Below are 55398 nucleotides of genomic sequence, written 5' to 3' on the forward strand. Positions count from 1 at the left end.
CAGTCGCCGCAGAAGGGTCGGGTCACACTGGCGATCACCCCGACCCGGGCCGGTCCGCCGTCCACCAGCCAGGTCTCGGCCGGGGATGCGCCCCGGTCGGCCGGATCGGTGCTCAGGTCGAACTCGGCGCGCAGGTCGGCCAGGATCTGGTCGGCGGTGACCATTCGGCTGCGGTCCCAGCCGTGCTGCGCGTCCAGCGGCATCTGCTCGATGAACCGCAGCTCGTAGCCGTGTGCCAGGGCGAACCGGAGCAGCGCGGGGGCCTCGTCGTCGTTGACCCCGCGCATCAGCACCGCATTGACCTTCACCGGGGTCAGCCCGGCGGCCGCCGCGCCGGCCAGCCCGGCCAGCACGTCACCGAGCCGGTCCCGCCGGGTCAGCTCGGCGAACCGGGTCCGGTCCACCGTGTCGAGCGAGACATTCACCCGGTCGAGACCCGCGGCGCGCAGGGCGGGCGCGAGGCGGGCCAGGCCGATGCCGTTGGTGGTCAGGGAGATCCGGGGCCGGGGCCGCAGCGCGGCCACCGCTGACACGATGCCGACCAGGCCGGGCCGGATCAGCGGCTCGCCGCCGGTGAAACGCACCTCGGTGACCCCGAGCCGGTGCACCGCGACGCGGATCAGCCGGATGATCTCGTCGTCGGTGAGCAGCTGCGGCCCGGAGAGCCAGGGCAGGCCCTCGGCCGGCATGCAGTAGGTGCAGCGCAGGTTGCACTTGTCGGTCAGCGATACCCGCAGGTCCCGGGCGACCCGACCGTACCGGTCGACGAGGACTCCGTCGGTCGTCGGGGCGGCGGTCACCTGTCGACCGTAGCGCGTCCGGCGCCCCCCAGCGCACTGTGGGCGGCGGAGACCACAGCATCCCGGTACGCCGCGCCGAACAGGGCGGTGTGCACCAGCAGCAGGTGGAGCTGGTGCAACGGCACCCGCTCCCGCCAGCCGTCGGCCAGCGGCCATGCCTCCCGGTAGGCCGCCATCATCCGGTCGAGGTGCGACGGGCCGCCGAAGAGCGCCAGCTGCGCCAGGTCGGTCTCCCGGTGGCCGCCGTGCGCCGCCGGGTCGACCAGCCAGACCCGGTCGTCCGCCCCCCAGAGCAGGTTGCCGGGCCAGAGGTCGCCGTGGATCCGGGCCGGCGGCTCGTCCCCGCCGAACTCGCCGATCCGGCCGATCAGCTCCTCGACCAGGCTGGCGTCCGCGCCGCTGAGCGCGCCGTCATCGACCGACATCTTCAGGTACGGCATCAACCGGCGGCGGGCGAACCACGCCGACCAGGGGCCGGGGTCGGGGGTGTTGTCCTGCGGCAGCGCGCCGATGAATCCGGGCCACTCGGCGCCGAAGGTGGGCGTTCCGGCCCGGTGCAGCCCGGCCAGCTCGCGGCCGAACCGCTCGGCCGCCTCCGGCGTCGGCTCGCCGGGCTCGACCCAGTCGAGCGCCAGCAGCTCCGGCAGCGCCACCACCACCTCGGGTACGGCCACCGTGCCCGGCTCGCGCAGCCAGCGGAGGCCGGCCGCCTCGGTGGCGAAGAAGTCCTCCGGCACCGGGCGAGCCGCCTGCTCCGGCCAGGTCTTGGCGAAGATCGAGTGCCCGTCGTCGAGGGTGAGCCGGGACGCGGCGCAGATGCCCCCGCCGGAGACCGGCGTCTCCCGGATCCGCTGGTGGGTCAGGAAGGTCGGCAGGTGCTCCGGGTGTGCCCGCAGGTACGCCAGGTCCATGAGCGCAAGGTAGCCGGTCCGGACGGTCCTCGTGGGGCGGTGAGCGGTTCGGACGCCTGCCGTTCGGCGCTCACCTGCATCGATACTCTCCGTATCTGTGGATAACCCGCGTGTCGTCCACAGGGCCTGTCGCGCCGGCATCCAACCGCCGCACGCTCCCGGCATGACTCCCACCCCGCGCCCCCGGCTCGCCGTCCGCTCGCCCGCCGACCTGATCGCCGCCGTGCCGTACCTGCTCGGCTTCCACCCCGCCGACAGCCTGGTGGTGGTGGCGCTACGCGGCCGGCGGGTGGTCTTCGCCGCCCGGGGCGACCTGCCCGAACCGGGATCCGACCCGGGGCCGGCCGCCCGCCATCTCGCCCAGGTCATCGCCCGGCAGGGCAGCGAGGCCGCCACCGTGATCGGGTACGGCTCGGCCACCCGGGTGACCGGCGCGGTCGACGCGGTGGGCGAGGCGCTGGACGACGCCGGGCTGCTCGTCCTCGACGCCCTGCGGGTGACCGACGGGCGCTGGTGGTCCTACCTATGCACCGAGCCCGAGTGCTGCCCGCCCGACGGCACCCCGTACGACCCGGGGGCCAGCGAGGTCAGCGCGGCGGCCGTCTTCGCCGGTCAGGTGGCCCTGCCCGACCGGGCCGCGCTGACCGCACAGGTGGCCGCGCTCGACGGGCCGGTCCGGGTGGCCATGCGCCGGGCCACCGTCCGGGCGCGCCGACGCCTGGCTGAGCTGACCGAGGAGGCGGCCGAGACTGCGCTGGCGGGTGGCCGCTCCGTACGCTCCGCGGGCGTCGCGGCGGTGCGCGACGCGTTCCGCGTGCACCGGCGCGGCGAGCGGCTGGGCGACGACCAGGTGGCCTGGCTGGCCGTGCTCCTCACCCAACTCCCGGTACGCGACCACGCCTGGGAACGGACCGACGGCCGGGACGCCGACATCAGCCTCTGGACCGACGTGCTGCGCCGGGCCGAGCCGGAGCTGATCGCCGCCCCCGGCAGCCTGCTCGCCTTCGCGGCCTGGCGGGCGGGGCACGGTGCCCTGGCGGCGGTGGCCCTGGAACGCGTGCTCGCCACCCGCCCCGACTACTCCCTCGCCCTGCTCCTAGACGACATGCTCCGCCGCGGGATGCCGCCGTCGGAGCTGGACGGCTGGCCGGCGGTCGGTTTCCCGGGGGTGGTGCGCCGCCGGCCCCGCCGCCGCATTCCGCGCCGGCGCATCTGACGTTGGAGCTCAGGGATGTCGCGTCAACTCACGCAGGCTCCCATGGCGTTTCCCACTATTCGCTGATCCGCGCTGCGCCCGCGTAGACGTTCATCGTCCGGCCGCGCAGGAAGCCGACCACCGTCATGCCGGCCTCCTCGGCCAACTCGACGGCGAGGGTGCTGGGCGCGGAAACCGCCGCCAGGAGGGGCACTCCGGCCATCCACGCCTTCTGCGTCAGCTCGAAGCTGGCCCGGCCGGAGACCAGCAGCACGTGCCCGGCCAGCGGCAGCCGGTGTTCCCGGACCGCCCAGCCGACCACCTTGTCCACCGCGTTGTGCCGGCCGACGTCCTCGCGCAGCACCACCAGCTCGCCGGCGGCGGTGAAGAGACCGGCCGCGTGCAGCCCACCGGTCCGGTCGAAGGCGCGCTGTGCCGCGCGGAGCCGGTCCGGCAGGGCGGCCAGCAGCTCGGCGGGCACGCGGAGCGGGTCGTCCCGCACCGCGAACAGCGACCGGGTGCGGACGGCGTCGATGCTCGCCTTGCCGCACACCCCGCACGAGCTGGTCGTGTAGAAGTTGCGGGACGGGTCGGTGGTGGGCTCGGGCACGCCGGGCGCCAGCACCACGTCGACCACGTTGTACGTGTTCGGTGTCTCCGCCCCGGCGCAGAGCTGGGCGGTGTGCACGTCGTCGGCGGACCGGATCAGGCCCTCGGTGAGCAGAAAGCCGATCGCCAGGTCCAGGTCGTCGCCGGGGGTACGCATGGTCACCGCGAGCGGCTTCCGCCGGCCGGGGCCCGCCGGGCCGACTCGGATCTCCAGCGGCTCCTCCACCGCCAGGGTGTCCGGTCGCCGTACCCGGGCGCGCCCGTCGGCCGCCGCGTCGAGATCGATCCGGAGCACGCCGCGCCGGTCAGTCGCCCGTCCCATCCCGCCATCCTGCCGCGCGCGGTCCGTCACCCGCACGGCGATGCCGCCCCGGCGCCGCGTGGGGTCCTGCCGGAGGGCGGACGGAGCTCCCTGCGGTTTACCGTGGGCGGGTGACGGCGTACGCGGCGGTGGTGCTCTCGGGCGGCGCGGCCCGCCGGATGGGCGGGGTGGACAAGCCGGCGCGGCCGGTCGGCGGCCGGCCCATGCTGCACCGGGTGCTGGCCGCGGTCGCCGACGCCGCGCCGCGGATCGTGGTCGGTCCGGCCGGCCCGCTCCCCGACGACGTACGGCTGACCCGCGAGCGGCCGCCCGGCGGTGGCCCGGTGGCCGCCACGGCTGCCGGGCTGGCCCTGCTCGCCCCCGGTACGGCCACGGTCGCCCTGCTCGCCGCCGACCTTCCCCTGCTCACCCCCGAGGCCGTGGCGGACCTGCGGCGCGCGCTCGACGGGTCGACCGCCGACGGGGCCTGCTACGTGGACGGCGACGGCCGCCGGCAGCAGCTCTGCGGGGTGTGGCGGGTCGCCGCGCTGCGGGCGGCGCTGGACCGGCTCGCCGCCGAGCGGGGCGGCACGGTCGACGGGGCTCCGGTACGCGGGCTGCTGGCCGGCACGACGGTCCGGGAGGTGGCCTGGTCCGGCTCCGGGCCGCCGCCCTGGTTCGACTGCGACACTGACGAGGACGTACGCCGGGCCGAGGAGTGGACGAGATGACGGTGATGGACGACTGGGTCACGGCAGCCTGCGCCGAGTTGGGGCTCGACCCGGGCGACGTGTCGGTGCCGGTCGTGCTGGACCTGGCCAAGGACGTGGCCCACCAGGTGCTGCGCCCGGGCGCGCCGGTCACCGCGTACCTGCTGGGGGTGGCCGTGGGGCGCGGCGGTGACCTGGCCGCGACGGCTGCGCGGCTCGGTGAGCTGGCCAACTCCTGGCCGCTCGACCTGGACGGCACCACGCCGGCCGAGTAGTCCCCGGCCGTGCCGACCCACGCCCGGGTCCCGGGAGAGACGGGCCCGCGGCGGGGCGTTTTGGGGTGGCTGTCCGATCCTGGTCCGCCGTGATTCGACCCCCACCGCCCGTGGGTAGGGTGGCCGTGACGGACGGAGGCGATCATGACGGCTGACCACCCCTCGGTGCCGACCGGTGAGCCCGCCGGCGGTGTGCCGGAGCAGTACGAGTCGATCCTGCTGGACGAGCCGACCACGGCGGACCTCCGGGCCAAGGTGACCGAGGCCTGGCGGGAGTTCGCCCGCGCGCTGGCCGACCGGCTACGCGACCTGCCGGCCGGTACGCACCTGGAGCTGACCCTCGACCCCACCGCCTCCGGGACCGGGGACGCCGTCTACTCGATCAGCGTGGACGTCGGCGAGGAGGGCCGGCTGTCGGCGCGGGCCGTGGGCAACGCCACCCTGCCGCAGGGATACCGCCTGGACCGGGCCGCCGTGGCCGACATGATCGCGCTCGGCTGGTCCCCGCCCGGGGTGGTGGAGGGCTCCGGCGAGCAGTTCGGGCTGGACTGCGCGGTCGACGAGGCCGCCCGGCTGGCGGCCGTGCTGTCCCGCACCCTCCGCGACGTCTACGGGGCGCCGCACCCCGCCTTCGTGGTCTATCTGATGCATGACGCCGAGGGCGAGCCGCTGCCGGTGGAGCCGCTGGGCACCGCGCGGAGCGAGTTCGGCCCGGCCCGGGACGTGGAGGCGGACCTCGACGAGGCGCTGGCCGCGGCGGCGACCGCGCAGGCCGGCGGGAACGACGTGCTCGCGCTGGAGGAGCGGGTCCGTACGGTCGTCTCCACGATGCTCAAGTCGAATGCCGACCAGTTGCAGATCGACTCGGACGGCGACATCAACATCCGGGCCGGCTCGGCCATGGTCTTCGTCCGGGTACGCGACAACCCGCCCCTGGTCGACGTCTTCTCCCCGGTGCTCACCGAGGTCGAGCCGACCGAGCGCCTCTATGTGAAGCTCTCCGAGCTGACCAACCGGATGCCGATCGGCCGCCTCTACTGCGCCGACGACACGGTGTGGGCCTCGATCCCGGTCTTCGGCCGCAACTTCCAGCCCACCCACCTGATGCTCGCCGTCCAGGTGATGACCGGCCTGGCCGACGAGCTGGACGACCGGCTGCACGGCGAGTTCGGCGGCCGGCGCTTCTTCGGCGAGGCCGACAAGCCCTCCCGCGCCCAGCCCGAACACCGCACCGGCATGTACCTCTGACATTCGGGCGCCCGCGCGGAGAGCAGAAGCCGTCAGAGGTCGAGGAGGGTTTTGCCGACGGTGGCGCGGGACTCGATGGCGGCGTGCGCGTCGGCGGCCCGGTCCAGCGGGAAGCGCTGCCCGATCAGCGGGCGCAGCCGCCCGGCCGCCGCCTCGGCGAGCACCTGCTCGGTGAACGCACGCAGCTCGGCCGGCGCGGCGGACGGCCGGAGCAGGGTCACCCCGCGGGCGGCCGCGAGGTCGGCGGGCAGGTCCGCCCAGGCGCCGCTGGCCAGCCCGAAGCTGAGCATCCGCCCGCCCGGGCCGAGCAGGTCGAACGCCTCGCGGGCGAGCCGGCCGCCCACCCCGTCGAAGACCACGTCGATCCCGCCGGTGGCGGCGCGTACCCGGGCGGTCCAGTCCGGCTGCCGGTAGTCCACCACCGCGTCGAGGCCGCGTTCACGGAGCAGGGCCACCTTCCGGGCACCCCCGGCGGCGGCCACGACCCGGGCTCCGGCGGCCGTGGCGAGCTGCGTCAGCAGGTTGCCCACCCCGCCCGCCGCCGCCTCGACCAGCACCCGCTCGCCGCCGCGCAGCCCGGCCGCGTGCACCAGCATGGCGGCCGTACGACCGTCGGCGAGCAGCGCCACCGCCTGGTCCAGCGGCAGCCCGTAGGGCACCGCGAACGGCGCGTCCCGGTCGACCACCACGCGCTCGGCGTACCCGCCGGAGCCGCCGGTGCTGCTCACCACCCGCCGCCCCACCAGCGCCGGGTCCACGCCGGGGCCCACCTGAATGATCACTCCGCCCACCCCGTTGCCGGGGATCAGCGGCAGCGACCCGGTGAACGGTCCGAACCCGGTCGATCGGAACATGGTCTCCACGAAGGTGAGGTTGGCGTGGGCGACCTCGATCAGCACCTGATCCGGTCCGGGTGCCGGGTCCGGTGCCGGCCCCGGCACCAGCGCCTCCGGGCCGCCGAACTCCCGTAGCCACACCGCCCGCACGCCGCCTCCTCCCGGCCGGGGACGGGTGCCCCCGGCGTTCCACTGGCGTCCAGTGGACAACCTCAAGCGGGGATGAGGTCAAGGGCGGCGGGTGGGGCCGGACCGACGGTATCCGGGCCCACCCGCCGGGGGAGGGAGGAGGAAGGTCGAGCGCCGGTTGGACGACGGCACGCCGCCACGGGTTCCCGAGGTGGGCGAGGCCGCGCTGCGGGAGGCGGTGATGGCCGGCGTCAGCCCGCGGACGGGCCGACCCCGGGGGACTCGACCAGCCGGGAGAGCACGATGGTGCTGCGCGACGAGGTGACGAAGGACTCGGCCCGCAGCCGTTCCAGCGCCTCCTCGAGGTGGGCGATGTCGGCGGCCCGCAGGTGCACCAGGGCGTCCGCCTCCCCGGAGACGGTGTAGGCCCCGACCACCTCCGGGTGCCGCCGTGCTGCGGCACCGATCTGCGCCGGGGTGGTCCGGCCGGCGCAGAAGAGTTCCACGAACGCCTCGGTGGTCCAGCCGACGGCGGCGGGGTCGACGACGGCCGTGAAGCCGCGGATGACGCCCGCGGATCGGAGCCGGTCAACCCGACGCTTGACCGCGGGGGCGGAGAGTGACACCCGCGTGCCGATGTCCGCGTACGAGGCGCGGGCATCTGCCACGAGCAACGCAATGATTCGCTGGTCAACCGCGTCTATCTGCAACGTTCCGCCTCTGGGAAGCAATGGTTGTGGCTGTTACCAAAGTTGTACCGTACCTACTCTTGGTGACCGTGAACCAGCAGCGAGTCCCGCGAAAGCGGACATACCTCATGTGCTCGCCCGAGCACTTCGCGGTCGAGTACGCGATCAACCCGTGGATGGACGTGACCGCGCCCGTCGACGCGGAGCTGGCGGTCAAGCAGTGGGACCGCCTGCGGGAGACGCTCGTCGGCCTCGGCCACGAGGTGCACCAGCTCAGCCCCGAGCGCGGGCTGCCGGACATGGTCTTCGCGGCCAACGGTGCCTTCGTGGTGGACGGGACGGTCTACGGCGCCCAGTTCAAGCACGAGCAGCGGGCCGCCGAGGCCGCCGCGCACCGGGCGTTCTACGAGGCGAACGGCTGGCGGTTCATCGCGCCGAGCGAGACCAACGAGGGCGAGGGTGACTTCGCGTACCTGCCGGACGCGCACGGCGGGCTGATCCTCGCCGGCCACGGCTTCCGCACCGAGCTGGCGGCGCACGCCGAGGCGCAGGAGGCACTCGACCGGCCGGTGGTCTCGCTGCGCCTGGTCGACCCGCGCTTCTACCACCTGGACGTGGCGCTCGCCTCGATCGACGACGAGAACATCGTCTACTACCCGGGCGCCTTCTCCGCGGCCAGCCAGAAGGTGCTCGCCCAGCTCTTCCCGGACGCGGTGCTCGCTGACGACTCCGATGCCCTGGCCTTCGGCCTCAACCTGGTCAGCGACGGGCTGAACGTCGTGCTGAACAGCGAGGCGACCCGGCTGGCCGGCAAGCTCAAGGCGGCCGGCTACCACCCGGTGCCGGTCGAGCTGGCCGAGCTGAAGAAGGGCGGCGGCAGCGTGAAGTGCTGCATCGCCGAGCTGCGCCACTGACGCGCACCGGACACCGAGCACGGAAACGGGCGGCCTCCCCGCGGGGAGGCCGCCCGTTCGGCGTACGAGGGGTCAGCCGAGTGTGGCCAGCTCGGTGATCACGACGTTCGACAGCATCCGGCCGTCGAGCTGGACCTTCCGCAGGTACCACTTCTGCTGCGGGGTACGCGGCTGGTTGAACTGCCAGGGCCCGCGCGGGCTGTCGATCTGGCCGATCTTGCCGAGCGCCAGGTTGACCTGCTGCGGAGTCGGGTCCCCGCCGGCCAGCCGGATCGCCTTGTCCAGCACCTGCGCGGCGTCGTACGAGGCCATCGCGTAGGTGGTCGGCGAGGTGTTGTGCGCCTTCCGGTAGGCCGAGGAGAACACCCGGTTGGCGGTGTTGTTCAGATCGGCCGAGTAGTTGAGCACGGTCTCGATGCCGTGCTTCACGATCAGCGCCCGCTGCGCGCCGAGTTCCCCGTCGTCCAACTGGCTGAGCACGGCGCCCTCGGTGAGGAAGCCGGGGGCGTAGATTGGGCCCCGGTAGCCCTCGGCGTAGAGCTGCTTGATGAACTGCACCGCCTGCGTACCCGCGTAGTGGCAGAGGATCGCGTCGGGCCACTTGTTGTTCTTCAGCGCCTTGTGGATCGCACCGGAGAAGACCGTCTTGCCCAGCTCGGCCTTGTCCGGGGTGAGAATTTCGCCGTCGATCGGCCGGCGGCCCTCTTCGTAGTAGCCGCGCCGGAAGCCGTCGATGACGTCCTTGCTGCTCGAGTTCGACGGGGCGAAGACCGCGATCCGGCTGGACTTGTCCAGCGACTCCCGCAGGTACCGGCCGAGCGCCTCGCCCGGCTCGTCGAGCACGTACGACGTACGCCAGATGTAGACGACGCTCTGCAGGCTGGCCGGGGACGCGTTGGAGCCGACCAGCGGGACCCGGGCCTGCTCGACGGCGTCCCGGATGCCGGACATGACGGCGGAGCTGACCACGCCGGTGAGCGCGATCACACCCTCCTTGAGCAGCCGGTCGACGGCGGCCTGGCCGCTTTTGGCGTTCTCGCCCTCCTCGGCCTGCACCACCGTGACCGGGTGCCCGCCGAGCTCCTGGTCGTTGAGGCTCAGGAAGAGCTGGAAACCGTTGACGATCTCGTCACCGATGGCCTTGTTCGGGCCGCTTCCCGGCACGATGAGCCCGATCTTGATCGGGCTGCCCGGAGTGCTCGTACCTTCGGTGTCGGAGCCGCAGGCCGCCGCCAGCCCGGTGGTACCCAGCGCGGCCAGCAGTTGAAGGGCCCGCCTGCGGTTCATCTACGACACCGATTCCTTCCCGAAAGGGCTGCCAGGACGCACGCCCCCTCGGGCGTTCTACCTGCTTGGCGACGCTGCGTCAATGGCAGGAAGATCATCGTGTAACGACCGCAACCTGTCGATTACCTGCGGCCATGCCGCCGACTCCGGGTCGATGAGCCCGAAGTGCTCGCATTCCGCCAGCTCAACCAGGGTGGCGGGGGTGTTGGCGGCGCGGGCCGCAGCAACCCAGGAGCGGCTGATCCCGACCGGGACCTGGCGGTCCAGTGTGCCGTGCATCACTACGGTCCGTGCTCGGATCGGTACCAATGCCGATGGATCCGCTGCCGCGTACCGGTCGGGCACGTCGGCCGGGCCGCCGCCGAGCAGCGCGGCCACCGCACCACCGTCCAGGTCCAGCCGGTACGCCTCGGCGAGGTCCGCCACCGGGGCCAGCGCGAGCACGCCGCCGACCGTGCCCGGGGCGTGCGCGGCCACGTACAGCGCCAGGTGCCCGCCCGCCGAGTGGCCGACCAGGATCGGTGGGACGGGCGCCACCAGGCCGGGCAGCGCCGCGGCGGCCAGCCCGGGCAGCGCGGCCACCCCGGACAGCACATCGGTGAGGGTGTGCGGCCAGCCTCCGTCCGGCTGGCCGGTGCGCCGGTACTCGAGCTGGGCGACCGGGTGGCCGAGCGCCGCCAGCGCGGCGGCCATCGGGCCGGTGTGGGTGCGGTCGTACTCGGCCCGCCAGAAGCCGCCGTGCACCACCACGACCAGCCGCCGGGCCGGGCCGTCGCCGGCCGGTCGACGCAGGTCGGCGAGCTGGTCCGGGTGGTCGCCGTAGGCGACCGTGACGTCCGGCGGCGGAGCCGGCCGGGTCAGCACGGCGCGCGGGTCTGCGGGCATGACGGCGACGGTAGCGCGTCCCGGTCGGGTGGCTCCGGTCCGGTAGCCGATCCCGGCGCGCGCCGACGACTGCGGCTGGGTAAAGATGGGTCCCATGACCGAAGCGCGTTCCGCCGGACAGAACGACGAACAGGACAACGACGGCATCCCCGGCACCGTGGTGGTGGTCGGGCCGGACGGCCGACCGGTCGGCACGGTGCAGACCGACGAGGGGCAGGGCGAGGACCCGACCCGCCTGGTCGAGCAACCGGCCAAGGTGATGCGGATCGGCAGCATGATCAAGCAGCTGCTGGAGGAGGTCAAGGCGGCCCCCCTCGACGACGCCAGCCGGCACCGGATGCGCGAGATCCACGAGCGGTCGATCGTCGAGCTGAAGGAGGGCCTCGCCCCCGAGCTGCGCGAGGAACTCGAGCGGATCTCGCTGCCCTTCGCCGAGGACAAGGCACCCAGCGAGAGTGAGCTGCGAATCGCCCACGCCCAGCTGGTCGGCTGGCTGGAGGGGCTGTTCCACGGCATCCAGGCCGCCCTGGTCGCCCAGCAGATGGCCGCCCGGGTGCAGCTGGAGCAGATGCGCTCCGGGCGGGCCGCGCTGCCCAGCGGCCCCGGCGGGGTGGCCCCGGGGATGCCGGGCATGCCGCCGACCAACGAGGGGCATGCCCCCGGCCAGTACCTCTGACCGGCCGGGGCGCGTCCGCGCCCCGGCCCGCTCAGCCCACCCCGAAGACCTGCTCCAGGTACGCAGCCACCCCGTCGGCCGAGTTCGGGCCGGTCACCTCGTCGGCGATCTCCAGCACGGCGGGGTGCGCGTTGGCGACCGCCGCTGCCCGGCCGGCCCAGGTCAGCATCGGTACGTCGTTCGGCATGTCCCCGAAGGCGAGCACGTCCCGCTCGTCGACGCCGAGCCGGGCGGCGTACCAGGCCAGGCCGGCCGCCTTGGTCACCCCGGCGGCGGAGATCTCCACCAAGCCGCTGTACGAGGAGTGGGTCGCCTCGGCCAGCCCTTCCAGGGCGGCGGCCACCACCCGTACGAAGACGTCCGGGTCCTGCTCGCCGGCCCGGGCGAGCAGCTTCACCGCGGGAGCCGCCAGCAGTTCCTCCGGCGACTCCACCGCCCGGATCGCCTCGACGTCGGCGTCCCAGCGCAGCGGATAGTGCATCTCGTGCCGCATCTGCCGGCTGTTCACGATCTCCACCGCGAGGCTCACCTCGGGTACCGCGGCGCGCAGCCGGCGGGCCACCTCGGCGAGCAGTTCGGGCGCGAGCGGGTCGGCTCGGAGCACCTCGTCGGTGGCCGGGTCGTAGACCACCGCGCCGTTCGCGCAGATTGCCGGCAGTGGCTCGGCGAGCTGGTCGTACACGAGTTGGAGCCAGCGGATCGGGCGGCCGGTGACCAGTACGACCGGCGTGCCCGCCGCGGCGATCCGGGCCAGCACGTCGGCGGTGCGTGGGCTGAGCGTCCGATCGTCGCGCAGCAGCGTGCCGTCGATGTCGGTGGCGATCAGCCGAGGTACCTCTCCCATCACCGGGAGAGTAGCCGGTCCAGGTAGACCGCGACGCCGTCGTCGTCGTTGCGCAGGGTGATCTCGTCGGCCGCCGCGCGGACCTCCGGGTGGGCGTTGGCGACCGCCACCCGCCCCCAGCCGGCCCACGCGAACATCGGCAGGTCGTTCGGCTGGTCCCCGAAGACCAGCACCTCGGCCGGGTCGACGCCGAGCCGCTCGGCGATCACGCTCAGCCCGGTCGACTTGTCCACGCCGGGCGGGCAGATCTCGATGAAGCCGAGGCCGGCCTGGGTGAGCGTGGCCAGCTCCGGCGGGACGATCCGGCGGGCCATCGCCAGCAACTCGTCCACGTGGTGGTCGGCGGTCCGGGCGAACGCCTTGATCACGTCGCAGGAGAGGCACTCCGCACGGCTGCGCGCCTCGAACCGGTCCTGGTACGGCCAGCTTGCGTGGTAGTCGCCCCAGAGCGGCGCATCGTGCTCGTCGGATGCCTCCACCATGACGGTCAGCGGCCCGACCGCGGCCTCCAGGTCGGCGACGATCCGGGCGAGCACGGCACCGGAGAGCCGCTCGTCCCGCAGCACCAGCGGGCCCGCCGGGTCGCTCTGGTCGACCACGCGGCCGCCGCCGGCCATCACCAGGAAGTCGGCGGCGCGGATGTCGTTGCGGGTCAGCTCGGTCAGCCGCGGTCCGCGGCCGGTCGCGCCGACCACCGGGATCCCCGCGGCCCGCACCCGGTCGAGCACCCCGTGGGTGTACGCCGAGACGGTGTCGTCGCTCCGGACGAGCGTGCCGTCGAGGTCGGTGGCGATCAGCTTGGGCAGTCCCGGGCGGGTCATCGTTCCTCCTTCGCCCGCCGCCGTCACGCCGGCCGTCCTGGTCCTCGATGCCGCGGCCGCTGGACGGCGGGCAGCAACCGTATCTCGCGGAACGGGGCCCAACCATGGCTTTTCGGCGAATCGGGCACCAACCCACGACGGACGTCAGGTGTCCGACGTCCGGGCACGCCCGGGCGTGCCGATCCCGCCGACCCGGGCCGGCGGTTCGGGACGACCGCACCGGTTCCGGACGTTTAATGCGGCAGTTCGGGGCGGGCGAACGGGGTGGTGGGCTGGACCGTCAGGTCGGCCGGCGCGGGCAGTTCATCGTCGGCCGACCGGCGCCGGCCGCGATCTGCCGGCGGTGACCCGGCACCCGGCAGGTCCTCCCGCTCCGGCGTCGCGGCCACGGCCCGGCCGGACAGGTGCAGCGCGGCGGCGAACAGCACGGTGGCCACGAAGGCGGTGACCAGGCCGCGCCCGTAGTCGACCCGGAAGCCGTCCTCGGGCGAGTAGAAGAGGGTGCGCTGACCCGAGTCGTTCAGGGTGACGGCGGCGGCGGTCAACAGGGCGAACACGGCCGCCGCGAGGCCGAGGCCGGCCACCCGGGCGTTCTGCCGCGCCGCACCGGTGCCGCGCAGCGCGAGCGCCACCGCGCCGGCCAGACCGAGCAGCCCCACCAGGTAGCCCACCCCGAAGCCGCCCACGTCCCCCACCCCGCCCGGCACCCGGATCATGGTGTTTCCCTCCGGGCCACCGTTCGGGATGGTCATCACCAACCACTCACCGATCAGCGAGGCGACGGCGGCCACCGCGCCGAGCCCGGCGAGCACCGGCGGCAGGCGGTGGTCGCGAGCCAGTCCGGCCAGGGACCAGCCGAGCCGGCCGGCGGGCGGCACACTCTCGTCGGCACCCCACTCCACGATGGTCGTGCCGTCGGACCGGTGGTCCTGCCTGGGGATGGGGAGATCCTGGGACATGGGCACCCTTCCGCGTGCGCGGGCCTGCGTCGAATCATGACACAGCCGACGCGCGGCGACGGGGACCGCGAGTCGGCGTCCGGCTCGTCACTGGCCGGTGCGGCGCCGTCCGGTTTCGGTTAGCGTCGGTGGCATGCCTATCCGTACCGCTTCCGCACGCTGGCAGGGCAACCTCACCGAAGGGGCCGGCACGGTCCGCACCGGCAAGGGTGGCCTGACCGGCAACTACTCCTTCAAGTCGCGTTTCGAGGAGGGCGAGGGGACCAACCCCGAGGAGCTGATCGGCGCAGCGCACGCCGGCTGCTTCTCGATGGCCCTCTCCAAGCAGCTCGCCGACGCGGGCGCGACCGACACCTCGGTGGAGACCACCGCCAAGGTGCACTTCGACAAGACCGACGCGGGGATGACCGTCACCCGGATCGACCTGGAGACCGTCGGCCAGGTCCCGGGCATGGACGAGGCCCAGTTCGGCAAGCTGGCCGAGGCGGCCAAGGAGAACTGCCCGATCTCCCGGCTGCTCTCCCCGGGCGCGCAGATCACCCTCAACGCCCGCCTGGCATCCTGACCCACCGTCGCGCCGCCCGGAGCCGGGCGGAGACCGCAGATCTTGAGGCGTGGGTCCGGGCGGCGCGGTGGGGGAGAATGGGCGGGTGGCCGTGGAGATGAGCCGTGAGCGGTTCGAGGAGCTGGTCGGCGAAGCCCTCGACGAGGTGCCCGAGGAGTTGCTCGGGCTGATGAGCAACGTGGTCATCCTGGTCGAGGACAACCCACCACCCGGCGAGGACCTGCTCGGTCTCTACGAGGGGCACGCGCTGACCGAACGGGGCTGGGACTACTCCGGCGTCCTGCCGGACCGCATCCTCATCTACCGGAACCCGATCCTGGGCATCTGTGACACCGAGGAGGACGTGGTGGACGAAGTCGCGGTGACCGTGGTCCACGAGATCGCCCACCACTTCGGCATCGACGACGAGCGGCTGCACGCCCTCGGCTGGGCCTGACCGGACGCGCCGCCCGCTCCGCTCGGCCGATCCCCGGTGTTGCGCGGTTCCCCTAATCTGCGGGCAGGCACATCCCGATGCAGGAGGAAACCCATGCGCAGCGCGCTGTTCTCCGCGGAGAACCTTGAGAAGGAGTCGCAGCAGCCGGGCATGCGGCTGCAGAACTCCAAGATGCTGAAGATCGAGCTGAACGGCGAGGCGATGGCCCGGGTCGGGTCCATGGTCGCCTACCAGGGGCAGGTGCAGTTCCAGGCGCTCGGCTCCGGCGGCATCGGCAAGTTCATCAAGCAGCGACTCACCGGTGAGGGCGTCCCGCTGATGAAGCTCACCGGCCGGGGCGACGTCTTCCTCGCCGACCTCGCCAAGGACGTACACATCATCGACCTGGAGCCCGGCGACGCCCTGTCGATCAACGGATCCAGCGTGCTCGCCTTCGACTCCACGCTGAGCTACGACATCAAGATGGTCAGCGGCATGGGCTTCGCCGCCTCCGGCCTGTTCAACTGCGTCTTCACCGGCCACGGCCGGATCGCCGTCACCACCGAGGGCACCCCGGTGGTGCTCAACGTGGACGCCCCGACCTACGTCGACCCGCAGGCCGCGGTCTGCTGGTCGGCCAACCTGCAGACCGGCTACCACCGGGCCGAGCAGCTCGGCCTCGGCACGCTGATCGGCCGCCGCACCGGTGAGGCGTTCACGATGAGCTTCGCCGGTCAGGGCTTCGTCGTGGTTCAGCCGTCGGAGGAGCGGCCGGTGCCGGGCAGCGGTGCCCAGCAGGAGCAGGGCGGCCTGCTCGGCGGGCTGCTGCAGTGACCGTCGGGTGCGTGGGACGCCGGTCCGGGTGTCCCGCGCACCGTCAGCTCAGCTCCCCCGCGCGCAGGCGGGACAGCCAGGCCGCCGCGTCGGCGTAGTCGGCGTCGGAGAGGCCGGCCGGGGCAGGGACCGGGCGGTCGCTCACCGCCGCGGTCCAGCGGTGCCGGGGGTACGACCCGAGAAAGCGCACGCCGGCACAGACGCGGTGCAGCCCCTGCAACGCCTCGCCGAGGCGCACGTCGGCGACATGCCCGGTGCAGTCGAGGAAGAAGACGTACCGGCCGAGCGCCTCGCCGGTCGGGCGCGACTCGATCCGGGTCATGTTCACCCCGCGTACGGCCAGCTCCATGAGCACCGAGAGCAGCGCGCCGACCCGGTCATGGGCGATGTAGATCGCCAGCGACGTGACGTCGTCGCCGGTGGGCGGCGGGGGTGGGCCCGGGCGGGACACCAGCGCGAATCGGGTCACCGCGTCCGGGTGGTCGGCGATCTTGTCGGCGAGCACGGCCAGCCGGTGCCGGGTCGCGCCGATCGGGGCACTGATGGCCGCGTCGTACTCGCCGGCGGCCGCGCCCGCCGCGGCGGCACCGTTGGAGAGCACGTCGATCACGGTCGCGTCGGGCAGGTGGTCGCGCAGCCAGCCCCGGCACTGGGTGGACGCCTGCGGGTGTGCCGCCACGCTGCGCACCTCGGCCAGCGAGGCCCCGGGCCGGGCCGCGAGCACGAACTCCACCGGCAGGATCACCTCGCGGGTGATCACCAGCGGCTCGCCCTCGGCCAGCTCGTCAAGGGTCACCCCGACCGCGCCGCCGATCGAGTTCTCCAGCGGCACCAGTGCCGCGTCCGCCTCCCCGGCCCGTACGGCGTCCAGCGCCTCGCCGACGCTGCGGGCCGGCGTACGGCTGCCGCGCTCGGCGGCGGGCACAGTACGCAGCGCCTGCTCGGCGAAGGTGCCCTCGGGACCCAGGTAGACGAAGCGGGTCGGCGGTGTTCCCGGCATGGCGACCAGCCTACGCACCAGGCGTGCCGTCGCAGGCCAGGGTGCGGATACCGGATGGGGCGATCGTGCGCACCTCGACGCCGCAGACGTCCGTCCCGGCGGTCACCAGCTCCAGGTCGGTGGGTTTGCCCCGGGTCACGACCTGGAGTTCCTCGTGCCCGGTCACCTGCAGCACCGTGTACTGCCATCCTTCGGCGCAGAGCGGCCCGGTCCGGACCGTGACCCGGACGTCGCGGGACAGCACCCGGGCCGGCCCGCGCAGCAGCGACACCACCCGGTCGCCGGAGGGGCCGGAGCGGCAGGGCGTCGCGGCCTGGCCGGTGGGGGTGGGGGCGAGCGTGGCCGGAGCGCTCGGCGTCCCGGTCGGCGAGGTCGGGGTGGGTACGCCGGTGGCGGTCGGGACGGGGGCGGTGGGGGTGGTCGACTGCCGCAGCTCCGGCGGAGCGCCGCAGGCGCCGAGCAGCAGCGCGACCAGGACGGCCGGGATCGCCGGCAGGGTGAGCCGCGCCGCCGGGGCGGTCAGTGGGCGGCGGGTGGAGGTGCTGGGTGCGGTGGGGGGCACGGTCCGATCCTCGGCACGACGGACGTCATTGCGGCCGGCTGGCCGAGCCCATCGTAGGAGGATCTTCCGACCGGGTGAAGGTCACGCGTGGAACCGGTGCCCGGCCCGCTCCAGCGCGCTCGTGGCCTCGGCCAGCCGCACCGCGGGCACCAGCACGTGGTCGGTGTCGTACGTGGAGAAGGCCACCACGTTGACCCGGGCCCGCGCGAGCGGGTCGACCAGCGCGGCGAGGGTGCCGGTGACCGGCGCGTCCTGCGGGCCGACCAGGCGCAGGCAGCGCCAGTCGGTCTCGACGTCCGCGTGATCGGGCACCCGGCCGGTCGGGCAGATCAGCGAGATCCCGTCGGCCGTCCAGCTCACCGTCACCACGTCGGCGGCACCCAGGTCGCTCCAGACCTGTGGCGGCAGCGTGGTGCCGGCCGGCAGGCGGCACACGGCGTACTCGCCGGGCAACAGAGCGACATCGAGCATGATGGCACCTTACGGCCTCGGTGGGGCCGGCCCCAGCGTCGGCCGGTGCGGCGAAGGCCACATCGCCGCAGGTCAGACCGCCGAGAAGAAGGTCAACGAGCCGGCCACCTCGCCCTCGGCGAGCACCGGCGTGGAGATGGCGTCCACCGTGGTGCCGGCGTCGGCTCCGGGGCCCTGGACCCGGAGCAGGCCCCGGGCCAGCCGGCCGGAGTGCAGGGCGAGCAGCGGCGGGATCTTGTCGGTCTCCTGCTCGGTCAGCTCGCTCGGCTGGGCGCTGAAGTCGACCAGGCGCAGCCCGCCCTCCAGCAGCGGCCGTCCGATCACGTCCTCCGGCGCACCGAGACAGAGCAGGTCGCAGCCCGCCAAGGAGATCGCCACCACGGTGGTGTCGGCGTCGATCAACAGGCACGGCTCGGCGGCCCGGGAGACCGTGCCGGACCACTGGCCGAAGTTGTCGAACTCCTGCTCGGTCGGTGTCCCCGCCGCGGGCACGAGCACTTCCGAGAGCGAGAGTTCGACGTGGGCCACCGCGCCTCCTATGCACACCGACGGTCTGTCCACGCTAGCCGGTCGTCACGACGACCGCCCGACCGCGCTGGATCCTCCGGCCGCCGGTGCCGCTCGGCTGCGGCGGAGCCGTGGGACAGGTGTCGGTGCGAAGAGTGCCCAATGTCGGGCGGCCGGCGACGGCGCGGGCCGACGGAACCACCGGGGCGGGTCCGTGGGCCGCGTGGCGTCGCCGGAGACGTTACCGGCGGGCGGCCCGCTTGTCAGCGGCCGTTCGGCCCTCGTCGTACCACCGGTAGTCGGCTGCTGGACGGTACGTGCCGTTGAGCCACGTCGACGGGTGCTGGGCGACCCGGGAGAGCTTCTCGGCGGTGGCCGGGCTGATCCGGTTGCCGGCCGCCACGAGCAGCCGGTCCAGCTCCCGGTGGGTGGCCATGAGGCAGTCCTTCGGCAGGCCGTAGACGCTGATCACCCCGGAGCCGACGAAGGTCAGCACCGGGGTGACCGGGATGGGCAGGCCGACCGCCTCGGAGAGCGCCTTGCTGGCCCGCTTGGCGTCCCGCCGGGCCTCGGCCACATAGGGCGGACGCTTGCCGTTGATCTGCACCACGTCGCCGGCGACGAGCACGCGGGCCCGGCCGTGGTCGGCGATGGTGACCGCGAAGAGACCGCTCGGCCCGATGGCGAGGAACCCGGCCCGCTCGTCCTGACCGCGATCGAGGAGCACGTCCGCGACGTCCGTCCGGGGCCACTCGATGACGTGCCAGGCCGGACCGAGGTGGTTGAGCTGGCCGAGCGCACGGGCCCCGGCCGCCTCCAGCCGGCGGGCGCCCCGCTCGGCCCGGCGGCGACGGGCCCACTCGAGTGGTGTCGGTCGGGCCGGCTCGAGCACCGGGGTGGCCTCGACCCGGGGCGGTGGCACCGCCACGGGTGGCAGGGCCCGGGCGGGTACGGCTTGACGAGCGGGAAAGACAGTCATCGCGACCTCCGGCAAAAGGTCCCTCGAAGTTACGTCTTCACTACCCTACGTTGCGGACCCCGGTGGTCGGCAAGTTGGAGCACCGGAATGAGTGCGGATGAATGCCATATTCATTCACACTTCTTTTCCGGATGGTGCGGAAGCCCTGCCCTACGCTGCGAAGGTGACCCACTACGTGGACAGCGAGGTCGCCCGGCTCGGCACCGTGCTGCTGCACCCGCCCCGGGCCGGAACTCGCCCGGCTCACGCCGCGCAACAACGACTCGTTGCTCTTCGACGCTATCCCATGGGTGGGCCGGGCGCAGGAGGAGCATGACGCGTTCGCGGCCGCGCTGCGCGCCCGGGGCGTGGAGGTGCTCTACCTGTCGGCGCTGCTGGCCGAGACGCTCGCCCTGCCGGACGCCCGGGCGGAACTCACCGAACTGGTGCTGCGCTCGCCCCGGCTGGGCGACACGCTGCGCCGGCGAGTCGCCGACCATCTCGGATACCTCGACCCGGCCGCCCTGGCCGACGTGCTCATCGCCGGGCTCGCCCACGAGGAGCTGCGGATCGGCCGGGACCGGCCGGGCGGTCTGGTCTGGACACTGATGGACCGGCACGACTTCGTCATCGACCCGTTGCCCAACCTGCTCTTCACCCGGGACTCCTCGGTCTGGATCGGGGACCGGGTCGGGGTGACCAGTCTGGCCATGCCCGCGCGGCGGCGGGAGAGCGGGCTGACCGACGCCATCTACCGGCACCATCCGCGCTTCGCCGGTACGCGGTTCGTCTACCACGCCGAGCTGGAGCACCTGGAGGGTGGCGACGTGCTGCTGCTCGCGCCCGGCGTGCTCGCCGTGGGAGTGGGCGAGCGGACCACCCCGGCCGGGGCGGAACGCCTGGCCCGGCAGGTCTTCGCCGCCGGCCTGGCCCACACCATCCTGGTCGTCCCGATCGCCCAGGAGCGGGCGACCATGCACCTGGACACCGTCTGCACGATGGTCGACGTGGACGCCGTGCTGATGTACCCGAACATCGCCAGCTCGCTGTCGGCGTACACGGTCATCGCCGGGGTGGACGGCGACGAGCCGCGGGTCGACGGCCCGGCGCCGTTCCTGCGCGCCGCCGCCGACGCGATGGACCTCGACCAGCTCCGGGTGATCGACACCGGCCTCGACCCGGTCACCGCCGAGCGGGAACAGTGGGACGACGGCAACAACACCCTCGCCCTCGCGCCCCGGCTCTGCGTGGGCTACGAGCGGAACGTGGAGACCAACGCCCAACTGGAACGGGCCGGCATCGAGGTGATCGCCATCGCCGGCTCCGAGCTGGGTTCCGGCCGGGGCGGGCCGCGCTGCATGTCCTGCCCGCTGGTCCGCGAGCCGCTGCGCCGCTGACGACGACGGGCCCCGGTCGACACCGGGGCCCGTCGAGCGAAGGATCGGGTCAGCGCAGGGTGAGCTGGCGGCCGAGGAGGCCCTGGCGGGCCCGGCGCCCGGCGGCGTCCAGCGGCGCCTGCTCCTCCAGCGCCTCGGCGTACCGCTTGGCGAACTCGGTCACCGGCTCCTCCCACTCGGCGGCCGGGACCTCCTCGGGCAGGTCCCAGACCGGCACCAGGCGGCCGTGCGCCCGGAACATGCCGGCGAACCGGGTGCGTTCGCCGAGGGCCAGCGTGCCGGCAACGCTCAGCCGGGACAGCGCGTCCAGCGCCGTGTCCTCGTCGTCCGACAGGACCCAGCGCACGTGCGCCTTCTCCGGCACCTGGCACCAGTACGCGGCCCGCGCCGCCGCCAGCTTCACCGTCGGGTAGACCGCCGCGTTGGCCCGCTCCAGGGACGCCTGCACGGTCGGGTCGTCGGCCGCCCCCGGGTCGAGCCAGAACTCGAACCCGTCGTGCATGGTGATCTCCAGCGGGCCGTCGACCAGGATGTCCTGGAGGCGGGGGCCCGGACCGGGCAGCGGCGGCACCGCCACCTGGCCGCCCGGTTCGGTACGCAGCGCGCAGAGCAGCGCGTCGGCCAGGTCCCGGGAGACGTCGCCGGACTGCTGGTGCCGCTGGAGCCCGATGAAGACCCGTCCGTCCGGCTTGGTCATCGCCGGGGCGGCCATCGGCAGCACGGTGGCCAGGGTGACCGGTCGGTCGCCGTACTCCTCGACCAGCTCGGGGGTCAGCCGCAGCGGCGCGGAGGCGGCCGGGACCAGCTCACGCAGGGCGATCCACTCCGGCTCGTCGGCCAGCCCCTCGAACGGTCGGGGCACGAAGACGTCGCGCACCTTCTCCCGCTTCGGGGTGACTTCGGCGGCCCGCTGGCTCTTTCGACGCTTGCTCACGCGCCCGCCTCGCTTCGCTCCGCGGCCGCATGAGCCTCCGCGGCACTGCGCCTGATGATTCGCTCGCTGCGCTCGCTCATGGCGACACAGCCTAGATGCCGGAGAAGACCGGTGGGCGCAGGACCCACCCCTCCCGGGGGCCCCGCTCAGCCGGCGATGGCCAGGCCCGGCTGGGCAGCGACGGCCGGGTCGAACTCGGCCCAGACGCTCTGCCCGAGGCCGTCCCGCTCGACGCCCCAGCGACTGGACAGGCCGGCGACGATGTGCAGGCCGCGCCCGTCGATCGCGTCCGGGGTGGCCGCCCGGAGCAGCGGGCCCGAGGCGGAGCCGCCGTCGGTGACCCGGAGCTGCACGCAACGGCCGTTGGCCGTCGGCCGCAGCCGCCAGGCCACCCGGACCACGCCGCCGGGCAGCGGGTCGGCGTGCCGGACGGCGTTGCCCACCAGCTCGGCGAGGACCGCGACCAGGTCGGCCAGCAGGACCGGGGGGACGACGTCGGCCAACTCGCTGGCGAGCCGATGCCGGGCCAGGCGTGCACCGGTGGCGTGATGGGGCACCACCACGCACCACGACCGTTCGGCCGAACCCGTCGACACCGTGTTCCTTCCACCCCCCACTGCGCCCGGGTCACCCCCGGGGCAGCCGCACCTCTGCGACCGTACCCCCACCGGCCCTCGGTCGGAGGGATACCCATCCATTCTGTTGTTCAACGATCTGGCGGACGAGATACAGCCCCAGTCCGGCCCCCGGGTAGCGCCGGCGGTCACCGGACTCCCCCTGCCAGAACCGGTCGAACGCCCGTTCCACGTGTTCCGGCAGGATGCCGATGCCCCGGTCGGCGACCCGGAAGGCGACCATCCGGCCGCTCGCCTCGGCGGACACCTCGATCGGGGTGTCCGGCAGCGAGTACTTCCCGGCGTTGGTGCTCAGCTCGGTGAGCACGGTGGCCAGGCTGTGCCGGTCACCGAGCGCCTTGGGCAGGTCGACCGGCAGGGCGAGGACGATCCGGTGCCGGACGTCCGCCGGCAGGTCGGACACCGCGGCCCGCAGCGCGTCGGCGAGGTCGAACGGCGCGGCCGGCTCCCCGCCGGGCCGGCTCTCGGTGGCGGCGGTGAGCAACCGGTCGACCAGCCGGGCCAGCTCGTTGGCCCGCTGCCCGATGATCCGGGCGGCGTGCCGCCGGTCGTCGTCGCTGAGCGACTCCCAGTGGTCGGTGAGGGTGTCCGCGTACCCCTTGATCACGGTGACCGGGGTGCGCAGCTCGTGGCTGGTCACCGCGACGAAGAGGTCCCGGTCGTGGTCGCGGCGTTGCTGGTCGGTGATGTCGCGGAAGGTGACCACCCGCAGCGTGCCGGGGCCGGGCAGCTCCCCGGAGGTGATCCGCAGCCAGCGGCCGTCCGGCATCCGGTGGTCGAGCACTTGTCCGGGCGGGGGGAGCGGGAACGGGAGCGGACGGTTCAGCGCGTCGGCGGGCGGGTGGCCCGTCACCTGGGCGGCCGCCGGGTTCCAGAGCCGTACGTGGTGTTCCCGGTCCACCACGGCCAGGCCGTCGGCGAGCGCCGCCACCACCGGGCCGTCGCCGTGCACCGGCAGGCCGGTCTGGTCGCCGTACATGTGGGCGATGCAGGAGGCGATGTAGCCGAGGACGGCGTGGTGGGAGTCGTCGAGCGCGGCGTCGGCCGGGTAGAGGGCGTGCAGGCTGCCCACGGTGTGGCCGCCGACCTCGGCCCGCGCCGCGATCATCCGGCGCAGGCCCCGCCCGGCCACCTCGTCGGCGAGCGCGCTCGGGATCCGGTCGACGCGGACCTCGCGTACCGAGGGGCCGGTGAGGAGGCAGACGGTGGCCGGGTCGGTGGCCGGCAGCGGGCGGCCGATGAGCGACTCTGCGGTGCCGGTCGCCGCGATCACCCGGCCGCCGGCGGGGGCGAACTCCACGAAGGCCAGGCTGGCCGCGCCGACGGCGGGCTGGACCACCCCGAGCAGCCGGGTGAGCACCGGCAGGCCGGACTGACCCGAGTTGATCATCTTGAGCACGCTGTCGTGGCCGGCGATGAGGGCGGCGTAGTCGGTTCGCTCCGGCATGTCCCGAGTGTGCCGCGCCGACCGGTCCGGGAACACCCCTCGCCCGGGCGGGCGGGATCGCGGTGGGGCGGCGCGACCCGGCTCAACGGCCCAGCCGGGCCAGCGCTTGGGCGGGCCGGTCGGTGATCACGCCGTCCACCCCGGCGGACAGCACGAGTTCCAGGTCCGCCGGCTCGTTCACCGTCCAGACGTAGACCTGGTTGCCGGCGGCCCGCAGCGCGGGGACGAGCTGTGGCCGGGCTCGGACCAGGCCGATCCCCGGGCCGGCGATCCGGGTGCCGAACGGCAGCCGACCCAGCCGCAGCCAGCGCGGGAGCACCTCCAGCAGCAGCACGGTGGGCAGGCCGGGCGCGAGGTCGCGGATCCGGCGTACGGCGAGCGCCGAGAAGGACATCACGGTGACCCGGACCCGATCGTCCGGTCCCGGGTCGGCCAGGCCGTACCGGCGCAGCAGGCCGACCAGCCGGCGTTCCACGTCCCCGCCGTACCGGGAGGGGTGCTTGGTCTCGATCAGCAGCCGGACCGGCCGGCCGGCGGCCAGCACGGCGTCGAGCAGCCGTTCCAGGGTGAGCAGCCGGGTGTGCGACTCGTCGAGCGGTTCGTCCCCTTCGGCCGCCATCCCACCGGGATGCCAGGAACCGAAGTCCAGCAGCTCCAGCTCGGCGAGCGTACGCGCGCTGACCAGCCCGTGACCGTTGCTGGTCCGGTCCAGCCGGCGATCGTGCACGCAGACCAGATGGCCGTCCCGGGTCAGCCGGACGTCGCACTCCAGCCCGTCGGCGCCCTCGTCGAGCGCGCGCAGGTACGCGGCGAGGGTGTGCTCGGGCAGGTCGTACGAGGACCCGCGGTGCGCGAACACCAGGGGCGTGGTCATGCCTCCCGACTCCTCAGGCGACCCGGCCCGGCTGCCCGTCGTCGGTGACCACCGGGCGGCCAGCGGCGGCCCAGTCGCCCATCCCGCCCTCGACGTTGCGCACCTGGTCCCAGCCGTTGCGCAGGAGGTACGCGACGACCTGCGCGGACCTCCCGCCGGAGCGGCAGATCACCGCCACCTCGCGGTCGTCCGGCACTTCGGTCAGCCGGCCGGGCAGCTCGGTCATCGGCAGGTGGTGGGCGGCGGGCGCGTGGCCGGCGGCCCACTCGTCGTCCTCCCGGACGTCGAGCAGGTAGGTGTCGTCGGGCACGGCCGACGCGGGCACGCTGGGAACCTGGGGTCCGAACACGGCTACCTAGCCTAGACGGCGATTCCGCTCAGAGCCGGTTGACCCAACGGGGATTCGCCCCGGCCCATTCCGGCATCCGGGTGTCCCGCACCGCGTCGAAGAGGCCGTTGCCGCCGTTGTCCAGCACCACGTAGGAGACCTCGCCGATGGTCTGCGGATACGAGGGCACCTGCACGCCGTGCAGCGCGTCCGGGGGCAGCGACCGGAGCGCGAAGAGCAGGTCCTCCAGCGGTACGCCGTTCGTGTCCACGGTCAGCGCGCCGCCGACCGCCCGGATCACCCGATCCAGCTGCACCGGGTCGTTGCGCAGGTGCGTCTCGCCGGCCTTGTCGAGCACCGCGCGGAGCATCTGCTGCTGGTGGCGCTGCCGGTCGTAGTCGCCGTCGGGCAGGTCGTAGCGCTGGCGGACGTAGTCCAGGGTCCGGGCGCCGTCCATCTGCTGGCAGCCGGGGGTGAACAGGGTCCTGGTGTGGATCGAGCGGACCTCGGTGTCGACGCACATCCGGATCCCGCCGAGCAGGTCGATGACCTGCTTGAAACCGGAGAAGTCGACCAGCGCGGCGCCGTCGAAGCGCAGGCCGGTGAGCTGGCCCAGGGTGGCGGAGAGCAGTCGGGCGCCGGCCTCACCGCCGCCGCCGTGCTCGTACGCCGCGTTGACCTTGTCCTGGCCGCCGCCGTAGCCGGGCGCCGCCGGGATGGCGACCAGCAGGTCGCGCGGGATGGAGATCAGGTACGCCTGCCGCATCCCGGCCGGGACGTGCACGATCAGGATGCTGTCCGAGCGCTGGTCCTCGGGATTGGCACCGGGCCGGTGGTCGGAGCCGATCAGCAGGTAGTTGAGCCCGCGGGACAGGTCGGTACGCGGCTGCCGGGCAGCCGGGGCGAGCAGTTGCTGCTTTTCCACCGTGTGGTCGTACCGGTTGGTGAGCCAGTGCAGCCCCGCCACGGCGAGCGTGGCGAGCAGCACCAGGGCGAGGCCGGCGCCGAGGAGGAACCGGGGCCAGCGGACGGGTCGACCCCGCCCGCGCCTGGTCCGTCCTGGCCTGAACGTGACAGCCCTCCCCCGCAGCCCTGACGTGAGACCCGCTCACCTCAGGCTACGGGGCCGGAGCCCCGGCGGTGGCCGCTTTCGCCGCAGCCACCGCGGGTCAGGCTCACTTCCGGGTGGAGAGGACCTCCGGGTTCGCGGCGACGAAGTCGGCGAGCTTGTCCTCCTTGACCGCCTTGAACATGTTCAGGCTGAGCGGGCTGAGCACCTCGTACTTCTTGTCCGCCGAGGAGTTGTAGGTGCCGGCGTTCGTGCGCAGGGTGACCAGGTCGTTGCCGCTGAGGCCCTTGAGGGTGAAGATGAAGTCCTCGATCTTCACGCCGCCGGTGTCCAGCATGAGCGACTCGCCGGCCGCCTTGATCAGATGGTTCAGCTTGATCGGGTTGGTCAGCATGCCGCTCTCGGTGGCCTTCTTCGCCATCGCCTTGATCAGCTGCTGCTGGTTCTGCTGCCGGTCGTAGTCGCTGTTCGGCAGGCCGTAGCGCTGGCGGGCGAAGTCGAGGGCCTCCCAGCCCTCCATCTCCTTGCAGCCCTTCTTGTGCACCACCGGCGTCATCGGCTTGCCGAGCTTCTCGGCGTCCGAGTTCCACCTCGGCCTGCCGTCGACGTACGACATGTGGATCGACTTGACTTCGTGGCTGACGCAGATCCGGACGGTGCCGAGCGCGTCGATGACCTTCTTGAAGCCGCCGAAGTTGATGATCGCCGCGCCGTCGAAGCTGATTCCGCTCATCTGCTTGATGGTCTTGGCCATCAACTGCGCGCCGCCCTCCCAGCCGCCACCGTTCTGCGCGCCGAAGAAGAAGGCCGCGTTGATCTTGTCGGTGCCGTGCCCCGGGATCTCCGCCTCGGTGTCCCGCGGGATGGAGATCAGGTACGCCTGGTCGTGGCTGGCCGGGATGTGCAGGATGATGATGCTGTCCGACCGGACGTTGGCGGCGTCCCAGCTCGCCCGGGCGTCGACGCCGAGCAGCAGCATGTCGATCGGGCCGTCCAGGTTCTTGCCGCCCTCGGCCTCGCTCTTGCCCGCGTCGCCGAGCAGGCTGCCCTGCTTGATGTTGCTGGTGGCCTGGCCGATCACCGCCTTGCTGCCGACAATCGCGACGCCGCTGGTCATCATCAGCACCGCGCCGAAGATCAGCGTAAGTCGGGCCCAGAGCGGGTCCTTGCGCTTGGTCCGCCGCTTCCGGTTGCCGGGACCGCGACCGCCCGGACCGGGCTGGGTGGGGATATTTGGCGGCATCCGCCCGGGTGCGCCGGGATCCAGTGACGGAGGGCGACGGCTGGTCTGGACCGGCATACCTGCTCCAGCTCGATGATCGGGTTGACCGCGCCATTCTACGGATCGCATGTCAGTCGGGCGACCCTGCGCGGCAGGCAATTTCCCCCGGACGTCGCAGCGCACTCGCTCGACTGATACTCAAGGATGAGAGTCGTTGCGGCCGAGCGGTCAGTGACTCAAAGTCTACGGTGGGCAGCCAGCGAAATGTGGGCGGTATTGGGGCCCTGCGGGCCGGGAGCTGTGGTGGCAGAAGGCCAATCCTGGTCGGGTCCCGGCGCCGGTGGCGGCCAGGACCCGACCGACGTGTGTCAGGCGACAGGAAGCTTGATGGTGGTGCCGCAGGATGATGACGAGTCGATGCGGATCCCGTTGGTGATCCCGTAGTAGCCGACATCGTAGATCGTGTTTGGCGTGCCGGCGGGCATACACCGCACGAGCCCGGTGGTGTACCGGATGAAGACCACGTCGTCGTTCCGACTGTTCACGCCGTAGACGACGTCGACGCCGTCCGATACCGGTTGGAAGGTCGAGGTCACGACCTGGTAGCGGTGCATCATGGCCTTGTTGGTGTCGTAGAGGCAGGTGTACGGATAGGGGCAGCTGAGGGCGGCAGCCTCGGCGGGTGCGGCGGTCGCAGTCACCGCGGCCCCGGACATCAAGGCACCAGCCGCCACTGCCCGAAATGCCTTCCGCAATCTGTTTGCCATCGGTTCTCCTGTTCCCCGTTATGGCAGGCCCGCTCACCGGTACGGAAATGCGTTGTGCGGCCCGTCGAACCGCTGTTGGCCATTCCGAAGCGAGTCCTGCTGATCATCAATCTCCGCGATCGGGACGCGTCGATCCTAAGATGATCTTCGGTGAAGGTCAATGCCTTCGGACGCTTCGTGATTCGGCGCCATCGATGTGCTGCTGGCGGTGGTTGCCGGGAAACGGGATCAGTTGCCGGTGGTGTCGCCCGGCTGGTTGGCCTTCACCCACTGCGTCATCGTGTCCGACGCGATGGCCTGGTACATGGCCAGCGCCTTCTCCCGGTCGGAGACCACCACCGACTGGCCGTCGATGGTCTGGCCGCCGAGGTTCGGGCTGGTGATGAAGGTCAGGTTCTCGCCTCGCAGGTTCCGGAACTCCAACGCCATGTCGGTCAACGAGAAACCCTGGTCGACGGTGACTGCGGCGGTCACCGCCTTGAGGAAGTCGTTCAGCTTCTTCGGGTTGGTCAGGGTGCCGGTGCTGGCCGCCTTGTCCATCAGCGCCTTGAGGAACTCCTGCTGGTGGCGCATCCGGGCGAAGTCGCCCTCGGGGAACTGCTTGCGCTGCCGCACCCAGTCGAGGGCCTCGGCGCCGTTCATGTGGTTCACGCCCTTGGTGAACTTCCGGTACGGCTTGTGGATCGAGGTGATCGTCCGCTCCACCTTCAAGTCGACCCCGCCGAGTGCGTCGGTGACCTCCTTGAACCCGGCGAAGTCGATCGCCATGACGTGGTCGATCCGCACGTCGGTGAAGCACTCCACGGTCTTCACCGCGAGCGGCAGGCCGCCGAACGCGAACGCCGCGTTCACCTTGTTGCGCTGGCCGGAGTCGCAGGACGCGCCCGCGTTCTGTGGGATCGGCACGTACAGGTCGCGGGGGATGGAGACCAGGTAGGCCGTCTTGTGGTCGGCCGGGATGTGCATGAGGATCATGGTGTCCGCGCGCCACTCGCCGGCCTTGTCCATCGGCGCGTCCGGATCCCGGGAGTCGGTGCCGGCCATCAGGATGTTGAGGGCCCCGTCGACCTTCTTGGCGGGTCGTCCGCCGGTGATCGCCGAGAAGGGGTCGGTGCGGGCCAGATCGTTGTCGAGATTGCGCGCGTAGAGCCAGGCACCCGCGCCGCCGAGCAGCGCCAGCACCAGCACCGCGACGCCCGCCACCAGGCCGATGCGCCCCCAGCGCGGGCGCGGGCCGGGCCGGCGCGGAGCGCCGGGACCGCCCGGGCCGCCCGGCCCGGCGGGTCCACCGGGGCTGCCGGGTCCGCCGGAGCGAGGCTGCTCCTCGTCGTACGACGGGTACCGGCTGGCGTCGGTCGGGCGGGCGCGCCCGGTGGTGCTCCGACCGGGGCCGGGCACCTGGGCGCGCCCCGCGCTCCGACTGACGTACGGGAAGGGATCGTCGGCAGACGTGGTCGCTGACATGTACCGAGGGTAGGTCGGTGGCGCCAGTGCCGCCGTCAAGGGCGACCGGGGTGTCAGCGTCCTCCCAGCCGGGGTCAGTACCCTAGCCGACCGCGAAAGTAGTCGATGGTGCGCCGGAGGCCGTCTTCGGGCGCCACGGTCGGTTCGTACCCCAACAGCTCACGGGCGAGGGTGAGATCCGGACGGCGCATCTCTGGGTCGTCGGCGGCGCGAGTGATGTAGCTCACTTCGGACCTGCTCCCGATCAGCGACACGATCGTCTCCGCCAGCTGCCGCATCGACATCTCGTGTTCGGTGCCGCAGTTGATCGGGCCGGTCTCGGTCGAGTCGAGCAGCAGCAGGATGCCCCGCACCAGATCGTCGACGTAGCAGATCGACCGGGTCTGGTTGCCGGTGCCGTGCACGGTGATCGGCTCGCCGCGCAGCGCCTGGGAGATGAAGGTCGGGATGGCCCGGCCGTCGTCCGGCCGCATCCGCGGGCCGTACGTGTTGAAGATCCGGACGATCGCGGTGTCGGTGCCCCGGCTGCGGTGGTACGCCATGGTGGCCGCCTCCGAGAAGCGCTTCGCCTCGTCGTAGACGCTCCGGATGCCGACCGGGTTGACGTTGCCCCAGTAGGTCTCGCGCTGCGGGTGCTCCTTCGGGTCCCCGTACGCCTCGGACGTGGAGGCCATCAGGAACCGGGCGCCGTCGGCGGTGGCCCGCTCCAGCAGCGCCAGGGTGGCGACCGAGCCGACCCGCAGGATCTCCACCGGCAGCTTCTCGAAGTCGGTGGGGCTGGCCGGGGAGGCCATGTGCAGGATCGCGTCGAACCGCTCGGCCATGGCCGGGTGGTGGGTCGGCAGCCCCTCGGAGACGTCCGCCTCGATCAGTGTGAAGGTCGGCTTCTCCAGCAGGTGGGAGATGTTGTCCTTGGACCCGGTGACGAAGTTGTCCAGCACCACGACCGTGCAGCCGCGCTCGATGAGCCGATCGACCAGGTGCGACGGCACGAAGCCGGCGCCGCCGGTGACGAGGATGCGGTGTCCGGGGCCGAAACGGGGAGCAACCTTCATGCCGGCCAGCCTACTCAAGCGAATGGGCCGGAGCCGACGGCGGCTCCGGCCCACCCGCGGTTGTGTCGTCAGTGCGCGCCCGCTCCGGTGAGGGAACGAACCTCCAGTTCCGCGTACTTCTCCTCGTCGTGCTCCTTCGACAGCAGGGTGCCGATCCAGCCGCAGAGGAACCCGAACGGGATCGAGATGATGCCCGGGTTGGACAGCGGGAACCAGTGCCAGTCGTGGTCCGGGAACATGGCCGTCGGCGCCCCGGAGACCACCGGGGAGAAGAAGACCAGTACCACGGCGGCGAGCAGGCCGCCGTAGATCGCCCAGACCGCGCCGGAGGTGTTGAACCGCCTCCAGAACAGGCTGTAGAGGATCGCCGGCAGGTTGCCCGAGGCGGCCACCGCGAAGGCCAGCGCCACCAGGAAGGCCACGTTCAGGCTCTGCGCGAAGATCGACAGGACGATCGAGATCGCGCCGATCACCAGGGCGGAGATCCGGGCGACGTTCACCTCCTGCCGCTCGGACGCCTGGCCGTCCTTGACCACGTTGGCGTAGAAGTCGTGCGCCAGGCTGGACGACGAGGCCAGGGTGAGCCCGGCGACCACGGCCAGGATGGTGGCGAACGCGACCGCCGCGATGATCGCCAGCAGGGTCGCGCCGCCCAGGTCGCCGCCGAGGAACTTGATCCCCAGCGCCTCGGCGAGCTGCGGCGCCGCGGTGTTGCCGGCCTTGTCCTGCGCGGTGATCGCCTTGCCGCCCACCATCGCCGCCGCGCCGAAGCCCAGGGCCAGGGTGAGCAGGTAGAAGGTGCCGATGATGCCGATCGCCCAGAGCACGCTCTTGCGGGCCGCCTTCGCCGTCGGCACCGTGTAGAAGCGGATCAGGATGTGCGGCAGGCCGGCCGTGCCGAGCACCAGCGCGATGCCGAGCGACAGCAGGTCCATCTTGTTGTAGAAGGTCTGCGTCGCGTCGCCGGCCTTCTCGACGCCGTACCGCAGGCCCGGTTCGAGGAAGGCGTCTCCCTTGCCCGAGGCGGCGGCGGCGTCGCCCAGCAGCGACGACAGGTTGAACTTGTAGTGCGCCAGCACCAGCAGGGTCATCACGATGGCGCCGCTCATGAGCAGGAACGCCTTGACGATCTGCACGTACGTGGTGCCCTTCATGCCGCCCACGGTGACGTAGATGATCATCAGGGCGCCGACCAGGATGATGGTGGCGACCTTCGCGGTGTCGGCGTCCATGCCGAGGAAGGTGGTGCCCGGCTTGATGCCGAGCAGCAGTGCAACCAGCGCGCCCGCGCCGACCATCTGGGCCAGCAGGTAGAAGATCGAGACGGTGATCGTGGAGACCGCCGCCGCCGTCCGCACCGGGCGCTGGCGCATCCGGAACGCCAACACGTCGGCCATGGTGTAGCGGCCGGAGTTGCGCAGCAGTTCGGCGACGAGCAGCAGCGCCACCAGCCAGGCGACCAGGAAGCCGATCGAGTAGAGGAAGCCGTCATAGCCGTACAGGGCGATGATGCCGGCGATGCCGAGGAACGACGCCGCCGACATGTAGTCGCCGCCGATCGCCATGCCGTTCTGGAAACCGGAGAAGGACCGGCCGCCGGCGTAGAAGTCGGTGGCGGTCTTCGTCTGCCTGCTGGCCCAGACGGTGATCGCCAGCGTGATCGCCACGAAGACCAGGAAGAGGGTGATGGTGAGGTTGCGGGCGGTGGTGCTGCCCGCCTCAGCCGCGAGGAGAGTCGTCACGGGTCACCTCCCCGATCTCGGCGCGGATCCGGTCGGCGACCGGGTCGATCCGCCGGTCGGCGAACCGGGCGTAGAGCCACGCGATGACGAACGTCGAGACGAACTGGAGCAGGCCGAAGACCAGGGCGACGTTGACGTTCCCGAAGAGCTTCGTGCCCATGAAGCCCCGCGCGTACGCGGAGAGGATGACGTAGAGCGCGTACCACAGGAAGAACGCGACGGTCATTGGGAAGACGAAGCCGCGCAGCGCGCGCCGCAACCCGGCGAACTCGTCCGACCGCTGTACGGCGAGATACCGCTCCGCCGGGGACTCGGCCGGTGCGGACGCGGGTGTGTCTGTGGACATCTGTGGATCACCACCTTCGCAGGCGTGGGGGAGTTTCGCGCACGGTAGAGAGCACGCTCCCAACCGGGGAAGGCGCAGACCGACCCCGGTCACCCGCTGCGCCGAACGGTCGCCCCCCTGCGCCGAGTGACTCAGGTCACTCCGGTCACCGGCTGCCGCCCGATCTCCGACCCGGGCGCCTTGATCGACTCCAGGTCCGCAGGCTGCTTGATCGACTCCGGCTCGCCGATCCGGCGGCATCCCGGGCGCCCGGACACCGCCATGCCGGCGTCCTGGTGCGCCTGGCGGCCGGAGATCGTCGGGTCGGCGATCTGGCGGTATCGCGTGTGCCTGGACGCCGCCATGTCGGCGTCCTGGCGCGCCCGGCGCCCGGACACCGCCACGTCGGCGATCTGGCGGTATCGCGTGTGCCTGGACGCCGCCATGTCGGCGATCTGGCGCGTCCCGGTCAGCCCAGCTCGTGGTAGCGGCCCCGGTAATGAAGCAGGGGGGCTGTCTCCTCGGCCAGCTCGACCGTTTCGATGGTGGCCTCGACCAGCAGCCCCCAGCCGTACTCTCGGGAGCTGTCGAGCTGGCAGCCGGCCCACGCGCCCGCGTCGGCCGGGACCGGTCCGTACGGAGTGTCGATCCAGGAGCCGATGGCGAAGAGGCCGCCAGGGGACGGGAAGAGGCCGGCGAAGCGGTCGGCGAGCTGCCGGTGCGGCGGACCCAGCGGCGCGACCGCGAACCGCCCCGCCGCCTCCGCGGCCGCCCACAGGTCGGACTCCGGGTCGATCAGCCCGAGCAGCCGGTCCGGCTCCCCCTCGGCGACCAGGGTGGACGAGACCGTCAGTCCTGCCGGCCCGGATGCCGTCCAGAGCGTGACCGGGGCGGCCAGCCGACCCCGCAGCCGGCGGGCCGGGGAACGCTGCCCGGCCGGCACGGCGAACGGGTCGGTGTGGTGGATCTCGGCACCCGGCTCAGGATTCACGTGAAACATTGTGCCGCCCCGGGCCCGCGCCCAACCGAGGAAGCGCTCGTGCAGGTCGCCAGGGTGGTCGTGACCGTTCAGCCGGGAGAGCTGCTCGCCGGCCTCGGCCATCAGCCCACCCAGATACACCAGCAACGCCGTCCGGTCGTGCCGGTACTCGACCAGCAGGGCGAGCCGGGCCGGCTGGCACGGCCAGTGCGCGCCACACGCCCGACACCGCCACAGCGGCCGCATCGGCAGATGCCCCGGCCTCACCGCCACTCACCTTCTCGCTCGCGGCGATCCTCCCGCAGTCCACGCCCGAGTGCTCCGGCAGATCTTGGACGAAACCGGCCCCTCCAGGGGCCGCTCCCTACCAAGATCTGCTGGATGATCACCAGCGGCCGCCGTTCGCCCGCCACGTCTGCGCCGGGGTGAGCCAGCCGGCCCGGCCCGGTCGCGGGAAGGCCACCGTCGGCCGGGACGCCCAGGCCGGCGCGGCGTTCGGCCGGGCCGAGGCCGCCACCGGGTGCGGCGAGACCGCCGGCCGGGTGGCGGCCGGGGGCGGCGGCAGGACTTTCCGGTACGCGTGCGCGGCGGCGTTCCGGCAGCGGCGGAACAGGGCGAACATCGGGTGCCTCCTCTGGTCGGACGAGGTCGCCCCGGCCGGGGGAATGGCCGGGGCGACCGGCGCAGGACCGGCCGCCGGGTCGTCGCCTCCACCAGCCGGGCCGCGTGTCTCCACCCTGGACTCGACGGCGTCGGCAGGGGAGGATGCCAGGGCTTACTACGCAGCGCGGTCACGTACTTACCAGAGAGGTAAGGATGAACATCGAGATATGGATCCGGGCGCTCAAGGCCGCCCGGGCCGGTGCGGACGTCTCCCAGGAAGGGCTGGCCGCCCTGATCAAGTGGAGTCCGTCCACGGTCGCCGCGATCGAGACCGGCCGTCGACGGCCGACCATGGAGTTCGCCGTCGCCGCCGACCAGGCCCTCGGCACCGGCGGCCTCCTCGCCGAACTGCTCAAAGCCGCCGACCAGGAGCGTGGGCCGTCGTGGTTTGTGCCCTGGCGGGGTTACGAGCAGCAGGCGACGCGGTTGCGAGCCTTCGAGGCGTGCTTGGTGCCCGGTCTGCTCCAGACCGAGGATTACGCGAGGGCGGTCATCTCCACCGGTGGCCTCCATCCACCGGCCATGGTGGACGAACTGGTGGCTGTTCGGATGGAGCGTCAACAGTTGCTGCACCTTGACCAGCCGCCGCATTTCGTCTTCCTGCTGGACGAGACCGCCGTGCGGCGGCCGGTGGGCGGACCGCCGGTGCTCGACGCTCAACTGGGGCGGCTACTGGAGGTGGCCGAGCTTCCGTCTGTGCGCCTGCACGTCATTCCGTTGGCCGTGGGCGAGCACGCGGGGCTCGGTGGCGGCTTCGTGCTGGCCGAGTTGCCGGACGCTGACCAGGTGCTCTACCTGGAGAATGCTGCCCGGGGCCACGTCGTCGACGACCCCGAGACGATCGGCTTGATCGAGCGGAAGTGGGATAGCCTCCTCGGCGAAGCGCTGTCCACGGGAGCCTCGCTGGATCTGATCCGGAAGTTGAAGGTGACGCCATGACCATCGCCGAGCCTTGCTGGCGCAAGTCGTCCCGTTCGACCGACTCCGGCGGCAACTGTGTCGAGGTGGCGGACAATCTGCTCGGGGTGGTGCTGATCCGGGACAGCAAGGACCCGTCCGGCCCGACTCTCTCCTTCTCCCCCGACGCCTGGCGCTCCCTCGTCGCCGCTCTCCGGACCGGCCACCCGAACTGACTGGCCGAAGATCGCGCCCGAACCAGGAAACAGTGGCCTTGGACGGCGTGGGAGGCCACTACTTCCCGGTTCGAGCGCGATCTTCGGGCGGCGAGTGCGGGTCAGCGGCGGGGCGTGACCGCCGCGAGCAGTTCCGGCAGGCGGCGGTCCAGCACGTCCCCGGCCAGGTAGGAGCCGAGCAGCGCGGCCCCCAACCCGTACGCCAGGCCGATCGGCAGGGCCAGCCAGAGCCAGAGGTCACCGAACAGTGCCGCCGCCACCACCATCGGCACCGCCGCGGCGGTCGAGGCGATCATGGACAGCAGGGCAAGGAAGCTCTTCGCCACCCCGGCGCCGGTGTTCATGGCGAACGGGTTGCTCGTCTCCGGCAGCGCGTACGCGCCGAGCACCGAGACGAACGCGTTGATCGCGAGCCCGCTGCCGTACGCGGCGAACAGCGCGCCGGCCATCACGCCCAGCCAACCCGGGTGTCGCAGCAGCGCGGCGAGGATGACCGCGACCACCACGAGCAGCGGCACCACGTAGATCGCGAACGCGGTCATCCGGGCGCGCAGTTCCAGCCGCCCCGGCACGCCGGCCACCACGTTGGCCGCGTACGCGCTGCCGTCGAAGCCGAACTGGTTTGCCACGGTGAGCGACGCGACAACCCCGACGAAGACCAGCGAGAGGCTGACCAGCACCGGCGACGAGTCCGCGGTCACCTCACCGAACGCCTGCCCGCCCTCCACGGCCAACCGGGCGCCGCCCACGTTGACCATCACCGGCACGAAGATGCCGACCACCGCGATGGTGATCAGGTTGGCCCGCCGCCGGGCGTCCCGCCACCAGTACCGGGCCTCCCGGGCGACCAGGGCGCCGAACCGGTCCCGCCGGGCCCAGCCGGCCGCCCGCGGGAAGAGTTGGGCGACCGCCGCGCCGACGGTGCCGCGCCGGTCCCGGGACGGCCCGGCGCTCACCGCGCCGACCATCGCCGACTCCAGCGAGCGCGACCACCAGAGCAGCAGCGCGCCGATGGCCAGCGCGGTGATCAGCAGCTTCAGCCCGGCGGCCCAGGCCCGGCCCTCGGCCACGTCGATCCCGGCGGTCCACGGCGCCCCGAACGGGGTCCAACCGACGATCCGGGCCGTCCCGGTCAACTGGTCCCAGTCGGCCCGGCGGACGGCGGCGAGCACCGCGATCTGCAACGGCCCGAGCAGGGCGGCCAGCACCGCGAGCAGCACGGCGGCCAGGTCGCGTACCCGGCGGGAGCGCAGCATGGTGGCGAACGCACTGGTCACCGCGCGGGCGGCGGCCACACAGAGCAGCAGGCCGACGATCACCCCGACCAGTTGCACCAGGGCAGCCGGCCAGCCGCCCAGCGCGCCGGCGGTGATCACCAGCCCGGTGACCGCGATCAGCGTCGCCAGCACCGGGACGCTGACCAGGGCGGCCGCGAACAGGCCGGTGACCAGGGCGCGGCGGGAGAGCGGGAGCAGCGCGAACCGGGCCGGGTCCAGGGTCTCGTCCACGCCGAAGAAGGCCAGCGGCAGCAGCAGCCAGCCGAGCACCAGCAGCCCGCCGCCGAAGGCGGCGATCATGAGCGCGTACCGGGACTCGCCGGCCAGGCCCGGCGCGGCCAGGAGGAAGAAGCCGCCGGCGGCGAACCAGAGCCCGATCACGACGCCCACCACGAAGAGGGCGATCCGCCAGCCCTGGCCGCGGAAGTTGTTGGCCAGCACGCGCAGCTTGAGCCGGACGAAGTGCCGGGCGGAGACCTGCCGGACCGGCTCGGCGGGCGCGGTCACCGGGACAGCCACGACAGCTCCTCGCCGGTCGCGGTACGCCCGCCGACCACCTCCACGAAGACCTCCTCCAGGGACCGCTCGCCGCGTACCTGGTCGAGCGTGCCGACCAGCTTGATCCGCCCCTCGGCGAGGATCGCCACGTGCGAGCAGAGCCGCTCGACGACCTCCATGACGTGGCTGGAGAAGACCACCGTGCCGCCGCCGGTCACGTACCGGTGCAGGATGTCCCGGATCAGCGCCGCGGAGACCGGGTCGACCGCCTCGAACGGCTCGTCCAGCACCAGCAGCCGGGGGCCGTGCAGCAGCGCGCAGGCCAGGCCGATCTTCTTCTTCATGCCCGCCGAGTAGTCGACCACCAGGGTGCGGCCGGCGTCGCCCAGCGCCAGCACGTCCAGCAGCTCCGCCGCCCGCTGGTCGACCACCGCGGGGTCCATGCCGCGCAGCAGACCGTGGTAGGCCAGCAGTTCGGCGCCGCTGAGCCGGTCGAAGAGACGTACCCCGTCGGGCATCACGCCGAGCAGGCCCTTGGCGCGGACCGGGTCGGCCCACACGTCGTACCCGAGCACCCGGGCCTGGCCGGCGTCGGGCCGCAGCAGGCCGACGGCCATGGACAGGGTGGTCGTCTTGCCGGCCCCGTTCGGGCCGAGCAGCCCGTAGAACGAGCCGGCCGGCACGTCCAGGTCGACCCCGGCGACCGCGACCTTGGTGTCGAACCGCTTGGCCAGGCCACGGAGGGACAACGCGGGGTGCTGATCGCTCATGAACCAGACCGTATCCGGCCCGGACCAGGCGCCGCTCCGGCCGGAGGATGATTCGGCGTCATCCCCCAGCCGTAGCTGGCGCCCTCAGGTCGCCGTCCGGACCGGGCACGGGCCGGTGCCGGCCGCGGTGCGGCAGGTGATCGGCGCCGACACGCTCGACCAGCAGAGGTGCTCCCCGTCGATCTTGTTCATCGGCTGGAAGTAGGCGCTGTACTCGGTCACCTGGTGGTTGACGGGCGACAGCCGGGCGACGCCGCCCGGCCGGGTCACGCTCGCCCGGCCGTCGGCGTCGGTGGTGGCGTGGAACAGTGCCTCACTGTGTGCGTTGTTCGGGCCCACCACCGTCACCGCCAGCTTGACGGTGACCCCAGCGACCGGCCTGCCGTCCCGGGTCAGCCGCGCGCTGACCGTGAGCGGGGCGGTCACGTCGTCGACCTCGACCGGCGACACCTGGAGCACGGTGTCGGCGCAGCCGTCGGAACAGCCACTGAGCGGACCGACGAGGCCGCCGGCGAGCACCAGGGCCAGCAGCCCGGTGACTCGCCGACGGCTCGCGGTCGGCATGCCGGTCAGCACGCCCCGCCGTCGCCGGTGTTCTCCTGCTTGGGCGCGTGCTCGCCGTCGAACGGCCAGGCGGCGTACGCCAGCAGGTCGAAGATGTAGTCGTCCACGTCGTCTCCCGGGTCGAGCATGGTCACCACGCTCGGCCGGCCGCCGGGCACAGTCACCCCGTTACGGGACTTTTCCGCCAGGCCGGGCCAGATCGCCAGGACGATCTCGGCGAGCGGGATGCCCCAGGTGCTGACCTCGACCGTCACCTTGCTGGGCTGCTGCAGATCGTAGCGATGGTAGTCGACGCTGTCGTACAACCCGACCAGCTTGAGGTCCTGCTTGAAGAAGTCCGGCCCGACGATCTTGTCGATGCGGAGCAGCAGGTCGATGTCGAGATCGAGATGGACGCCGGCCATCGACATGGTCGCCTGACCGAACGTGCCGTCGAAGGCCAGGAACAGGTAGCCCAACTCGCGGGGCAGCCCGAACGGCAGGTCGGTGCGGACGTTGCCGGGCCGCAGCGTCGCCGCCTGGATGTCGGTGAGGTTGAAGGTGATGTCGCTGATCCAGCTGTCCCGCACCTCGGCGTGTCCGGTGAACAACCCGCGGACCAGGCCGAAGCAGTTGAAGAACTCCAGGTCCATCTCCTTCCTCGACACCGAGAGGTGCAGGTTGCCGACCATCTGCAGTTCGTCGGTCTTCGGTACGGACGTGATGGTGACGACCTGGGTCTCCGGCGCGAGTTCCACGGTGGTCCGGTGGCCGAGGTTGGTGATGTGCAGTTCGAGATCGTCGGGGCCGGCCTCGAAGTCGTCGGTCTTCTTCACCAGATTCGCCTCGATCTCGACGTCGATGTCGAGGGTGTTCCGCCCGTCGTTCGCCGTGTAGTCCACCGTGGGCAGGTTGTCTCCCTCGGCGTTGCCGAATCCGCGGGCGCTGAACGTCATGTCGGTGGGCACGTCGCGCAGCTGCACCTGGCCGGTGGCCGGGTCATTGCGGAAGGTGCCCGTGGCCTTGATCGACAGGTTGTCGATGACGGTCGAGTTCTTGACCCGCACCGAGGTGGGCGAGCCGACCTTGCCGCTCACCTCCAGGCCACCGGGGATCGGGTCCAGGTGGGCCAGCGCCCGGGTCGAGTCGAACTTCGGCACCTGGTCGGCCTGGGCGTGCACGTCCAGGATGCCGGCCGAGGCCACGTCCGAGTCGTACTTGATGCTGAGCGTGTCGGTGAGGGCGATCGGGCCGAGGGTGAAGTTGATCCCGGACGGCAGGTCGGTCAGGGTCGCCTCGGCCCTGATCCGGTCCGGCGGCGACGGTACGAAGACCGAGTCGTCGACGTACAGGGTCAACTTGTTCGATCGGGGCTGGTAGCCGGCGAACGAGTAGCTCCGGGTGGTCGGGTCGACGGTCACCCGGCTGGGCAGCCCCGAGACGTTGATGATCCCGGTCAACCCGAAGCACTTCCCGTCCACGCAGAACGGGCCCTGGTTGGCGCAGCCCGGCCCGACGGTGCAGCTCCGGTCCACCACCGAGGCGCCGTTGGCGTAGCGCGGCGCCCCCAGCCCGTCCAGCGCGGCCACCTTGCCCAGCCAGAACTGCGTCTCCACGTCCAGCGTCGCGTCGGCGGCGTAGTTGATCACACCGCCGTTCGAGCTGAAGGTGATGGTGCCCGGAATCGGCCCGAGCCGGCCCAGTGCCCCCAGCCGGACGTCCTGCGCGCTGCCCGCGGCCAGCCGTACGTCGCCGTCGAGCGCGATGGTCTGCCGTTGCGCGTGGTAGCTGGCCGTGACCGACGAACCGGAATGACCGAACTCGGCGTCCTGCAGTCCGGTGATCGACGCGCTGCCGTCGATGTTGCCGGTGACCTCGTCGTAGTGGGTGGCCAGGTGCGACCCGGCCGGTGCCAGGGCGGCCGCGTGGTTGGTCACCGCGAACGCCGCGCTCCCCAGCGAGCTGCCCTCGGCGGCCCGGAACGCGTACGTGCCGTTGCCCCAGTCCGCGTCGAACCGGGCCGGTACGCCGCGGACGTCCGCGAACGCCGACCAGGTCCGGCCCCCGTACGGCACGTGGGCCAGGAACGAGATCGCCGAGATCGGCGCCGACATGGTGGTCTCGGCGTGCCGGGCCGGCAGGTCGACCAGCGCGTCCACGGTGGCCGGCACGCCGGTCACCGACGCGGTCAGGTAACCCGTGCTGGCGTTGGTCACGGTGAGCCCGATCGAGTCCACCGCGGCCGAGTTGCGGACCGCCACCGTGGTCCGGTCACCGATCGTGCCGTTGACGTGCATCGTGGCCGGCAGCCGGCCGATCGTGGCGCGGCCGCGTACCACCGGGAAGGTCTGGTCGGTGGTGGTCACGTCGGCGTCGAAGCGCAGGCTGCCCAGCGGTGCCGAAGCGGTGTACCGGAAGTCGATCGAGCCGCCGGCGACCTCGACCGGGCCGACCGTCATGTCCAGCTCGGCCGGCAACCCGGAGAGGCTGGCCAGGGCCCGCACGTCCGGCAGGCTGTCGAGCAGCCCGGCCAGGCGCAGGTACGCCTGCAACGGCGCGGCCGGCGGCCGGTAGCCGGTGAACACCACCGTCCGCGCCCGGGTGTCCACGGCCAGGTTGCTCGGCAGCCCGGGCAGCCGGACCGTGCCGACCAGCCCGAGGCAGCGGGCGAACACCGTGCAGAAGACGCTCTCGTCCTTGGCGCAGCCGTTGCCGGTGTCGCAGCCGTTGCCGACCAGGGCCACCCCGTTGGCGAACAGCGGTGCGCCCAGGCCCGCCAGCGCACCCACCTTGCCCACCCGTACCCCGATGGTCAGCCCGAGGTGGCCGGTCGCGGTGTAGCTGAGCCGGCCGTCGGCGAAGGTGGACCGGATGGTGTTCGGCAGGCCGTCCACCCGGGCCACCGCGGAGAGTTGGGTGTCGTCCACGCCGTTCGCGGCGAGCAGCACGTCCGCGTCCACGAACACCGGATCGCCGCCGGTGTCGGTGTCCAGCCGGAAGGTCTGCCCGCCGCCGTCGCGCGCGTATTCCACCCAGGACAGGTTGCGCACCGACACGCTGCCGTCCAGGTCACCGGTGACCTGCCGGTAGTGCACGCCCAGGTGCACCCCGGTCGGGGCGACCTGGCCGCCGTGGTTGGTGACCGCGAGCCGGGCCCCGCCGAGCGGCCCGGACAGGCCCCGGAACCGATAGGTGCCCTCGGCGAAGTCGGCGTCGAACCGGGCCGGCACGCCGGTCAGGTCGGCCATCGCGGTCCAGTCCCGGCCACCGGACGGCAACCGGACCACCGCCGCCAGGCTGGTCAGCGGATCGGACTGGGTGCCGTCGAGGTGCCGGGCCGGCAGGTCCAGCAGGAAGTCCATGGTGGTGGCCAGCCCGGCCGCGGCGGCCGACAGGTAGTGGTCCTGCTGCGGGCGCAACGTCTCCACGTGCGCCGGGCTGGCGAACACCTCCACCTTCTGCACCCGGCTGGTCGCCTCGTACCGCAGTCGAGGCCGGTCACCCAGGTCGTAGGAGAGGTTGATCCGTTCGGGCAGCTCGGTGACGGTGGCGAACAGGGTCGGCCCGGCGGCCGTGTTGGTGTACGCGGCGAACACCCGGTGGATCACCGAGCTGGTCTGGTACGCGACCGTACGCGCCGCCGTGTCCACGTCCAGCGACGCGGTGGCCGGCAGATTGGAGAGCTCCAGCCGGGCCTTGTGCAGCCCGTCCAGGTCACCGGCGGCGACGAAGGGTTGGCCGCCCGGATCGAACGTGGTGGTCAGCCGGGGATGCCCGTCGTAGTAGGCGTCGACCTGCCGCATTCCGGTGACCCGGGCGGAGACGCCCAGCGCGGTGCCAGCGGTGACCAGCGTCGCGTGGTCGCTGTCGTACGGCGCGAACGCGCCGAGGTTGCGCGAGATGGCCACGGTGCCGGAGCCGAGCGGCTGGGCGCCGTTGAACGTCACGTGGCTGGCGCCGGTGTCGGCGGTGAGGGTCACCTCGGTGGGCAGCTTGCGCAGCGAGCCCCGGCCGACCAGGCCGCCGGCCTTGTCGTACACGGCGACGTCCAGCGCGGCGAGCTGGCTGCTCGCGGTGTAGTCGAGGTCGACCCCGGTGTCGGTGTTCGCCAACGCCGCGTCGAACGAGGTGGGAATCGCCTCGGCGCTGGCCTGGACCGCGTTGACCAGGCCCGCCGGCTGGTAGCCGAAGTCGGCGAAGAGCACCCGGTCGATGCCGGCGGACGCCCGGTAGGCGAGGGTGGCCTTCCCGCCCGGTGGCCGGGTCAGCTCGACGGACACGCTGGTGGGCAGCTCGTCGACGACGAGCTGGGTGAACTCGTCGACGCCGTCACGGTTGCTGAGCACCTGGACGTCCAGCTGGGTGGCCTTGTCGCTGGTCGAGTCCACCAGCACGTGCTGGTCGGTGGTGTCGCTGCCCGGATCGATCCGGGCCCGTGCCGAGAAGATCGACGGTACGGGGGAGAAGCGGGCACTCGCCACCGTCGGCTGGTACGGGTCACCCGCGCTGTCGTCGGTCACCGAGGCCAGCCCGGCGGTCACCGCGAGCGCGTCGCCGGCACCGCCCTGGAGCAGCCGGGCCTGGATGTCGTACACGCCCCGCAGCAGGGTCACCGGGTTGAAGGTGAACAGCCCCAACGTGCCGGTCGGCAGGGTGGTGCCGCGCCGCAGCCCGTCGAAGCCGACCGAGAGCCGCTGGTGGCCGGGGATGTCGTAGACGGCCCAGACGTGTGCCGGCAGCGGCTGGCCGGCCAGTTCGCTGGTGGGCAGGCGGAGCGCCAGCAGGGCGACGCCGACGTTGATCAGGTCGAGCAGGGCCTCCAGCTTGTCCGCCAGCTGCGCCTGGAGATCCGCGATCAGGTCCTGCAACCGCAGCCGTTCGAGCAGCAGTTCGGGATGGAGGATGACCTGGAGCGGGTCCTTGAGCAGCTCCAGGACGACGGCGAGGCGGTCCTGGGCCGCCTTGAGGGCGGACTGCACCTCGAGGAGCTGGCGCACCGCGGCGACCACGTCGCCGGGCAGCGCCACCGGCAGCAGGTCGGCCAGCACGTCCGGGGTGCCGTCGCCGGTCACGTCCACGATCGCGGGTACGGCCAGCGGCAGGGTGAGCGAGCAGGACACCGTCTTGGTGGCCGACTCCGAGCAGATCCGGTAGGTGATGCGCGGAATGCCGTCGGGCAGCTGCTCGAGCAGCGCCAGCGGGTCGACCGGCAGGGGCGGCGGGATGTTTCCGCTGGCGAGAGCCGTGATCAGCGCTTCCAGTGTGACCGGCTGCGCCGGATCGACGAACTGGGCCGAGGAGACCTGGGGCTGGAGCTTGCGGGCGTCCAGGTCCGGGGTGCGGTCCGGGTGGAGCCGGCCGGCCCGGTCGAGCGTGGTGATGGCATCCGCGGCGGTGGCGTCGACCAGTTCCTGGCCCGGATGCAGCGGCAGGGTGAGCGGCGCGGGCCGGACCGGCGGGTCCGGCACGACCGGGGCCCGGTCGATGGCGACCGTCCCGGCGGCCGGATCGACCGCGGGTAGCGGGGCGATCGGTGTCAGCGCGGCGGACGGCCCCCGGTCGACCCGCACCGAGCCGGGTGCCGGGTTGACGGGCGGCACCTGGTCGAGCTGCGGCATGATCGCGGTACGCGACGGCCCGTTCGGGTCCGGGGCCGTGCCGTCCGGCGTGGTCGGGTCGGGTTTCGCGGTTGCCGTGCCGGGCTTCGGTGCCCCCGGGCCGGGCTCCGCCCGGGCCGGATCTGGTACGGCGAGTTGGCCGGTCAACAGGGCGATAGCGGCGGCGGTGGTCAGGAACGTACGGCCGAGCCTTGCGCGGCTGCGCATGAGGACGCCTCCCCCGGGTGGCGATAAATGCGACAAGCCTTTCTTGTGACATCGAAATATGTCCACTGATTAATCGGGTTTCGGACATCTCCGCCACTTGACGGCAGAGCCCCCTGCGTCCGTGCCGTTCGCCCAGCGCGATCGTCACGATGCGCCACCCGCTCAGGCCTGGACACGCTCAGAGCCGCAGCGCCTCCGGGGCGTGCAGGCGGAGCATGGTGGTGCCGACGTCGGGCGGGAGCCGCCGCCGGGTGGCGATCGAGACCGCCACCATCACCGTGAACGCCAGCGGCACGGTCCACGCGGCCGGCTGGGTGGTCAACGTGGCCGGCCAACCGGTCAGCGGCGGACCCAGCACGGTGAGCAGCACGGCGCCCATCGCGGCACCGCCGCCCACCAGCACCCCGGCGGCGGCGCCCAGGTCGGTCAGCCCGCGCCACCAGATGCCCAGCACCAGCAGCGGGCAGAAGCTCGACGCGGCCACCGCGAAGGCCAGCCCGACCACCTGGGAGACGTCCAGCCCGGACAGATTGAGCGCGAGCACCGCCGGCACCCCGCCGGCGATCACCGTGGCCAGCCGGAAGCCGCGTACCGAGCCGCGGCCGAGGACGTCGGTGGAGATCACCCCAGCCACGCTGGTGAGCAGCCCGGATGAGGTGGAGAGGAACGCGGCGAACGCCCCGGCGGCGACCAGCGCGGCGAGCAGCCGGCCGACCTGCCCGTCGCCGAGCACCGCCCCGGGCAGCAGCACCACCACCGCGTCGGTCTGGCCGGTGACCAGCAGTTGCGGGGTGTAGATCCGGCCCAGCACGCCGTAGATGGTGGGCAGCAGGTAGAAGACACCCACCAGGGCGAGCACCACCAGGGTGGTCCGGCGGGCGGCCGCGCCGTCCGGGTTGGTGTAGAAGCGCACCAGCACGTGCGGCAGCCCCATGGTGCCGAGGAAGGTGGCCAGGATCAGCGAGTACGTCGCGAACAGCCCCCGGTCGTCGTCCCCGGCGGTGTCCGGCAGCAGCCAGTCCGCCGCGTCGGTGGCCGTACCGGAGACCTCCGGCACCGGGTCGCCGGCGGCGAAGTCGAGCCGGTCGCCGGGGCGTACCTCCCGGACGTCGCCGTCGGGGAAGGTGAGGGTCGCGCGGTGCTCGACCACGACGGTGGTCGCGGTCCGGAACGCCGGCCCGTCGGGCGGGGTCACCGCCGGGCGGGCGTCGGCCTGCCACTGCAACGCCAGGAAGATCGCGGGTACGGCCAGCGCGGTCAGCTTCAACCAGTACTGGAAGGCCTGGACGAAGGTGATCGCCCGCATCCCGCCCAGCGCCACGTTCGCGGTCACCACCACGGCGACCAGCAGCGCACCCACCGGGTACGGCGAGCCGGCGACCGTGGCCAGGGTCAGTCCGGCGCCCTGGAGCTGGGGCACCAGGTAGAGCCAGCCGATGAAGATCACGAAGACGGTGGCCAGCTTGCGCAGCCGCCGCGAGCCGAGCCGCACCTCGCAGAAGTCCGGCAGGGTGAACGCCCCCGAGCGGCGCAGCGGGGCGGCCACGAAGAGCAGCAGTGCCAAATAGCCGGCGGCGAAGCCGACCGGGTACCAGAGCACGTCCACGCCGTACTTGAGGATCAGGCCGGCCACGCCCAGGAAGCTCGCCGCCGACAGGTACTCGCCGCCGATCGCGGCGGCGTTCCAGGTCGGGCTGATCGCCCGGGAGGCGACCAGGAAGTCGGAGGTCGTGCGGGCCAGCCGCAGCCCGTAGAAGCCGATCCCGACCGTGACCAGGGTGACCGCCACGATGGCCGGGACGACGTACCCGTTGCCCATCTCAGCGCTCCGGCCGCTGGACCAGGTCGGTGAAGTCCTGCTCGTTCCGTTCGGCCAGCCGCACGTACGCCCAGCCGACCGCGATCAGAAACGGGAACGCGGCCACCCCGAGCAGCAGCCACGGCAGGTTGACCCCGAGCACGGTGACCCGACCGACCGAGGGTGCGATGGCGAACAGCCAGGGCAGGCCGCCCAGCCCGATCAGCACCAGCAGGCTGAGCCGCAGGGCCAGCGCGAGCTGGGCCCGCACCAGCCCCCGGACCAGCGCCTCGCCGACCCGGGTCTGCTGGGTCAGTTCGGAGCGGGTGCGGTCCGCCCGGCTGCCCGAGCGGGACACCTCGGCCAGCACGATCCGGGTACGCCGGGGCGGCTCGGCCGCGCGCGGGGCCGGCACCGGAGCGGCAGCCGGCCGCCCCGGAACGCCCCGATCGTCCGCTCCGGTCATCTCCGGCAGTCTCGCCTGATCACCGCGAATGTCAAGGCTCCGCGAGGCGTCCGTCGCACCGGCCTGTGGACAACTTGTGGAGAACGCGTCACTCCTGTGGACAACCCGGTGGATGACGGTGGGTTCGTTGTGGACGACGGGGCGGGATGTCAGGGTGGTCGGGTAGGGAGGAGGTGTGACGGTGACCCGTACCGGATCTCTTCGTGGCCCGGGAGGACGCCCTCGACCGGAGCGGTGCCGCGCTCGACCCGGCTGATGTGCTCCTCGTGGTCGAGGTGATCTCGCCGAACAACGCCGGCCGGGACCTGGTGCTCAAGCGCCACGAATACGCTGCGGCCGACATCCCCCGCTACTGGCTGGTGGAGCCACGGAAGCAGACGCTGACCGTGCTGGAGCACGTCGGCGGCTACCGGGAGACGGCCGTCCTCGGCGCGGCGGAAGTCCTCCGAACGGATCAGCCGTTCCCGCTTGTCCTCCCGGTCGCTGACATCTTCTGAGCGCGTCCCGGAACCTTCGTCCCCGCCCGCGAGTGGGAGAGGTGGAGAGGGGAGGTGACGGTGTCCGACGGTGAATTGATCTCCGAGCTCTACGCTGGCTGCTTCCGCCGGCTGGTGGTCCAGATCTACGCGGTGACCGGGGATCTGAGTGAGGCACAGGAGGCGGTCCAGGAGGCGTTCACCCGGGCTCTGACGGCGCCCGGACGGTTCGCCCGGCTTGACAACCCGGAGGCGTGGCTGCGGCGGGTCGCGGTGAACGTGGCTCGCAGCCGGCACCGGCGGCGACGCGTGCTGGACCGGTTGCTGCTCCGGATCGGTCCGCCACCCGCCGTCGCCGATCGCTCGCCAGAGCACCTGGCCCTGCTGGCGGCGTTGCGGGACCTGCCCGAGGGGCAGCGACACGCGCTGGCCCTGCACTACCTCGTCGACCTGCCGGTCGACGAGGTCGCGGCAACCCTCGGCGTCTCCGCCGGCACGGTGAAGTCCCGCCTCTCCCGTGGGCGGCAGGCTCTGGCAGCGCTGCTCAGCGACTCCGACGTCACTGGCAGCACGAGCACCAGGAGGACCGATGTCCGATCGTGAGTTCTCCGGCTTCGACATCGACACCATGACAGACGCCGTTCGGCAGCCGCCCCTCGATGAGTTGCGTGCTGTAGCCCGCTCCCGCCGGCACCGGTCGGTCGCGCTAGCGGCGACGGCCCTGGCCGCGCTGGCCGCGATGGCGGTCGTACCGCTGGTGTCCCCGCCAGAGCAGCATGAGCCGGCGGTGCCGGACAGGCCATCGCCCGGTCCCACCCTGTTTGGCAACCCCGGCGACTTCACGCTTACCGGTCCCGCCTCGGGGGTGGACGTGCGCATCGACAGCTGTCTACTCCGCTTCGCGCGCACCGACGACGGGGGCCGGACCTGGTCCGACTGGGACGCGGCCCGGTACCAGGCCACCAGATGCAAGCGTGGCTCCACCGAGACGGCGGAGAAACTGGAGTACTCCGTGCTCGGTGACCGGTCGTATCTGGTCGACGACGGTGGACTGCTCCGCCTCTCAACGGACTACGGCCGTACGTGGCATGACGCGGACCGGGCGATCGTGGGGGTGCGCGCGTTTCCGGCGGCAGCCCGGCCGGTCTTCTGCCAGTTCGGCTGCGGGGCGATGAATGAGCCGCTGGCGGTGGACCCGTCGACCGGCAAGGTTTACCGGCTCACAGGCGAGCCGCCGTCGCCGCTCCAGCTGTTCAGCCTCTACCCGGCTCCGGATGGCACCATCTGGGCGACGTACCGGGCAGGTGGTGCGGCGACCACCGGGGCCCGCAGCGCCGACCGGGGCGCGACCTGGAAGACCTGGCAGCCACCGGACAGTACGAGCCTCCTGGCGCTGGTGGGGGTCGACGACCGGGAGGGGTACCAGCTGATGTCGTCCCCGGCCGGCTCGACCACGCTGGCGCGGACCACGGACGGCGGGGCGAGCTGGACCGCCACCGGCGCCGACCTGCCGGAGGGACCGCACTGGGACCTGACGGTGGGGACGGACGGGTCCCTGCTGGCGATCACGCAGACCGGCCCGGAGGACAGCCACTCGGCCGAAGTTTTGGTCAGCCGGGACGACGGACGGAGTTTCACGGTGGCGCGGGGGAAGGGCTGGCCCGTCGGTTCGGTCAGTGTCGCCCCCGGCTATGCCTGGCTCTTCGGCCGGTACGACGGGTCGAACGGCGAGCCGGACCATTTCGTCCTCACCCGCGACGGGCGTACCTGGACCCAGTTCGACCTCGCCCTCTGATTGGCGCGGCGGCGCGGCCGAACGGCCGTGCCGCCGCGGCCGGACCGGGCGTTGCTCGCCGTGCCGGCCGGACGGCCGAGCGCCGTTTCAGCGGTTCCAGTCCTGTTTCGCCGCCCGGACCAGCTTGTCCTTCAGTTCCCGCGTGTGCCGGCGGCTGACCGGCAGCTCCGTCCCGTCGATCACCACCACGTAGCCCGAGTTGACCAGCCGCAGCTCCGCGATCAGCTTCAACTGCACCAGGTACGACCGGTGGATCCGCACGAAACCGGCGTCCGCCCAGCGCTCGGCGAGGGTGGCCAGCGAGACCCGGACCAGGTGCGAAGCGTCCGCGGTGTGCAGCCGGGCGTAGTCGCCCTGCGCCTCCACCCAGCGCACCGCCGAGCGGGGCAGCATCCGGGTCGTCCCGGCCAGCTCGATCGGGATGGTCGGGTCCTCCTCCGCCCGGGCCAGGGCCGCCGGGTGCGACGGCACCACCCGGGAGCCGATCACCCGGCGCAGCGACTCGGCCAGCCGCTCGGCGCGTACCGGCTTGCGCACGTAGTCGGTGGCGCCCAGGTCGAACGCGTCGACCGCGCCGTCGTCGTACGCGGTGACGAAGACGATCGCCGGCGGCCGGGCGAACCGCCGCAGCACCCGGGCCAGCTCCATCCCGTCCAGCCCGGGCATCCGGATGTCCAGGAAGACGACGTCCACGTCGGCGTCGCGGAGCACCCGCAGCGCCTCGGTGGCGTCCCCGGCCGTGTGCAGCCGGGCCACCCGGGGATCGGCCCGCAGGTGGTACGCCAGCTCGTCCAGCGCCGGCGGCTCGTCGTCCACCGCCAGCACCCTGAGAAAACCGGATGCCGTCACTGCGCTGACCCCGCCGTTCGCTCGCCGCGCTCGCTCACGAACCCGCCCGTACCCCGGGATGGAACTTCGGCACCCGCATGCTCACCTTCGTACCCGAGCCCAGGCCGGTCTCGACGGTCAGGCCGAACCGGTCCCCGAAGACCGACCGCAGCCGCTCGTCGACGTTCGACAGGCCCACGTGCTGCCCCGCGTCGTCGGTCGGGTCGCCGCCCGCGGCGGCCAGCTCGGCAATGCCGGCGGTGAGCGTGGTCGGATCCATCCCCACTCCGTCGTCCTCCACCGTGATGTGGCACTCGGCGCCCGCGTCCCGGGCCTCGATGCTCACCATGCCGGTGCCCGGCTTGCGGGACAACCCGTGCCGGACCGCGTTCTCCACGAGCGGCTGGAGGCAGAGGAACGGCAGGGTCACCGGCAGCACCTCCGGGGCGATCTGCAGGCGCACCTGGAGCCGGTCGCCGAACCGGGCCCGCTCGATGGTCAGATACCGGTCGATCGAGCGCAGCTCCTCGGCGAGGGTGGTGAACTCGCCGTGCGCCCGGAACGAGTACCGGGTGAACTCGGCGAACTCGAGGATCAGCTCCCGGGCCCGCTCCGGGTCGGTCCGGACGAACGAGCCGATCGCGGTCAACGCGTTGTAGATGAAGTGCGGGCTGATCTGGGCGCGCAGGGCGCGTACCTCGGCCCGGGCCAGCCGCTCCCGGGACGAGTCCAGCTCGGCCAGGGCGAGCTGGTCGCCGGCCCAGTGCGCGGTCTCCAGGGTCGCCTGCACCAGCCCCGGGGCCGGCTGCTCGTCGGCGATCGCCACCAGCGCCCCGACCACCCGGCCGTCCGCGCTCAGCGGCGCCACCACCGCGCCCCGCACCGGGCAGTCCACCAGGTCGCAGCGCAGCTCCGACTCCCGCAGCACGGTCGACCGCCCGGCGGACGCCGCCCGCCGGGCCGCCGCGAGCAACTGGTCGCCGTGGTGCGCGCCGCGCCCGTCGAGGGCGAGCAGGGCCTCCCGGTCCGTCAGGGCCAGCCCGGCCGCGCCCACCAGCGCCCGCAGATGGCGTACGGCCTTCGCCGCGCCCGTGCTGCTCAACCCGGCCCGCAGCGGCTCGGCGGCGAGGCCGGCGGTGTGCAGCACCTCGTAGGTGGCCCGCTGGGTGGCCGTGGCGATGCCCCGCCGGGCGCGCAGCCGCAGCACCGCCCAGAGTGCCGCGGCGAGCGCGGTGACCAGCGAGACGACGCCGAAGACGGCGGAGAGGTTGCCACCCACGGCCCAGATCCTCGCGGCTCGGCGGCCGCCCGCCAAGGGGTCAGTACGCGCCCTTGCGGGCCACCACCACCCCGATGGTCCGCCACAGGATGCTCAGGTCGTACGCCAGCGACCAGTTGTCGACGTAGTAGAGGTCGAGCCGGACCGCCTCGTCCCAGGAGAGGTCGGAGCGACCGGAGACCTGCCAGAGCCCGGTGATGCCCGGCCGGACCAGCAGCCGGCGGCGGACGTCGCCGAGGAAGTCACCGTCGTCGGCCGGCAGCGGACGCGGCCCGACCAGCGACATCTCGCCCCACAGCACGTTGATCAGCTGGGGCAGCTCGTCCAGCGAGGAGGCGCGCAGGAAGCGGCCCACCGGGAACACCCGCGGATCCTGCTTGATCTTGAACAGCATGCCGTCGGTCTCGTTCTGGTCGACCAGGCTGGCCAGCCGCTCCTCGGCGTCGGTGTACATGGTCCGGAACTTCCAGACCCGGAAGGTCCGCCCCTCGTGCCCGACCCGGGGCTGCCGGAAGAAGACCGGCCCGGGGTCGGAGATCCGGATGGCGACCGCGATGGCGAGGAAGAGCGGGATCAGCAGCACCAGGCCCAGCCCGGCGGCCATCCGGTCCATCAGGTTCTTGACCAGCAGCGCCGGGCCCGACAGGGTCGGCTCCTCGACGTGCAGCAGCGGCAGGCCCTCGATCGGGCGGATGTGCACCCGGGGGCCGGCGATGTCGGTGAGCTGGGGCGCGACCACCAGGTCGACGCCGGAGCCCTCGAGCTGCCAGGCCAGCCGGCGCAGCTCGCCCGGCTCGGCGCTGGCCGAGCCGCAGACCGCGATGGTGTCCCCGCCGACCTCCCGGACCAGGGCGAGCACGTCCCGGCCGGCGTAGACCGGCACCGGGGTCTCGATGCCGCGCGCGGCGGCATACCCGTCCGTCAGGTGGATGGCCACCGGCACCAGGCCGGCCCCGGGGCTGCGGGTGACCGTGGTGTAGACCTCCAGGCACTCCGGCAGGGTGCCGACCAGCACCATCCGATGCCCGGCCTGACCCGCCCGGCTCCGGACGACGTGCAGCAGGAAACGGGCGACGAGGCGCTCCAGCAGGATCAGCACCAGCGCCCCGAGCAGGGCGAAGCCGACCGTGTAACGCGAAAGGTCGGTCTTGGTGGCGAACGCGATGAACGAGACCGTCGCGGCGACCGCGACACCACCACGGATCACCCGCTTGAACTCGTCCGGCCCCAGGCCCAGGTAGCGCCGATCGTATGCCCGGTTGCCCCAGAGGATGATCAACCAGCCGAGCGGCAGCAGCAGGAACGCCACCGTGTAGAACCAGGTGGGGTCTTCCTTGGCGTTGTAGAAGCCGGCCCGGGCCTGGCCGAAGGCACTCTGCGCGATCCAGTCGGCCGCCACCACTGCGACGAAGTCCAGCAGGAGCAGGATCGCGGTGTAGGGGCGGTGCCAGCGGGACACCCGGCGACGGGCGCGGGCCCACGCCGACCGGGGTACGCCGTTGTGCGACGGCGGAGTCGGCGGCTGGATCTCGAAGCTGTCGACGTGCCGCACGCTCTTGCTCCGGCCTGTGTTGGTTACCGGGCGCTGGAGGCTTGTCGTCACCTCAACCCATGTCCTCCCGCATGACACGCGCCCTCACTCGCCGTGAGGACCCGGGTCGCCCACCGTCCCAGTCTCCCACGCGGGCCCGGTCGGGACGGCCCCCCGGAGGGAGATGCCGTCCGTCGGTGCTCGTGGGGATCTGGCCGGCTCCGTATCGGTTGTGAAGCCGGGGACCGAGCCACTATACCGATGGATGGCGGCCCCGGTAGAGGCGCGAGTGGGACGTTCGGCGATCCGCGGCCGATTCCTCTCCGTAGTCGTCCCGTGTGATTACTCACCGTACGAGGCGTGACAACCTTCGGTCAGCGAGCGGCTTGCCGCCGGTCTGGCAGGTCGGGCAGTACTGGAGGCTGGAGTCGGCGAACGAGACCTCGCGGACGGTGTCGCCGCAGACCGGACAGGGCAGCCCGGTCCGGGCGTGCACCTTGAGGCCCGAGCGCTTCTCCCCCTTCAGCTCGGCGGCCCGCTGGCCCATCGAGCGCCGGACCGCGTCGCCGAGCACCGCGCGGGTCGCCGCGTGCAGCGTGGCGAGCTGGTCGTCGGTGAGCCGGTCGGTGATCGCGAACGGGGACAGCTTCGCCGCGTGCAGGATCTCGTCCGAGTACGCGTTGCCGACCCCGGCCAGCACCGCCTGGTCGGTCAGCACCCCCTTGACCTGGCCCCGCCGGCTGCGTATCCGCTCGGCGAAGGTGGCCAGGTCGGCGTCGAACGCGTCCGGGCCCAGCTTCGTCACCCCGGGCACCAGCGCCGGGTCGGTCACCAGGTACGCGGCCAGCTTCTTCTGGGTGCCGGCCTCGGTCAGGTCGAAGCCGGAGCCGTCGTCGAGGCGTACCCGCAGGGCGATCGGGCCCTTGCCGGGGCGCAGCGGGGCGGTCGACGGGAACGCCTCCCGGTAGTGCAGCCAGCCCGCGCGGGCCAGGTGGACCACCAGGTGCAGCCCGCCGTCGAATCGGACGTCCAGGAACTTGCCGTGCCGGCCCGCGCCGACCACCGCCTTGCCCGCCACCGCGCTCGGCGGCGGATCGTACGTCTTCAGGGCACTGATCGCGGCGACCTCGACGCGCTCGACGCGCCGGCCCACCGCCCGCTCGCGCAGGTAGCCGGCGAGCGCTTCCACCTCCGGTAGTTCGGGCACCGTACAACGGTAGCCTTCTTTCCCGTGAGAATCGTGGTGGCGCACAACCGGTACCGGGAAGCCCAGCCCTCCGGCGAGAACACGATCGTCGACGCGGAGATCGCCCAGCTCACCGCGGCCGGGGTGGAGGTGCTGCCGTTCCTGCGCAGCTCCGACGAGATTCCCACCATGTCGAAGCCGGCCAAGGCGCTGCTGCCGATCTCGCCGATCTGGGCGCCGCAGGCCCAGCAGGACCTGGACCGGCTGCTCGCCGAGCACCGTCCGGACGTGCTGCACCTGCACAACCCGTACCCGTTGCTCTCGCCCTGGGTGGTGCGGACCGCGCACAAGCGCGGCGTGCCGGTGGTGCAGACGGTGCACAACTACCGGCAGGTGTGCTCCTCCGGGCTCTACTTCCGGGACGGGGTTATCTGCCAGGACTGCCGAGGGCGGGCGCTGGGCGTGCCGGCGATCGTGCATCGCTGCTACCGGGGCTCGCGGGCGCAGAGCGCCCTGATGGCCACCACCCTCGCCGTGCACCGCCCGACCTGGCGGTCGGTGGACCGGTTCATCGCGCTCACCACCGCGGTCGCCGACCACCTGCGGGACTACGGCATCCCGGACGAGCGGATCGTGGTCAAGCCCAACGCCGTCCCCGACCCGGGTACGCCGGCGCCGCTCGGCGACGGGTTCCTCTTCATGGCCCGCCTCACCCCGGAGAAGGGGCTCGACCTGCTGCTGGAGGCGTGGCGACGGCATCCGGTGGGGGCCCTGGGCACGCTGCGAATCGCCGGCGACGGCGAGCTGCGCCCGCTGGCCGAGGCGGCCGCTGCCGACCGCCCCGACGTGGTCTACCTGGGCCAGCTCGACCGGGCCGGGGTGTGCGCCGCGATCGAGGCGAGCGCCGTGGTGCTGGCGACCTCCACCTGGCACGACGTGCTGCCGACCGTGATCATCGAGGCGCTGGCCAGCGGCCGGCCGGTGCTCGGCACCGCGCTCGGCGGGATCCCGTACCTGGTCGGCGCGGACACCCCACGGGAGCCCGCGGGCACCGGGCCGGCCGAGGTGGCCTCCGCCGTCGCCGGGGATTCCGCTGGCCCGGCCATCCCCGACGGTGTCCAGGTGGGCGAGGCCGGCTGGGTGGTGGCCCCGGACCCGGCCGCGCTGGCCGCCGCCCTGCCGGTGGCGCGGGCCGGTGCGGCGCGGCTCGCCCCGGCGGCCCGGGCCCGCTACGAGCGCACCTTCCACCCCGACGTGGTCACCAAGCGCCTCATCGACATCTACGCGGATGTCGCGCGGAGTCGGACGGCGATCGCCGGGGACCGCTGATCCTGCGGACCTCCGTGGGTCATCACCGAATGTGATCCGCCTCGGTGGTCGCCCAGGTCTCACTCAACGTAACCGGCGAAGGGTGCCCGCTCGGGGAGTGCTGCACCCGCCCCTGAGCATTTTCGGCGCTGAGCTGGGCCGATGCCGGATTCCCAGGGATTCCCACCAGACCCCGCTTCGCCGCCTTTGCTCTGCAGCCATCGACGCAACAGGCACTTTCAGCTACCGCTGCGCCGGTGGCTGCAGAGCAAAGCGAGTGGGGTGGTTGGGTGCGACCGCTTTCGGAAGGTCACTCACCGTAACCCGGGACTGTTGGGCGTGGCCGGTCCCAGCCGCGGTCGTCAGCGGAGGGAGGCGCGGGC

Annotated in this window: 55 protein-coding genes and 2 pseudogenes (2 of these 57 running past the window's edge); 16 read left to right on the forward strand and 41 right to left on the reverse strand. The window is 72.6% G+C overall.

Features of this window, described 5'->3' with window-relative positions; all coding sequences use genetic code 11:
- A protein-coding gene (gene moaA / locus ACGF4F_RS22990) for a GTP 3',8-cyclase MoaA (protein WP_357434382.1) crosses the window boundary here: on the reverse strand, positions 1–800 show its 5' portion. It extends 214 nt beyond the left edge of the window; 800 of the gene's 1014 nt are visible here — the first part of the coding sequence; the start codon lies at positions 798–800; its stop codon lies beyond the left edge, outside the window.
- On the reverse strand, positions 797–1711 hold the full coding sequence (locus tag ACGF4F_RS22995; RefSeq protein WP_393080108.1) for a fructosamine kinase family protein: 915 nt from the start codon (positions 1709–1711) through the stop codon (positions 797–799). Before ACGF4F_RS22995 ends, moaA begins: the two co-directional genes overlap by 4 nt.
- 163 nt (positions 1712–1874) lie before the next feature.
- Here ACGF4F_RS22995 and ACGF4F_RS23000 point away from each other — a divergent pair, with 163 nt between their 5' ends.
- The gene (locus ACGF4F_RS23000) at positions 1875–2927 is read left to right on the forward strand and encodes a DUF4192 domain-containing protein (protein ID WP_393080111.1); all 1053 of its coding nucleotides are present in this window, start codon (positions 1875–1877) and stop codon (positions 2925–2927) included.
- A gap of 55 nt (positions 2928–2982) precedes the next feature.
- On the opposite strand, the gene fdhD is transcribed toward ACGF4F_RS23000, so the two are convergent.
- Positions 2983–3837 carry a formate dehydrogenase accessory sulfurtransferase FdhD gene (gene fdhD, locus ACGF4F_RS23005; protein WP_393080114.1) on the reverse strand — a complete coding sequence of 285 codons (855 nt, stop codon included), beginning with the start codon at positions 3835–3837 and terminating at the stop codon, positions 2983–2985.
- 110 nt (positions 3838–3947) lie between these two features.
- On the opposite strand from fdhD, the gene ACGF4F_RS23010 reads away from it, so the two are divergent.
- The 3 genes from ACGF4F_RS23010 to ACGF4F_RS23020 all read left to right on the forward strand — a co-directional run bounded on the left by ACGF4F_RS23010 (position 3948) and on the right by ACGF4F_RS23020 (position 6049).
- Complete coding sequence (locus ACGF4F_RS23010) at positions 3948–4547, forward strand: molybdenum cofactor guanylyltransferase (RefSeq protein ID WP_393080117.1); 600 nt, start codon at positions 3948–3950, stop codon at positions 4545–4547.
- Positions 4544–4801, forward strand: coding sequence for a DUF6457 domain-containing protein (locus ACGF4F_RS23015; RefSeq protein WP_357434377.1), 258 nt, complete (start codon positions 4544–4546; stop codon positions 4799–4801). Before ACGF4F_RS23010 ends, ACGF4F_RS23015 begins: the two co-directional genes overlap by 4 nt.
- Before the next feature lie 144 nt (positions 4802–4945).
- Positions 4946–6049 carry a hypothetical protein gene (locus ACGF4F_RS23020; protein WP_393080122.1) on the forward strand — a complete coding sequence of 368 codons (1104 nt, stop codon included), beginning with the start codon at positions 4946–4948 and terminating at the stop codon, positions 6047–6049.
- Positions 6050–6081: 32 nt separating this feature from the next.
- On the opposite strand, the gene ACGF4F_RS23025 is transcribed toward ACGF4F_RS23020, so the two are convergent.
- A complete protein-coding gene (locus tag ACGF4F_RS23025; RefSeq protein ID WP_393080125.1) occupies positions 6082–7035 on the reverse strand; it encodes a zinc-binding dehydrogenase in 954 nt (317 codons plus the stop codon).
- Positions 7036–7265: 230 nt separating this feature from the next.
- Positions 7266–7724 (reverse strand): Lrp/AsnC family transcriptional regulator, encoded by a 459-nt coding sequence (locus tag ACGF4F_RS23030; protein WP_148797972.1) that lies wholly within the window; start codon positions 7722–7724, stop codon positions 7266–7268.
- A gap of 59 nt (positions 7725–7783) precedes the next feature.
- Here ACGF4F_RS23030 and ddaH point away from each other — a divergent pair, with 59 nt between their 5' ends.
- A complete protein-coding gene (ddaH, locus tag ACGF4F_RS23035) occupies positions 7784–8617 on the forward strand; it encodes a dimethylargininase (protein WP_357434374.1) in 834 nt (277 codons plus the stop codon).
- A gap of 72 nt (positions 8618–8689) precedes the next feature.
- Here ddaH and ACGF4F_RS23040 read toward each other — a convergent pair whose 3' ends face one another.
- Entirely contained in the window at positions 8690–9904 is a 1215-nt protein-coding gene (locus ACGF4F_RS23040; RefSeq protein ID WP_393080130.1) for an ABC transporter substrate-binding protein, read from the reverse strand.
- Between the two features lie 57 nt (positions 9905–9961).
- Positions 9962–10789, reverse strand: a complete 828-nt coding sequence (locus ACGF4F_RS23045; RefSeq protein WP_393080133.1) for an alpha/beta hydrolase family protein — start codon at positions 10787–10789, stop codon at positions 9962–9964.
- Positions 10790–10874: 85 nt separating this feature from the next.
- On the opposite strand from ACGF4F_RS23045, the gene ACGF4F_RS23050 reads away from it, so the two are divergent.
- Complete coding sequence (locus tag ACGF4F_RS23050; RefSeq protein WP_393080136.1) at positions 10875–11465, forward strand: bacterial proteasome activator family protein; 591 nt, start codon at positions 10875–10877, stop codon at positions 11463–11465.
- Positions 11466–11496: 31 nt separating this feature from the next.
- Here the strand turns inward: ACGF4F_RS23050 and ACGF4F_RS23055 are convergent, their stop codons facing one another.
- The 3 genes from ACGF4F_RS23055 to ACGF4F_RS23065 form a co-directional block, all read right to left on the reverse strand.
- On the reverse strand, positions 11497–12309 hold the full coding sequence (locus ACGF4F_RS23055; protein WP_393080139.1) for an HAD family hydrolase: 813 nt from the start codon (positions 12307–12309) through the stop codon (positions 11497–11499).
- Entirely contained in the window at positions 12309–13130 is an 822-nt protein-coding gene (locus ACGF4F_RS23060) for an HAD family hydrolase (RefSeq protein ID WP_357434369.1), read from the reverse strand. The genes ACGF4F_RS23055 and ACGF4F_RS23060 overlap by 1 nt, the downstream gene beginning before the upstream one ends.
- A gap of 233 nt (positions 13131–13363) precedes the next feature.
- Complete coding sequence (locus ACGF4F_RS23065) at positions 13364–14089, reverse strand: hypothetical protein (RefSeq protein WP_393080143.1); 726 nt, start codon at positions 14087–14089, stop codon at positions 13364–13366.
- A 133-nt stretch (positions 14090–14222) separates the two neighbouring features.
- Between ACGF4F_RS23065 and ACGF4F_RS23070 the strand changes: the two genes are divergently transcribed.
- The 3 genes from ACGF4F_RS23070 (at position 14223) to ACGF4F_RS23080 (ending at position 15903) form a co-directional block, all read left to right on the forward strand.
- Complete coding sequence (locus ACGF4F_RS23070; protein ID WP_350932250.1) at positions 14223–14654, forward strand: OsmC family protein; 432 nt, start codon at positions 14223–14225, stop codon at positions 14652–14654.
- Between the two features lie 91 nt (positions 14655–14745).
- Positions 14746–15090: a metallopeptidase family protein gene (locus ACGF4F_RS23075; RefSeq protein WP_198940440.1), complete on the forward strand. Its 345-nt coding sequence runs from the start codon at positions 14746–14748 to the stop codon at positions 15088–15090.
- Between the two features lie 93 nt (positions 15091–15183).
- A complete protein-coding gene (locus ACGF4F_RS23080) occupies positions 15184–15903 on the forward strand; it encodes an AIM24 family protein (protein ID WP_357434367.1) in 720 nt (239 codons plus the stop codon).
- Positions 15904–15946: 43 nt separating this feature from the next.
- On the opposite strand, the gene pheA is transcribed toward ACGF4F_RS23080, so the two are convergent.
- From pheA to ACGF4F_RS23105, 5 genes are all read right to left on the reverse strand, one after another.
- Positions 15947–16903 carry a prephenate dehydratase gene (gene pheA / locus ACGF4F_RS23085; protein ID WP_387421589.1) on the reverse strand — a complete coding sequence of 319 codons (957 nt, stop codon included), beginning with the start codon at positions 16901–16903 and terminating at the stop codon, positions 15947–15949.
- A 10-nt stretch (positions 16904–16913) separates the two neighbouring features.
- Complete coding sequence (locus ACGF4F_RS23090) at positions 16914–17426, reverse strand: hypothetical protein (RefSeq protein ID WP_393080251.1); 513 nt, start codon at positions 17424–17426, stop codon at positions 16914–16916.
- Between the two features lie 120 nt (positions 17427–17546).
- Positions 17547–17936: an ACT domain-containing protein gene (locus tag ACGF4F_RS23095; RefSeq protein WP_387421587.1), complete on the reverse strand. Its 390-nt coding sequence runs from the start codon at positions 17934–17936 to the stop codon at positions 17547–17549.
- A 72-nt stretch (positions 17937–18008) separates the two neighbouring features.
- Positions 18009–18464, reverse strand: coding sequence for a hypothetical protein (locus tag ACGF4F_RS23100; RefSeq protein WP_073837027.1), 456 nt, complete (start codon positions 18462–18464; stop codon positions 18009–18011).
- Between the two features lie 220 nt (positions 18465–18684).
- Complete coding sequence (locus tag ACGF4F_RS23105) at positions 18685–19422, reverse strand: hypothetical protein (RefSeq protein ID WP_357434364.1); 738 nt, start codon at positions 19420–19422, stop codon at positions 18685–18687.
- Between the two features lie 163 nt (positions 19423–19585).
- Between ACGF4F_RS23105 and ACGF4F_RS23110 the strand changes: the two are divergent.
- Positions 19586–20798, forward strand: a pseudogene (locus ACGF4F_RS23110) (arginine deiminase).
- Positions 20799–20847: 49 nt separating this feature from the next.
- On the opposite strand, the gene ACGF4F_RS23115 reads toward ACGF4F_RS23110, so the two are convergent.
- The 15 genes from ACGF4F_RS23115 to ACGF4F_RS23185 form a co-directional block, all read right to left on the reverse strand.
- Positions 20848–21732, reverse strand: a complete 885-nt coding sequence (locus ACGF4F_RS23115) for a DUF5926 family protein (protein ID WP_393080150.1) — start codon at positions 21730–21732, stop codon at positions 20848–20850.
- Positions 21733–21878: 146 nt separating this feature from the next.
- A complete protein-coding gene (locus tag ACGF4F_RS23120; protein ID WP_387421583.1) occupies positions 21879–22328 on the reverse strand; it encodes an ATP-binding protein in 450 nt (149 codons plus the stop codon).
- Between the two features lie 31 nt (positions 22329–22359).
- A complete protein-coding gene (locus tag ACGF4F_RS23125; RefSeq protein ID WP_393080154.1) occupies positions 22360–23814 on the reverse strand; it encodes an ATP-binding protein in 1455 nt (484 codons plus the stop codon).
- A gap of 82 nt (positions 23815–23896) precedes the next feature.
- Complete coding sequence (locus tag ACGF4F_RS23130; RefSeq protein ID WP_393080157.1) at positions 23897–24688, reverse strand: glycerophosphodiester phosphodiesterase; 792 nt, start codon at positions 24686–24688, stop codon at positions 23897–23899.
- Between the two features lie 13 nt (positions 24689–24701).
- The gene (locus ACGF4F_RS23135; protein ID WP_357434359.1) at positions 24702–25037 is read right to left on the reverse strand and encodes a rhodanese-like domain-containing protein; all 336 of its coding nucleotides are present in this window, start codon (positions 25035–25037) and stop codon (positions 24702–24704) included.
- A gap of 28 nt (positions 25038–25065) precedes the next feature.
- Positions 25066–26004 carry an LCP family protein gene (locus ACGF4F_RS23140; protein ID WP_393080160.1) on the reverse strand — a complete coding sequence of 313 codons (939 nt, stop codon included), beginning with the start codon at positions 26002–26004 and terminating at the stop codon, positions 25066–25068.
- Positions 26005–26191: 187 nt separating this feature from the next.
- Positions 26192–27385 carry an LCP family protein gene (locus tag ACGF4F_RS23145; RefSeq protein ID WP_393080163.1) on the reverse strand — a complete coding sequence of 398 codons (1194 nt, stop codon included), beginning with the start codon at positions 27383–27385 and terminating at the stop codon, positions 26192–26194.
- A 290-nt stretch (positions 27386–27675) separates the two neighbouring features.
- Complete coding sequence (locus ACGF4F_RS23150) at positions 27676–28023, reverse strand: hypothetical protein (RefSeq protein ID WP_393080166.1); 348 nt, start codon at positions 28021–28023, stop codon at positions 27676–27678.
- Positions 28024–28302: 279 nt separating this feature from the next.
- Complete coding sequence (locus ACGF4F_RS23155) at positions 28303–29538, reverse strand: LCP family protein (RefSeq protein WP_393080170.1); 1236 nt, start codon at positions 29536–29538, stop codon at positions 28303–28305.
- Between the two features lie 74 nt (positions 29539–29612).
- Positions 29613–30593 (reverse strand): NAD-dependent epimerase/dehydratase family protein, encoded by a 981-nt coding sequence (locus ACGF4F_RS23160; RefSeq protein WP_357434355.1) that lies wholly within the window; start codon positions 30591–30593, stop codon positions 29613–29615.
- Positions 30594–30661: 68 nt separating this feature from the next.
- Entirely contained in the window at positions 30662–32335 is a 1674-nt protein-coding gene (locus tag ACGF4F_RS23165) for a cation acetate symporter (RefSeq protein ID WP_393080173.1), read from the reverse strand.
- Positions 32313–32681: a DUF485 domain-containing protein gene (locus ACGF4F_RS23170; protein ID WP_393080175.1), complete on the reverse strand. Its 369-nt coding sequence runs from the start codon at positions 32679–32681 to the stop codon at positions 32313–32315. The genes ACGF4F_RS23165 and ACGF4F_RS23170 overlap by 23 nt, the downstream gene beginning before the upstream one ends.
- A 131-nt stretch (positions 32682–32812) precedes the next feature.
- Positions 32813–33106 carry a hypothetical protein gene (locus ACGF4F_RS23175; RefSeq protein ID WP_393080178.1) on the reverse strand — a complete coding sequence of 98 codons (294 nt, stop codon included), beginning with the start codon at positions 33104–33106 and terminating at the stop codon, positions 32813–32815.
- A 23-nt stretch (positions 33107–33129) separates the two neighbouring features.
- Positions 33130–33885, reverse strand: coding sequence for a flavin reductase family protein (locus tag ACGF4F_RS23180; protein WP_357434758.1), 756 nt, complete (start codon positions 33883–33885; stop codon positions 33130–33132).
- 139 nt (positions 33886–34024) lie between these two features.
- Complete coding sequence (locus tag ACGF4F_RS23185; RefSeq protein WP_393080181.1) at positions 34025–34261, reverse strand: hypothetical protein; 237 nt, start codon at positions 34259–34261, stop codon at positions 34025–34027.
- A gap of 194 nt (positions 34262–34455) precedes the next feature.
- On the opposite strand from ACGF4F_RS23185, the gene ACGF4F_RS23190 reads away from it, so the two are divergent.
- The gene (locus ACGF4F_RS23190) at positions 34456–35241 is read left to right on the forward strand and encodes a Scr1 family TA system antitoxin-like transcriptional regulator (protein ID WP_393080184.1); all 786 of its coding nucleotides are present in this window, start codon (positions 34456–34458) and stop codon (positions 35239–35241) included.
- On the forward strand, positions 35238–35435 hold the full coding sequence (locus ACGF4F_RS23195; RefSeq protein ID WP_393080187.1) for a DUF397 domain-containing protein: 198 nt from the start codon (positions 35238–35240) through the stop codon (positions 35433–35435). Before ACGF4F_RS23190 ends, ACGF4F_RS23195 begins: the two co-directional genes overlap by 4 nt.
- A gap of 101 nt (positions 35436–35536) precedes the next feature.
- On the opposite strand, the gene ACGF4F_RS23200 is transcribed toward ACGF4F_RS23195, so the two are convergent.
- The 6 genes from ACGF4F_RS23200 to ACGF4F_RS23225 all read right to left on the reverse strand — a co-directional run bounded on the left by ACGF4F_RS23200 (position 35537) and on the right by ACGF4F_RS23225 (position 46612).
- A complete protein-coding gene (locus tag ACGF4F_RS23200; protein WP_357434348.1) occupies positions 35537–37231 on the reverse strand; it encodes an ABC transporter permease in 1695 nt (564 codons plus the stop codon).
- Positions 37216–37980, reverse strand: a complete 765-nt coding sequence (locus ACGF4F_RS23205; protein ID WP_393080190.1) for an ABC transporter ATP-binding protein — start codon at positions 37978–37980, stop codon at positions 37216–37218. The genes ACGF4F_RS23200 and ACGF4F_RS23205 overlap by 16 nt, the downstream gene beginning before the upstream one ends.
- Before the next feature lie 84 nt (positions 37981–38064).
- On the reverse strand, positions 38065–38544 hold the full coding sequence (locus tag ACGF4F_RS23210; protein WP_393080193.1) for a hypothetical protein: 480 nt from the start codon (positions 38542–38544) through the stop codon (positions 38065–38067).
- Positions 38545–38549: 5 nt separating this feature from the next.
- Entirely contained in the window at positions 38550–44348 is a 5799-nt protein-coding gene (locus ACGF4F_RS23215) for a hypothetical protein (RefSeq protein WP_393080196.1), read from the reverse strand.
- A gap of 178 nt (positions 44349–44526) precedes the next feature.
- Positions 44527–46167 carry a cation acetate symporter gene (locus ACGF4F_RS23220; protein ID WP_357434344.1) on the reverse strand — a complete coding sequence of 547 codons (1641 nt, stop codon included), beginning with the start codon at positions 46165–46167 and terminating at the stop codon, positions 44527–44529.
- A gap of 1 nt (position 46168) precedes the next feature.
- The gene (locus ACGF4F_RS23225; RefSeq protein WP_357434343.1) at positions 46169–46612 is read right to left on the reverse strand and encodes a hypothetical protein; all 444 of its coding nucleotides are present in this window, start codon (positions 46610–46612) and stop codon (positions 46169–46171) included.
- 197 nt (positions 46613–46809) lie between these two features.
- Here ACGF4F_RS23225 and ACGF4F_RS23230 point away from each other — a divergent pair.
- The 3 genes and pseudogenes from ACGF4F_RS23230 to ACGF4F_RS23240 form a co-directional block, all read left to right on the forward strand.
- Positions 46810–47109, forward strand: a pseudogene (locus ACGF4F_RS23230) (Uma2 family endonuclease); the annotation flags it as partial.
- Positions 47110–47169: 60 nt separating this feature from the next.
- Positions 47170–47691 carry a sigma-70 family RNA polymerase sigma factor gene (locus ACGF4F_RS23235; RefSeq protein WP_357434342.1) on the forward strand — a complete coding sequence of 174 codons (522 nt, stop codon included), beginning with the start codon at positions 47170–47172 and terminating at the stop codon, positions 47689–47691.
- Positions 47678–48883, forward strand: coding sequence for a hypothetical protein (locus ACGF4F_RS23240; RefSeq protein WP_357434341.1), 1206 nt, complete (start codon positions 47678–47680; stop codon positions 48881–48883). Before ACGF4F_RS23235 ends, ACGF4F_RS23240 begins: the two co-directional genes overlap by 14 nt.
- Before the next feature lie 87 nt (positions 48884–48970).
- Here ACGF4F_RS23240 and ACGF4F_RS23245 read toward each other — a convergent pair whose 3' ends face one another.
- From ACGF4F_RS23245 to ACGF4F_RS23260, 4 genes are all read right to left on the reverse strand, one after another.
- Positions 48971–49732 (reverse strand): LytTR family DNA-binding domain-containing protein, encoded by a 762-nt coding sequence (locus ACGF4F_RS23245; RefSeq protein WP_357434340.1) that lies wholly within the window; start codon positions 49730–49732, stop codon positions 48971–48973.
- A 34-nt stretch (positions 49733–49766) separates the two neighbouring features.
- Positions 49767–50990 carry a histidine kinase gene (locus tag ACGF4F_RS23250; RefSeq protein WP_357434339.1) on the reverse strand — a complete coding sequence of 408 codons (1224 nt, stop codon included), beginning with the start codon at positions 50988–50990 and terminating at the stop codon, positions 49767–49769.
- 40 nt (positions 50991–51030) lie between these two features.
- Entirely contained in the window at positions 51031–52542 is a 1512-nt protein-coding gene (locus ACGF4F_RS23255; protein WP_357434338.1) for a sugar transferase, read from the reverse strand.
- A 325-nt stretch (positions 52543–52867) separates the two neighbouring features.
- Positions 52868–53728: a DNA-formamidopyrimidine glycosylase family protein gene (locus tag ACGF4F_RS23260; protein ID WP_357434337.1), complete on the reverse strand. Its 861-nt coding sequence runs from the start codon at positions 53726–53728 to the stop codon at positions 52868–52870.
- Positions 53729–53752: 24 nt separating this feature from the next.
- Here ACGF4F_RS23260 and ACGF4F_RS23265 point away from each other — a divergent pair, with 24 nt between their 5' ends.
- Complete coding sequence (locus tag ACGF4F_RS23265) at positions 53753–55036, forward strand: glycosyltransferase (protein ID WP_357434336.1); 1284 nt, start codon at positions 53753–53755, stop codon at positions 55034–55036.
- 341 nt (positions 55037–55377) lie between these two features.
- Here ACGF4F_RS23265 and ACGF4F_RS23270 read toward each other — a convergent pair whose 3' ends face one another.
- On the reverse strand, positions 55378–55398 hold the 3' end of the coding sequence (locus tag ACGF4F_RS23270) for a CDP-alcohol phosphatidyltransferase family protein (RefSeq protein ID WP_357434335.1). 705 nt of this gene lie beyond the right edge of the window; only the last 21 of its 726 coding nucleotides appear in the window; the start codon falls outside the window, past its right edge; the stop codon is at positions 55378–55380.

It is taken from the genome of Micromonospora sp. NPDC047740 (assembly GCF_043204735.1).
Lineage (GTDB): Bacteria > Actinomycetota > Actinomycetes > Mycobacteriales > Micromonosporaceae > Micromonospora.

Excerpts from the sequence above, each read along its gene's own strand:
- ACGF4F_RS23095 (WP_387421587.1), bottom strand. The coding sequence starts at position 17,936 with ATGCTCGATGTCGCTCTGTTGCCCGGCGAGTACGCCGTGTGCCGCCTG.
- ACGF4F_RS22995 (WP_393080108.1), bottom strand. The coding sequence starts at position 1,711 with ATGGACCTGGCGTACCTGCGGGCACACCCGGAGCACCTGCCGACCTTC.
- ACGF4F_RS23170 (WP_393080175.1), bottom strand. The coding sequence starts at position 32,681 with ATGTCCACAGACACACCCGCGTCCGCACCGGCCGAGTCCCCGGCGGAG.
- ACGF4F_RS23175 (WP_393080178.1), bottom strand. The coding sequence starts at position 33,106 with ATGGCGGCGTCCAGGCACACGCGATACCGCCAGATCGCCGACGTGGCG.
- ACGF4F_RS23015 (WP_357434377.1), top strand. The coding sequence starts at position 4,544 with ATGACGGTGATGGACGACTGGGTCACGGCAGCCTGCGCCGAGTTGGGG.
- ACGF4F_RS23215 (WP_393080196.1), bottom strand. The coding sequence starts at position 44,348 with ATGCGCAGCCGCGCAAGGCTCGGCCGTACGTTCCTGACCACCGCCGCC.
- fdhD (WP_393080114.1), bottom strand. The coding sequence starts at position 3,837 with ATGGGACGGGCGACTGACCGGCGCGGCGTGCTCCGGATCGATCTCGAC.
- ACGF4F_RS23220 (WP_357434344.1), bottom strand. The coding sequence starts at position 46,167 with ATGGGCAACGGGTACGTCGTCCCGGCCATCGTGGCGGTCACCCTGGTC.
- ACGF4F_RS23185 (WP_393080181.1), bottom strand. The coding sequence starts at position 34,261 with ATGTTCGCCCTGTTCCGCCGCTGCCGGAACGCCGCCGCGCACGCGTAC.
- ACGF4F_RS23050 (WP_393080136.1), top strand. The coding sequence starts at position 10,875 with ATGGGTCCCATGACCGAAGCGCGTTCCGCCGGACAGAACGACGAACAG.
- ACGF4F_RS23020 (WP_393080122.1), top strand. The coding sequence starts at position 4,946 with ATGACGGCTGACCACCCCTCGGTGCCGACCGGTGAGCCCGCCGGCGGT.
- ACGF4F_RS23130 (WP_393080157.1), bottom strand. The coding sequence starts at position 24,688 with ATGACCACGCCCCTGGTGTTCGCGCACCGCGGGTCCTCGTACGACCTG.
- ACGF4F_RS23225 (WP_357434343.1), bottom strand. The coding sequence starts at position 46,612 with ATGACCGGAGCGGACGATCGGGGCGTTCCGGGGCGGCCGGCTGCCGCT.
- ACGF4F_RS23190 (WP_393080184.1), top strand. The coding sequence starts at position 34,456 with ATGAACATCGAGATATGGATCCGGGCGCTCAAGGCCGCCCGGGCCGGT.
- ACGF4F_RS23070 (WP_350932250.1), top strand. The coding sequence starts at position 14,223 with ATGCCTATCCGTACCGCTTCCGCACGCTGGCAGGGCAACCTCACCGAA.
- ACGF4F_RS23125 (WP_393080154.1), bottom strand. The coding sequence starts at position 23,814 with ATGCCGGAGCGAACCGACTACGCCGCCCTCATCGCCGGCCACGACAGC.
- ACGF4F_RS23040 (WP_393080130.1), bottom strand. The coding sequence starts at position 9,904 with ATGAACCGCAGGCGGGCCCTTCAACTGCTGGCCGCGCTGGGTACCACC.
- ACGF4F_RS23205 (WP_393080190.1), bottom strand. The coding sequence starts at position 37,980 with ATGAGCGATCAGCACCCCGCGTTGTCCCTCCGTGGCCTGGCCAAGCGG.
- ACGF4F_RS23180 (WP_357434758.1), bottom strand. The coding sequence starts at position 33,885 with ATGCGGCCGCTGTGGCGGTGTCGGGCGTGTGGCGCGCACTGGCCGTGC.
- ACGF4F_RS23160 (WP_357434355.1), bottom strand. The coding sequence starts at position 30,593 with ATGAAGGTTGCTCCCCGTTTCGGCCCCGGACACCGCATCCTCGTCACC.
- ACGF4F_RS23045 (WP_393080133.1), bottom strand. The coding sequence starts at position 10,789 with ATGCCCGCAGACCCGCGCGCCGTGCTGACCCGGCCGGCTCCGCCGCCG.
- ACGF4F_RS23210 (WP_393080193.1), bottom strand. The coding sequence starts at position 38,544 with ATGCCGACCGCGAGCCGTCGGCGAGTCACCGGGCTGCTGGCCCTGGTG.
- ACGF4F_RS23145 (WP_393080163.1), bottom strand. The coding sequence starts at position 27,385 with ATGCCGGTCCAGACCAGCCGTCGCCCTCCGTCACTGGATCCCGGCGCA.
- ACGF4F_RS23150 (WP_393080166.1), bottom strand. The coding sequence starts at position 28,023 with ATGTCCGGGGCCGCGGTGACTGCGACCGCCGCACCCGCCGAGGCTGCC.
- ACGF4F_RS23105 (WP_357434364.1), bottom strand. The coding sequence starts at position 19,422 with ATGACTGTCTTTCCCGCTCGTCAAGCCGTACCCGCCCGGGCCCTGCCA.
- ACGF4F_RS23240 (WP_357434341.1), top strand. The coding sequence starts at position 47,678 with ATGTCCGATCGTGAGTTCTCCGGCTTCGACATCGACACCATGACAGAC.
- ACGF4F_RS23060 (WP_357434369.1), bottom strand. The coding sequence starts at position 13,130 with ATGACCCGCCCGGGACTGCCCAAGCTGATCGCCACCGACCTCGACGGC.
- ACGF4F_RS23065 (WP_393080143.1), bottom strand. The coding sequence starts at position 14,089 with ATGTCCCAGGATCTCCCCATCCCCAGGCAGGACCACCGGTCCGACGGC.
- ACGF4F_RS23195 (WP_393080187.1), top strand. The coding sequence starts at position 35,238 with ATGACCATCGCCGAGCCTTGCTGGCGCAAGTCGTCCCGTTCGACCGAC.
- ACGF4F_RS23155 (WP_393080170.1), bottom strand. The coding sequence starts at position 29,538 with ATGTCAGCGACCACGTCTGCCGACGATCCCTTCCCGTACGTCAGTCGG.
- ACGF4F_RS23080 (WP_357434367.1), top strand. The coding sequence starts at position 15,184 with ATGCGCAGCGCGCTGTTCTCCGCGGAGAACCTTGAGAAGGAGTCGCAG.
- pheA (WP_387421589.1), bottom strand. The coding sequence starts at position 16,903 with ATGCCGGGAACACCGCCGACCCGCTTCGTCTACCTGGGTCCCGAGGGC.
- ACGF4F_RS23000 (WP_393080111.1), top strand. The coding sequence starts at position 1,875 with ATGACTCCCACCCCGCGCCCCCGGCTCGCCGTCCGCTCGCCCGCCGAC.
- ACGF4F_RS23055 (WP_393080139.1), bottom strand. The coding sequence starts at position 12,309 with ATGGGAGAGGTACCTCGGCTGATCGCCACCGACATCGACGGCACGCTG.